The following is a 56,005-nucleotide window of genomic DNA, read 5'->3' as shown; positions in this document are numbered from 1 at the left end:
CGAGTATTGGAATACCTTCCAACAGGCCCAATGAGCAGCCCATACGGCGGCGTTCATCGCTGGCGGTTGCCGCGGCACGCGCCTCGTCCGCGAAGACATAGGTGACGGCGCGAAGCGTCGGCCCCTGCTTGTCGAACGCCTCGATGCGGGCAAGGGCCGCCTCGACCAGGTCGATGGCGCGCCAGCGCCGAGCATCGAGCCCGGCAAGCAGCGTATCGAGCGAGGCAATGGCAAAATTTTCGATTGGCATTTGGAACCTTCCCCTCTACTTACACAAAGCGCCAGTCGTGGCGCGTAGGGTCGACTGACGACCGCGTGATGCGGCCGACCGAACTCTCGGCAAAATGTGAGCTGAAGTACAACGCATCATGTTCTGCACACCAGTCGAGCGCCCACGCCCTGGAGGTGACAGCACGGGGCTTGTCTTCACAGAACGTAGAGTTCCAATGGGGATAGCGTGTCTGAATCGGATGGTGCATGACGTCACCACCGAACAAGGCGTACTCGCCCTGCGACATCAGAGCAATCGAGGCATGGTCTGGACTGTGTCCTGGAGAGGGATAATAGGTCAGCAACTCGTCGAGCGCGGTTTCGGCCGGTGGGTCGAGGGTCTCGGCAAGCCCTGCATCCAATATGGGTTGAATACTGTCGCCAAGAATCGTGGCGTGAGCCGGGTCACGCTGCCAACGATCGAGTTCGGATGCTGAAAAGACATAACGTGCATTGGGAAACATCGGCAGCCAATGACCGTCGTTCCAATAGGTATTCCAGCCCACGTGATCAGTGTGTAAATGTGTCAGCAGCACAGTATCGACGGCAAGCCGATCAACGCCCGCTGCAGAGAGTCGCTCGGCGTATTGAGTCTGTAAGTTATGAAACAATGGATTGCCACCACGATCCCGATGGTTCCCCGTAGCCGTATCGATCACAATCAGACGCTGCGGCGTTCGCACGATCCAGCTATGAATCGACACCGCGACTGTATTCGGTACATCGGTGGCTGCCAGCTCGTCCTGATGATCTGGAAACAATTGCGAAGCTGGAAACCTTGCGACCTGCTCGGTCACTCGGGTGATTTCTGCCTCACCTACTCGATAATGGTTAATCTCGGGCATAGCACTACCTACTCGATAATGGATAATTCTGAGCATCCGATGGAGAAGGAACGTTCTCATGGCGCCAGTATCGCGCTCGTCCCAAGGAGAGACCAATGCTTTTGGCTAGCCCTGCTGATGCCTATGGGGCATCAATGCTTCGGTGATGAGGCAGCATGTTGAACTCAAACACAATAGTGCCCAGTTTCGATTTAGGCACAGACTGACATTCGATAAGGACTCTCTTCTATGGAGCTGCGCCATCTGCGCTATTTTGTAGCAGCTGCCGAGCACGGTAGCGTTCATGAAGCGGCCGAGCAGCTTCACATCAGCCAACCAACGGTGTCGCGTCAGATCCATGATCTTGAAGATGATCTGGGTGCGACGCTGTTCTTGCGCTCGGCCAGAGGGCTCGAGCTAACGCCAGTGGGCGAGATGTTTCTGAGGCGGGCAAAGAGGCTCCTAGAAGATGTCGAGGCCGCCAAAGTGCATGCCGGCCGTATGGCTCAGGGGCTAAGCGGGCGGCTCTCACTGGGCTTCGTGGAAAACGCGACCTGGGGTGGTCTACTACCGCAGATACTCATGCGTTTCAAACAGCATGCCCCCGACGTCGATCTCGAATTATTACCGCTAAACTCCAGCGATCAAATCGCTCAATTGGAAAGCGGACGTCTGGATGGCGGTTTCATCTATCCGTTTGGTGGCATAGCACCGTGTATGGAAACGCTAGCGCTGGACACGCATAACGTGGTCGCCGCCCTGCCCAGCGCCTGGCTATCCGAAACCTCGCCGCCTCACAAATTGGAGGAACTGGCGGACAGAGACTTCATCACCTTCCCGCGTCAGATCTATCCTGCTTATTTCGATCATCTCCAGCGCGTTTGCCTGTCGCTAGGAGTGCCGTTGCGCAGCATCCAGACAGCGGAAACCGAAACCGCCATTCTCTCATTGGTCTCCTCAGGCATGGGAGCCGCCATCGTCAACTCGGCCAATCGGTTTCGTCCACCATCACTGATCGAGCTGGTCGAGCTAGAAAATCTCTCGATACCGCTCACACTAACTTTTATTCATGCGGCATCGAATCCAAACCCTGCACTACGTTCGTTTCTGGCAATTATGGAAGCGGAGTGCAGGGCCAGCTTGTGATGCCTTTGCAAAGTGCAGCCAACCGACAACCAATATGGCAGGCCGAATGAAGAGGCAGTACATCCCGCCTTTCAGACAAGATTGCGATTCAAGGTATTTCGGAAATCTTCGAAAACTGGCGTGTCGTAACCTTTTCGCCAAGCCAGTTTCGTAGTGACTTTGCAAAGAGGGATACACTTCAGGTTATCGGGAGGAAGCAGCGTTTGATAGACACTCTCCGGCAAGACCGTTGCATACCTACCTGTGCATGCCAAGGCAACCATCACGTGATACGACGGCGACTCCTGAATTTCCCATTCCTTTCGCTCGGGGATCCCCAAGTACTCTTCGGCGATTCTTCTATAAGTACACCCCAGCGGAAATGCTGCCAGTTTATTTACCGAGACATCATCCAGGCCAAGATTTTCAATTCCTATCTCCGGATGCAGCAAGACAAGAGATTCTTCCCAGGCGTTATGAAACTCCAAGCCAAGCACATCCAGTTTTTCTGATAGCGGGCTCTCGATGAAGGAAGGTGGAATGGCTAGGAAGGCACCATCGATCTTTCCCGATCGAACATCATCCAGCAGCCGTATCGATGGGCTCGTTGTGAGGTCCACGCCATGCTCAGGGAAAGACGTGTGAAAGGCAGCTAGAAGCCCCGGCAAACGGCTCGCGGCCGTTGCCTCCATGCTGCCGATCCTGATCGACCCGGGAGAACGTCCTCCCGAAACGACATGCATCGTCTCCGATCGAAGGCTAAGCATACGCTCAGCGTAATCAAGAAAAACCTCGCCTGCAGCCGATAGGGAAAAGCTTTTCCCCGCCCTCACTAGTAGCTCGGCACCGACGCTCGCTTCCAGCTTTTGCAGTCTCGTGGTCACGTTCGACGGGCTCTTTCCCAATCGCCGAGCCGCCCCCGTTACACTGAGCTCATTCGCGACGCAGACGAACACCCTGAGGGATTCAAAATCTTCCATTACGCCAGCCTCTTAATGAAAAATGCCGGTAATAAAGTACTCCACGGCATCTAGGTAACCCTTTTGATAAAACTGACTATACGTCACAGTTTACCAGTAACGAACTGGGCTTCTCCAAGGCCAAAACTCCAGTCCGGCCCCGTATTTTCTATCACCGAGACAATCAGATCACTAGGCTTTATCCCACAATATGTTTCCAAGCGACTGGCCAAGGACCGATAAAGCTCGACTTTCATCTCCTCCGGCCGTGATTTACTGATCACGGTCATGACAACGGCAGCGTCGGTCCTTTCCAGGCCCAGCCCCGTATCGGCGAGAATCATCTCACAGGGCTTATGACTATAGACGATCTGGTAGCGATCCGACTCGGGTACCTGAAAGCTTTCAACAACGGCTTGATGCGCCGCATCAAGCAACGCCTTCAATTCATATGCTTTCCTACCTTCAACGACATCAAACTTAACAAGAGGCATAACATTCCAGTACCGAGCAGTGGATTCACCCAACGTGAATAAATGGACAATAAACGCCCCTAGAAAAAGGCGTTTCTAATGTCACTAATGGGCACTTCCGTTCGCATTTTAAGTGTCGTCGGCTCAAGCTCCTTCTCCGACAGGCAATTCAACCATGCCTTCCTCGGCTCAGCGCAATAGATTCGTTTGACACCTTCCCCGAGGAAATTTTCCAAATCAACGTCTTCACCGGGATAAAGTATCCCAAAGGCCTTCCGGGCTTCATCTGGATCGGACACCTCTCGGGCCACACATTGCAGATAAAGACACATCAGGTTATTGGTCCCTCTTGCTCGCGTCGAATCGTAGAAGGTCATGAATATCGAGCTATTTCTGGCAAAATTTTGGGAGTGCTCGGCCAATGTCCAGGACGACCAATAGAAGTTTAGACCGGAGTCCGGAAGCGCGGTGACCGGTGTATTCCAAGGCACGTCGTCGCGCGACGTAGCGATATTAGCATAGAGACATTTTTTCAGAATTTCGGCCGAGCGACTCGCCAAGTTCAAATCACCCATAAAAACCTCCCTTAGTTAACATCAGTCATCATTCCATCAAGCACTTTCAAAAAGCCTCCCAACCAAGTTTCAAACCGAAACGTGTGAGATAAATAATGACATTTGGCGCCTTCAAACGTTAACGTCTACAACCACCCTTCCTTTAAGCCTACCGGCCAGCATGTCCGGTGCTCGTTCAGAAACTTCATCAAGACCAATGGTGGTGATCAAGCCTTGTAAAGCCGCCCGTTCTAAATATTTCGCAAGGAGATCCCAAGCTTGGAGTCTACGTGTCTTGCTGCAATAAACGCTATCTATACCCACGAGAGTTATACCGCGCAAAATAAAAGGTGCAACGGTAGCAGGAAACTCCATTCCCTGGGCTAGACCACAGGCGGTGACTACACCACCGTATTGAGTACTCGCACATGCGCTGGCAAGCGTACGGCTACCGACTGTATCCACTACACCACACCAACGTTCCCGAACCAGCGGTTTGCTTGATGAGCTGAGTTCCGTCCGATCGATAACATCCGATGCACCTTGACGTTTTAACCAACCGGTTTCGCTAGACTTACCCGTGGAAGCTACAACGCGATAGCCGAGGTTTGATAGTAGATTCACTGCAATACCACCAACACCTCCCGAAGCACCAGTGACCAAGATTTCACCATCAGTTGGCATAATATTGTGTTGCTGCAATGCAAGCACACACAATGCCGCTGTATAACCAGCAGTCCCGATAGCCATCGCTTCCTTCGTGGAAAAAAGCTCAGGTAGAGGGAGCAGCCACTCGCCTCTTACGGCAGCGCGTTGGGACATCCCTCCCCACCATGATTCGCCAACCCCCCATCCATTAAGCAGTACAGCATCTCCCACTTTAAACTTGGGGTCTTCGCTTTTAGTGACGAAGCCCGCGAGATCAATCCCGGGGACAAGAGGGAAGTGGCGTACAATGGGCGACTCGCCCGTGATTGCCAGTGCGTCCTTGTAATTGAGCGTTGAATACTCGACTGCCACTTCTATCGGCTCTTCGGGTAGCTGCTCGGTTGAGAGTGATGTAATTCGTGCTTGGTATCCTTCGTCATCCTTGGAAACAAGGATCGCTTTAAAAGACGTCATATCGTGAGTTCCTTAAGCCGGAATCGCAATAAACCAGGGCTCTAGACCACGGTGGCACCAGCCTATCTCCCAAGCCTCATCGTTCTCATATTGAGAAAGATACTTGACTAATATTCTCTTTTCAAGAAAATATGGGCGTCCGATCTCCATACGGATACGATCCCCTGCCCAGAGCGGTGCGGTGCGGTGCGGTGCGGTGCGGACACAGCATGGTCCGGGAGTCCTGCGGCAGCCTTCATCGTGGTTTTGACCTACCTCGGTTACCACAGCCCAGAAGCACATCCTGCCCCCCACATTCAGGAGCTGTAGAAATGAGTCAAAACAAGGGAAAACTCAGCGCATTCGATGAGCTGATGGGCATCCGGGCTGGTCAGCAGCTTGCGCCCAATGAGGTGAGCTTTACAGGAGAGGATCCGCTGTTTGTATCTCCTTTTCGTATCGGGCGAACATTGGCCCACGCACTGGCGGCACGCAGTGTGGCGGCAAACGATTTATGGCAACTGAAGACCGGACGCAGGCAGTCCATCAGTATTGATGCCAAGGCAGCTGCAGCGACTGCGTTGGGCGGCGAAGACATGACACTGGTCCGCGATCATTACAGCCAATACCGTCCCGCGCCCATTTCGGAAGATGTCGAGCATATGGTGGCGCTCACCCAACCGTGGCTGACGGCGGATGATCGTTGGTTCGTACCCCATTTCAACTTGCCGCATCTCGAACGCCGAGTACTCGATGTTTTGCAATGCAAAAATACGCCTGATTCGGTTGCCGAGGCTGTACGACGCTGGAAAGCCGATGAACTTGAGGAGGCTATTGCAGCAGCAGGCGCATGTGGCGGGAAGGTTCGCACGCCTGAGGAATGGTTTGCTCACCCTCACGGTGCTTATCTCGCATCACGGCCTGTCGTTGAAATCACCAAGGTTGACGATGGAGCGCCGCAGCCACTCCCCGAAGGTTCCCAGCCGGCATCAGGTATCAGGGTTCTTGATCTCACCCGTATTCTTGCAGGTCCAACGGCGGGCATTGGTATGGCCGAACATGGCGCTGATGTCCTGATGGTCACTGCACCCCACTTGCCCCAGGTCGCGCCTTTTGTACGTGATACTAGCCATGGAAAACGTAGCTGCTTCCTTGATTACAACGACGCCTCGGACGCTGCTCGGCTCAGGGATTTAGTTAGTGATGCGGATGTATTCATCGAAGGATATCGTCCCCACCGCCTTGAGGCTCACGGGTTCGGTGTAGAGGAACTCGCAAAGCTTCGCCCTGGCTTGGTATACGTCAGTGTAAACTGCTACGGATCGGGTGGGCCCTTTGCATCACGGGCTGGTTGGGATCAGGTAGCACAGGCCGTAACCGGCATTTGTGATCTTCAGGGGCAAGCGATGAAGGCAGGCAAGCCTATGCTGACGCCAGTCTATCTATGCGACTTCCTGACTGGTTATCTCGCTTCCTTTGGCGCCATGGTGGCACTGGCTCGACGTGCTCAGGAAGGCGGTACATATCACGTACAAGTCTCTCTGTGTCAGTCCGCCATGTTTCTTCAGCGTCAGGGACTACTTGAGCATTTCGATAATGCGCCGGGGCGACTGTCATCTGAAGAATTTGAAGCCTACGCCATACATGACGACCACACACCCTATGGTGATCTGAAAAGCCTTGGACCTGTGATTCGCATGTCCGAGACGCCACCTCGATGGGAGAGAACGACACCTGCACTCGGTAACGATACGCCAGAGTGGTTGTCGCGATGATATAGAGTCCGTGACGGTTGTTATCTAACCAATCTAGTGCTGGGAACGTAAAGCGGACAGATCCTTGGTGGGGAGATGAGGTTTGCGATGCGGCATCAAGGCGTCTCCCGAAGATGGCCGGATCAACATAGCGGACATGCACCCTCCTCCCAAGTCGGGCATGCTGATGGGCAAGGAGACAACGACATCACGGCCGCCAGGACAGGCAGGGGGATTCATGAGCCGGGAATCGGAACCGACGCGCAAGGCACTCTACGAGCGCGCTCGACAGCAGGAGATCGCGGGGCGCTCTTCGATGAGCAAGGCGGAACTGGCGGCGGCACTCGAGCGGCAGTCGTTCGAGGAGGCCGCAGCGCCGGTGGTGGCGACGCGTTTCGATACCTTCAAACGCCTGGCCGAGGCAGTGGCGGCCGGCGAGTTCGTGCTGCGCCCGCGCGCACTGACCGGGTTCGAGCGTCGTCGGCACGTGCGCCAGACGCTGCGCGAGGATCACCAGACACGCATCGCGGAAGGTTGCGAGGAAGCCTGCGCCAAGTTCAACCAGCTCTCCGACTCGCTGTTCTCGTTCTTTCGCGGCACGGCGCTGCTGTTCTACCGCGACATGGCCGGCGACGACGCCTGGATGCCGACCGTGCTCGCGCTCGGCGACGTTCACCCCGGCAACTTCGGCGTCATGCCCAACGTGGACAACGTGCCGATCTTCTCGGTCAACGATTTCGACGAGGCCTACTACGCGCCCTTTACCTGGGATATCAAACGCGGCGCGGTCGGCTTCATGATCGCCTCCGAAACCGAGGGCGAGCTCAAGCCCAAGCATCGTGTCAAGATCGTGCGCCGCTTCGTGCAGGGCTACATCGAGACGGTGGAGCGGCTGGCGCGCGAAGGCACCGAGCAGGATGAGGAAATGCGTCACGACAACGCGCCGAAGCTCATCCGCAAGCTGTTTGAGGACGCCGATGAAGACCGCGCCGAGTGGCTCGCCGACGACTACCTGAACGAGACGCGCAGCGGCTTCCGCCCGACCAGGAAACTGGTGCCGGTCTCGTCGCGCCGTGACGAATTCCAGGCGATCACCGACCGACTGGTCGAGGAAAACGAGATCGACGTGCCGGCACGCGCCAAGGGACGAGACAAGCATGGCATGCACGTGAAGGACGTGGCGATACGTCTCGGCCAGGGCACCGCCTCGCTGGGGCTCAACCGCTATTACGTGTTGATCGAAGGCCCCCTGCGCGACGGCACGGACGACTTGATCATCGAGTACAAGCAGGCCCGACGCTCCGCCCTGTCCGGCCTGGTACCGCCCTCCGCCTACGAAATGGACACCCTCGCCGAACGCATCAGCCATGCCCAGGCCGTGCACCTGATACGCGGCGATCTTTTCTACGGCCACGTCACGTTCGAGGGGCACAGCTATCTATCCCGCGAGCGCGCGCCGTTCCGCGACAACATGGACCTCGACGACCTCTCCAAGAGTGAATGGAAGGAATACGCCCATATCTGCGGCGGCGTGCTTGCCACCGTGCAAGCCCTCTCGGACGAATCCGGCAAGCTCGACTACGACATCGAGCCCGCGATCCTCAACGCCATCGGCCCACCGGCACTGTTCGCCGAGGACATGGTGGAATTCGCCACCGAGGCCGCCGACCGCCTGCATCGGGACCACGCAATGTTCCGTGAGGATCACGCCCGGGGCGCGTTCGAGCACCTGGACTGGGTACACCGGTGAAAGGCCCTTCAGCCGCCAACGGAACGGGAGTGCGCGTTGGATAATTCCATGCCGGTGACAATCAGCTCGCTCGTTGATCGCCCGGACTTCATCGATGCCTGCGCAGCCTGGACCTACGGCCAATGGGGCGTCGGCTCGACGCGCACACTCGAAAGCACGTTGCAGCATTTCAGGCAGGCCGCTGGTGACCAGAAAATTCCGCTCACTTTCGTGGCCCATATCGGTGATCGACCAGTCGGCATGGCGAGCTTGTTCGATGACGATTGCGATCTTCGCCCTGAGCTCCGACCCTGGCTGGCCGCCGTTTTCGTTCATCCCGATCATCGCGGCAACGGCATTGCGGGGCTGTTGATCCAGACCGTGGAACACGCGGCACAGCGCCTAGGCGAAGGCTCGCTTTATCTGACGACCAAAGACAGCCAAAACCTCTACGCCAGATACGGGTGGCGGCACGCTGGCATCGTCCAGTATCCGCAATGCGATCTCTATCTCATGCACAAGGCATTGCGCTGAAACCGAGTCGATCGCCCTTCGTGCTGCCAGCTCTTGTAGACGAATTCGAGGCTATAGTCATCCGGGTCGCGGACCTGGGCGCGTTCACCATCGCTTGTCTGAGCCAGAAAGACACACGCCCCCTTGCACCAAAGCCCTTGAGAACGGGATGGTGACCCGCAAGGCCCACCCGCTGGTGCCGCCCACGGTGGAATATCGTCTGCCCGAATGGGCCAGGCCCTGTGAACGGCATCGGATGCCCTGCTGCAATGGGCGGAACAGAAAGCGGCGCTGCAACCACCACGGGAGGCGCCGAATGAGGAGACGGCTGACCAACGATCATGAGCTAGTAAATATCCCGCGAGGACCACGCCCGAGTGCGTTCGAACGCCTGGACGGGGTGCATCGGTGATTCAAGCAGGGGCCGAGAGGCGACAACGTTTCTGATTCATCAGGATAATCGACCATGAAATCATCAACTGGTGGCTGCCTATGCGGCAAAATCCGAATCACTGCGCATGGCGAGCCTCTTCGGGTCGGCATCTGCCACTGCATGGACTGCCGCAAGCATCACGGCGCGCTCTTCTATGCCGCCGCCAATTACATCGCGGAAGCAGTGACCATCGAAGGCGAGCCGCAGGAGTATCAGGGACGCTACTTTTGCTCCACCTGCGGCTCTTCGGTCTTCTCGATGAGCGATGGCGAGATCGAAGTCCACCTGGGCACGCTCGATGTACCCGATCGCTTCATGCCGACCTATGAGCTATGGACCATTCGGCGTGAACACTGGTTGCCGCCGTTTCCCCTCGCGGAGCGTCACGAACGAGATCGCACGCTGCCCAGGGCTGACACCTAACCGAGCAGGACGACGACCGGACCACAACGGTCTCGAGCCATCACGAGCGGCTGCGCCGTGGCGCGATGTCGCGCGCCCGGCCAGTCAAGCATCACGGCGGTTTTCGGTTGCGACATCACTCCGCAGCGACGTCTCGACCCAGTAATAGCTCGTCCCTGGTGGGGGTGAACTGGCTCGTCTCACCCCCGCCGGGATCAAGCGGCCGGCCCGGTGCTCTCTCGTATCACCAGCTCGAAGGGCATGATGCGATGCTCATACGCTGCGTCACCCCGTTCATCGATGATGTCGAGCAACAGGGCCACGGCCTCGCGACCGAAATCCTCGGCGGGCTGGGCAATGGTCGTCAGGGGAGGATCGCAGAAAGAAGCGAAGGCGATATCGTCGAACCCCGCCACCGAGATATCCTCGGGCACCCGAAGACCCGCCTCCTTGATGCGCCGCATGGCGCCCATGGCCATTTCGTCGCTCTCGCAGAAGATCGCCGTGGGGGGATCGGCTCGCGACAGCAGCTCACCCGCAGCCCGATGGCCCGAGGGCGGCGTGAAGTCGCCGGGACACCACAGGCTCTCGTCCGGCATCAGGCCGGCGGCCGCCAGGGCATCCTGGAAGCCCAGCAGACGATCCCGGGTCAAGGGGCTGTTGCGCGGCCCTTTGATCATGCCGATACGGCGGTGCCCCAGTGCCAGCAGATGCTCGGTCACCGCCCGGGCGGCGGCTCGGTTGTCGAGCTTGACGGTGGGGCACGGCGCCGCGTCGAGCACTTCACAGGCGTTGACCATCGGCGGGCGCGCCTGGCCGCTCGATGTCGTGAAGGGATCATAGGCGCGCAGCTGGATGAGGCCATCGGCCTGGCGGGTCGACACCAGGCCGGCGTAGGCCCGCTCGGTACGTTCATCGCCGAGTGTGTTGCACAGCAGAATGCCGTATCCCCGCCGCTGCGCCGCTTCCTGGATGCCACCAATCACCCGGGCAAAGAAGGTATTGGCAATGATCGGCACCAGCACTACCAGATTGCGGGTCCGTTGCGACCGGAACTGCACCGCCGTGAGATTCGGTCGATAGTCGGCCTGCTCGACGGCGGCCAACACTTTGTCACGCGTTCCCGGCGAAACGACGTCGGGGGTCCTCAAGGTGCGCGACACCGTCGCCACCGACACACCGGCCAGCTCGGCCACCTTGCGAATATTGGTCATGCCTGGCTGTGAACCTCCTCATCTCGTCGATCACCTCGGCATCATGCTGCGGGCCAGTCTACTGCATCGGCACTCCGGGCTCATCGGCCAAGGCCCCGCGACCTAGGTCGCATTGATACTCCGCCCTTGGATGACTAGCTTACCTTTAAATGTAACCGGTTACATCTAAAGGTTATACCAGTCGAGCATTCTGTGGAGGACAAATGACAACAACGAGACGGCGCGTGCGAATGGGCATGATCGGGGGCGGCGAAGGCGCCTTCATCGGCCGGGTGCATCGCCTGGCCGCCGCTCTGGATGGCGAGCTGGAACTGGTCTGCGCCAGCTTCAGCCGCGACCCCGGCAACAACGCCCGCACCGGGGAGGCCTGTGGCCTGTCGGAACGACGCCTCTACCCCGACTGGCAATCACTGATCGATGGCGAACGCCAGCTCCCCGCTGGAGAACGCATGGATGTGCTGGTCGTGGTTACGCCCAATCACCTACACGTGCCCATCAGCCAGGCCGCGCTCGAAGCTGGCTTCCATGTCTTCTGCGAGAAGCCGGCGGCGACCACCCTGGCGGAAGCACGCCGACTCGCCGCCACCCTCGAGGCGAGCCCGGGCCTCTACGGACTCGCCCACACCTATCTCGGTTATCCCATGGTCTGGCAGGCACGCCGCCTGGTCAGCGATGGCGAACTCGGCCGGCTGCGCAAGATTCATGTCGAATATCCCCAGGGCTGGCTCAGCACCAACCTCGAGGGTACCGGCAACAAGCAGGCGGGATGGCGCACCGATCCCGCCATCGCCGGTGCCAGTGGCTGCATGGCCGACATCGGCACGCACGCCTTCGGCCTCGCCGAGTTCATCTCGGGACACCACGTCACCGAGCTCTGCGCCGCCCTCGGCACCCACGGCGAACAACGGCGGCTGGACGACGACGGCGACGCCCTGTTCCGCACCGCCGAAGGGGCCAGCGGCACCCTGATGGCAAGCCAGGTCTGCACCGGCGAGGAGAACGCCCTGAAGATCCGCCTGTATGGCGATCGCGGCGCGCTGGAATGGCAGCAGATGGAGCCCAATACCTTGGTCCACCGGCGCCTTGATGAGCCCATGCGCGTGCTGCGCGCGGGGATCGATCAGCCCGGCCTGGCACCGGAAGCCCTGGAGCGCCTGCGACTGCCCGGTGGACATCCCGAGGGCTACCTGGAAGCGCTGGCCAACCTCTATCGCGACTTCGCCGACGCCGTCCGACGTGGCGAGCGCGGCGCCGCCGCGGGCGTTCCCGGCATGGACGAGGGCCTGCGCGGCATGGCCTTCATCGAGGCCCTGCTGAAAAGCCAGGCCGGCACCGCCAAGTGGACATCCCTCGAGGACACTTCCCAGCGGCACGACGCGGAGGCAACGACATGACAGGCACTCACGACACCGGCATCAAGGGTCCGGCGCTCTTTCTCGCCCAGTTCCTTGACGATCACCCGCCTTTCAATGATCTCGACACGATCACCCGTTGGGCCGCCTCACTCGGCTATCGTGGCGTCCAGGTGCCGACGACCGATCCACGCCTGATCGATCTCGAACTCGCCGCCGACAGCCAGGATTACTGCGACGAACTGACCGGACGCTGCGCCGAGGCCGGTGTAGCGATCAGCGAGCTTTCCACCCACCTGCAAGGCCAGTTGGTGGCGGTACATCCCGCCTTCGATGAACTGTTCGACGGCTTCGCTCCCGCGCACCTGCATGGGCAACCCGACGCGCGGCGACAATGGGCAGAAGAACAGCTCAAGCTCGCCGCCCGTGCCAGCCGGCGCCTGGGGCTGACGGCACACGGCACTTTTTCCGGCGCCCTGCTGTGGCCCTACTTTTATCCCTGGCCGCAGCGGCCATCGGGGCTGATCGAGGAAGGTTTCGCCGAGCTGGCTCGTCGCTGGAGACCGATCCTGGATGTCTTCGACGAACAGGGCATCGACCTGTGCTTCGAGATTCACCCGGGGGAAGACCTGCACGACGGCGCCACCTTCGAACGCTTCCTCGACGCCGTGGACGCTCACCCCCGGGCGAAGATCCTCTTCGACCCCAGCCACATGGTGCTGCAGCAGCTCGACTACCTGGGCTTCATCGATCGCTATCACGAGCGGATCGGGATGTTCCACGTCAAGGATGCGGAGTTCACGCCCAGCGCCCGCAGCGGGGTCTACGGCGGCTATCAGGGCTGGGTCGATCGCCCCGGGCGCTTCCGCTCGCTGGGCGATGGCCAGGTCGACTTCAAGGGTATCTTCTCGCGGCTCACCCAGTACGGCTATGACGGCTGGGCGGTACTCGAATGGGAATGCTGCCTCAAGGACGCCGCCCAAGGGGCCGCCGAGGGCGCCCCCTTCATCGACCGCCACCTGATCCAGCGCGCCGACAAAGCCTTCGACGACTTCGCCGACACCGGCTCGGACCCGGGGCGCAACCGACGCTTGCTGGGGCTCGACGAAACGAACTGATACCCATCACACAATAACGAGGGTACGCCATGCTACGCACACGACTCGGCATCATGATGTTTCTGCAGTTCTTCATCTGGGGCGGCTGGTTCGTCACCCTGGGCACCTTCCTCTCCCAGAACCTGGACGCCAGCGGAAGCCAGATCGGCATGGCCTTCTCGACCCAGTCTTGGGGCGCGATCATCGCGCCCTTCATCATCGGCCTGATCGCCGACCGCTACTTCAATGCCGAACGCATCCTCGCTCTGTTGCACTTGGCCGGCGCCGCTCTGATGTTCGGCCTGTACCGAGCTCAGGACTTCGCGTCTTTCTACCCGCTAGTCCTGGTCTACATGATCCTCTACATGCCCACCCTGGCGCTGGTGAACTCGGTCTCCTTCCGCCAGATGCGCGATCCCTCGCAGGAATTCGCCAAGATTCGAGTCTGGGGCACTATCGGCTGGATTCTCGCCGGGCTGGCGATCAGCTACCTTTTCTCCTGGGACGGCGCCGAGGCCATCGCTGGCGGCGCCCTGCGCAACACCTTCCTGATGTGTGCCATCGCCTCGCTGGCACTGGGCCTCTACTGCTTCACCCTGCCGGCCACCCCACCCAAAGCGGGCACCCGCAAGAGCGGGCTGAAGGAGATCCTCGGGCTCGATGCCCTGAAACTGCTCAATGACCGCAACTACGCGATCTTCTTTGCCGCCTCGGTGCTGATCTGCATCCCGCTGGCCTTCTACTACCAGAACGCCAACCCCTTCCTGGCGGAGGTCGGCGTGGCCAACCCCACCGGCAAGATGACCCTGGGGCAGGTCTCGGAAGTCCTGTTCATGCTGCTGCTGCCGGTCTTCATCCACCGCTTCGGCATCAAGATCACGCTGATCGTCGGCATGCTGGCCTGGGCCGTGCGTTACGCCCTCTTCGCCTTCGGCGATGCCGGTGAGGGCGTCTACCTGCTGTTGATCGGTATCGCCCTGCATGGCGTCTGCTACGACTTCTTCTTCGTCTCGGGGCAGATCTACACGGACGCACGCGCCGGCGAACGCTTCCAGAGCGCCGCCCAGGGCATGATCACGCTGGCCACCTACGGGGTCGGCATGCTGATCGGATTCTGGATCGCCGGTCTGGTCACCGACCACTACGCCACCGCTGGCGGTCACGATTGGCAAGGCATCTGGCTGTTCCCTGCATGCTTTGCCCTCGCCGTCCTGCTGCTCTTCCTGGTGGCCTTCAAGGACAAGCATGGCGCCAAGGGGGTCACCGAGACGGAGCGGACCTGAGCGCTCGGCTGACAAAGGAGTGCCGAGCCGATCGGCGACACCTTGGGGCTGCGATTGGATCATCCGGAGACAAGACCCGGCGCCCAGGGTGGGGCTGCCGGATCAAGTCGCCACCATGGGAGAAGCGAGAATCTGCACATGATCTCGAAAGGCTGACCGATGCCGGAAAAACCGGAAGATGGGGTTCGTGGTTAGCGGCCGGGCCACATATCCAGAAAAGTCGACGCTATCTCGTTCAGCTCATGCTCGCTGGCGCCGGAGCTTGCAGCAACGAGCAGGCCATCGGTCGCCGCCTTTAGCAGCATAGCCAAACCGTGTGGATTGCAGGTTTCGGGGAAATCACCCTCCTGGTCAGCTCGTTCGAACCGCTCGAGAAGTTTGCTGCGCCAGAACCGCCCTCGCTCGGCCACATATTCACGGATGCTCTCGTCGCCCGGCGCATAGCTGATCGAGTGCACAACGCCCATGCTTCCTTTGGGGGTGGCGGTATTGGTCTGAAGCTCGATCGTTCCCCGCATGAGGTGCTCGGCCACGCGTCGACTGGTTGGCTGTTCGAGGGCATCGAGCATATATGCCGCCTTTTCGCGCTCATAGAGATCCAGCACCTGCTTGAACAGTTGCTGCTTGTCTCCGAAGGAAGCGTAGAGCGTCGCTCGACTGATGCCCATCTCGGCAATGAGCATGCCGATGCTCGCACCGGCGTATCCATACTTCCAGAACACCTGCATCGCCGCCGTGAGCGCCGTGCTGTGATCGAACTCCCTGGGCCGGCCCGGCGCTTTGGGGCGTCCACGCTCGGGCGGCGTCGTATTCAAAGGCATGATGCTCCAACTACCTCCATGGCGTTGACAATACGGAACGGTCGTTCCATATTAATATTGGAACGATCAGTTCAAAACATTCCGGCGCGCCCTTCCCGGACGCCGGTCCAATCCAAGGAGAGAATTGTGCCATATTCAGAGCAGGAGACAGCGAACTTGACAGTCGTCCAGGAGGCTCTCGCGGCCGCGACGAGTGACTTCACGAAATTCTTCGAGGCGATCTTCGCCACGGATGTCGAGTGGACGATCGCCGGACACGGACCCGTCGCCCGTACTTACAACGGCTTGGAGGATCTTTTCACCAACGCTGAGGCGGCGCTTTTCTCCCGCTTCGCCGAGCCACTGCGGATCACCGTGCGTGGCGTCTGGGCGGACGGGGACAAGGTGTTCGCCCAGATCGACAGCGCCACTACCGCAAAAGATGGTAAACCCTACGCCAACGGCTACATGTACATCATGTCGATGGAGGACGGAAAGGTGGTCTCCGGCATAGAGTGGCTCGACCTCACGGCCTATTATGAGATCCTGGATCGAGTGGATCCTTGATCCCCGCGTTTCACGCCTGACCATGGGTGCAGGAGGTTGATACCTCCTGCACGCCTCGCTTGGTGATCACAACAACCCCTCCTGCCGGGCCTGATGGACGGTTCGGACACTGGGGCGAAAGCCCAGTTCAAACCGCTTTCGTGCAGCTCCTTCCCTGCGGCCACCTTACCGCGTCCGCTTCGCTTGTTTCAGGATATCGATGAACGCGCGCAATGACGCCGGCACATGACGGTTGGCCGGATAATAGAGCGCGAGGCCCGGCGTCGGCGGGCACCAGTCATCGAGGACGGTCACGAGTTGGCCCGATCCCAGGTACGCCTGGGCGAAGTGCTCGGGAACATAGGCGATGCCACGCCCCTCCGCGGCCGCCTGTACCAGAAGATCGTTGTCATCGAGAGTGAGATTGCCAGGGACGTCCACCGTCAGCTCGATGCCCCGTCTGGAGAACTCCCAGCGATAGCGCTTTCCACTGGGCAGGCGTTGGCGGATGCAGCAATGCGCATGCAGATCGTCGGGCGTATTCGGCCTTGACCGGCCTTCCAGGTAGGACGGCGCCGCCACGGCGATGAAGCGAACCTCGCCGCCGAACGGCACCGCTACCATGTCCTGCGGAACCGTTTCCATCAGGCGCACGCCGGCATCGAACCCCTGTTCCACCACATCGACGAGACGTCCCTCCGACACCAGATCGAGCTCGACGTCGGGGTAGCGATCCAGAAACGGAGGCACGACATCCTTCAGCAGGATACGGGCACCGCTCTTGTTCGCATTGATCCGCAGCGTACCGGTCGGCGTGCCGCGCTCCTCGGAGAGGGTATCGAGCGCCTGATCGAGATCCCGGAGAACCGGGTGAAGCCGAGCCAGCATCCGGGCGCCAGCCTGGGTCAGTGACACGCTGCGTGTCGTCCGGTTGAAAAGCCGGACGCCCAGTTTGCCCTCGAGCCCGATGATCGTGTGGCTGAGCGCGGAGCGCGAGACCCCCATGGCGTCGGCCGCCCTGCGGAAGCTGAGATGACTGGCGACTGCGGTGAAGGCGGCCAGGTCATTCAGGCTGGGACGCACCATTCGTGATTATTCCTCACCACCTCATCCCATATTGACGATCTTATAACACCAATTCCCGTGGTTTACATTCGCAGACCTACATTCGCAGACCTGTAGGGGGGGGTAATCGCATGAAGAAAACCTGGTTCATCACCGGCGCTTCCTCGGGGCTCGGCCTCGAGATGACACGGCGACTGCTGGCCCAAGGAGATACAGTGGTCGCAACGACACGGCGCCAAGGGGCGCTGACGGAGCTCGAGCGGGAGTACCCTGAACGCCTGGATGTGGTCCCGCTCGATCTGCTCGAGCCGGAAAGTACGGCATCGGCCATCGAAGGCGCGTTTCAGCGACACGGCCGGATAGACGTGGTGGTGAGCAATGCCGGCTACGGCCTGTTCGGTGCGGCGGAAGAGCTTACGGAAGATGAGATCGAGCGGCAGATCGCCACCAATCTCACCGGGTCCATCCAACTGATCCGCGCCGCCCTACCCCGCCTTCGCGAACAGGGCGGTGGCAGGATCGTGCAGGTCTCTTCCGAAGGGGGGCAGATCGCCTATCCGGGCTTCAGTCTCTATCACGCCACCAAATGGGGTATCGAAGGCTTCGTCGAATCCGTGGCCCAGGAAGTGGCTCCCTTCGGTATCGACTTCATCATCGCCGAGCCGGGACCGACCGCCACCAATTTCGGCACCAATCTCGTTTATGCGACCCCCGTGGCTGCCTACGACCAGACGCCTGCCGACGCTGTCCGTCGTGCAATCAGCGACGGAAGCTTCGAGATCAAGGGCGACGCGGCGCGCACCGTGGACGCCATCATTTCCGCGGCCGAGACCGCGACGCCACCCTTGAGGTTGGCGCTGGGCAGCACCGCCTACGCGTCGATCTCGCAGGCACTCGCCGCGCGCCTGTCGGCCCTCGAGGCGCAGCGGGAGGTCGCCCATTCCGCCGACCGCCAGGCTCCGTGAAGTCGCAGCAACCCAGACACCAGGAACAGAGGAAAAAACATGTCTATTCGTCCCGTCATGCTGGCGCTCGCCCTCGGCACCTTGTCCTCATTCGCCTTCGCACAGACCAGCGCTGAAAATCAGGTATTGGGCACATGGAAAATGGTGTCGGCGACGATCGATCCTGGCGGCAAGAATATTCCCGCCTATGGAGAAAAACCCAACAGTCTCCTCGTCTTTACGCCCGATATGCACTTCGTGGAGGTACTTACCGATGCCGACACGCCTCGGTTTGCTTCCAATGCTCGCGGTGAGGGGACGGATGAAGAGAACCGCATGGCGATGTCACGCAGCATCGGGTTCTTCGGCACCTATACTGTCGACAGCAATGGAGAATTTAGTGGAAACCGTGTCTTGGGTTCGACATTCCCGAACTGGGTCGGCAGCGTGCGAACACGTGATGATCTCACGCTGGTCGTGAATGGTGACCGCATGACCGAACAGTTTCGGCGACCCGAGGGGACCGAGATCCAGATCGAGTGGCGGCGCGTCGAATAACGGCAGCGCGTCGAGTAAAGAACGGGGAGCACTAGCCCTTCGATCATGACCAGAAGCAAAGTTGGATGATCGGGAGAATAACGCCATGCGCCTCAATCGCCGTTCCCTCTTCAAGGCAGGTGCCACCCTCGCGGCCTTGACGTTTCCCGCCTCTCAGATCATCGATCGACGGACGCATGGAGAGCGCTCAGCCCATGTTCAGCCAGGCACGGGATTTCGCTTCGTGCCGGTGAGCTATCAATTCCTGGTCTGATACTCGCGAGGACGGCGTCAGCCGCTTGCCGGCCAGCGGTACTGGCCCATGTAATCGAGGAACGCGCGCATGGCTGCGCTCGGGAGACGACGATTGGGGTAATAGAGAAACCAGCTCGGTAAAACCGGACTCCAATCGGGCAGCAGCTCCACCAGCCGGCCGTCCAGGAGAGCGGATTTGGCATAGTCTTCGAGAACATGCGCGATTCCCCTGCTGGCCAGCGCCGCTTGCAGTTCGTTGTGGGCCGTACTGACCGTCAGGCGGCCGCCAGGGGTAATGTCGATTCGCTCGTCTCCATCGACGAATTGCCAGGTGACGAGCGTGCCGCCAGGAAACCTGCGTTTTATGCATTCATGATCGACGAGATCGCGCGGCACTTGCGGCTGGCCGTGTTTGGCCAGGTAATCGGGTGACGCGACGATCGCGTAGCGAAGCGCAGGACCAAGCGGGAGCGCGATCATGTCCCGCGCCAACTGTTTACCGAACCTGACTCCGGCGTCGAAACCGTGCTCGACGATATCGATCACCGCCGCATCACTGATGATCTCGATGTTCACCTGGGGATACGCGTTCATGAAGTCGAATGCGAGCGGGCAGAGAAGATGATCGACGGCAGGCGCCGGCGCATTGATCCTGAGAGTTCCGGATGGGCTCTCCCTCAACTCGTCGACCTCCGCGATAGCGAGCCTGATATCGCTCAATGCCGGGGCTAGTCGCTCCAGCAGTCGTTGCCCGGCTTCCGTCGGTGAAACACTTCGGGTCGTCCGATTGAGAAGCCGGATGCCCAGCGTCTCCTCCAGATTGTTCATCGTCTGGCTCAGGGCCGACGAAGACACGCCGCGCTCGAGTGCCGCCGTACGGAAGCCGCCATGGCGAACGATCGCGACAAATACATCGAAGCTGTCCAGGCGAAGGGGAGTCATTGGGAAGTTTTACTAATCAAGTCGATCACATTTGCGTAGATTATCAAACCAATCCTACCGTGTCATGGTGACGGGAAGCCAGATGCTAGACCCCGCCTGCGCTTCTTTCGCCCGCCATCTCCCGCCTCGTGCAACTGGATGAAGCGAGAGCGCGCCCAACCAAGAAGGGAAGACCGATGAAGGCGTTCACCCTCAACCGACGCGCTATCCTACTATCCGCTGTCGCTGGCGCATCAAGCATGTTCATTCCGAGCCTCGGCTTCTTTGGCAGCGCCAACGCCCAACCCCTCCCCTCGCCAAGCGGCAACGCCGGTTACTATCGCTTCCGTATCGGCGAGATCGGCGCAACCGTCTTGAGCGATGGCAACATTGGCGGCCCGCCGCGTGTCTACGCAAGCGACGCGCCCGAGGTGGAGCTCCAGGAGGCCCTGCGGCAAGCGTTCCTCCCGACCGATCGCATGACGCTCAATCTGAATACGCTTCTGATCGAAACCGGCGGACGACGGGTTCTGATCGAGACCGGCGCCGGCAAGACGATGGGGCCGGACGGTGGGCGCATCTTCGAGAACCTGGCGGCGATCGGTCTCGGCCCCGACGACATCGATACGATCGTCATCTCGCACACCCACCCCGATCATGTCGGCAACCTGAGAACGGCGGACGGCGACAAGGCCTTTCCACGCGCCAACGTCTTCGTTCCCAGGAAAGATTGGGACTTCTTCGTGCGCACCGATCCGGATCTCTCCTACATGCCGGTCCCGCAGGATTTCCGCGCCCGCTTCGCGGCAGCCATCAAGAGCAGCCTCGAACCCGTCGAGCGCGATGTCGAACTCTATGAAGCCGGCGACGAAATCGTGCCTGGCCTCACGACGATCACCGCCTCCGGCCACACCCCGGGCATGGCGACTTTCCTTGTCCACTCCGGCAACGAACAGCTGCTGCTGACGGCGGACCTCGCCTATCACCCCGTCGTCAACGTCGACAGGCCGTGGCTTCCGGGCCCGGATCGCGACAAGGAGATGGCGCTTGCCTCCCGCCGGCGCATCTTCGACAGGGCCGCCACCGACCGCATTCCCGTGCTTGGCTTCCACTTTCCGTTTCCAGGCCTCGGTCACATGCTCAAGACCGATCAAGCCTACGCCTGGGTCCCCGCTAACTGGCAGTTTTGACGCCTTGGCAACAGGAGACATTTCATGAGCCATCAGCCAACGATGGATAGGCGGGGTTTTCTGGGCACGGTCGGTGTGGCGGCAGCCGGGCTGGCCATGTCCACGCGCGTCATGGCGCAGGGCCAGGCTACGGAGACGGCAGCGCCGGTTTCAGGATCGGGGCCGGAGGTATTGACCCGCACCTTGCCACGCACCGGCGAACGGATCACGGCCCTGGGTCTCGGCACCTTCCTGACTTTCGACCTGAAGCCCGGCGATCGCCGCGGCGAGATCCGGCAGGTCTTCGAACGCTATGTCGCCGCCGGCGGCCGCGTGGTCGACACCTCGCCGCTCTACGGCTCGGCAGAGGTCAATGTCGGCCAGTTCATGGGCGAGTTCGAAGGGGCCGACGAGATGTTCCTCGCCAACAAGATCTGGGCGACCGGAGAGTATCTCGGCGACGAGAGCCACGCCGAGGAGAGCTTCAGGCAGTCGCGGATGCGCACTTGGCGAGACACCATCAATCTCATGCAGTGCCACAGCATCACCAACGCGCCGGTCATCGTCCCGCTGATGAAGGCGTGGCAACAGGATGGCCTGGTTCGGCACGTCGGCATCACCCATCACGAGTCGGCGGCGCAGGACTCACTGCTGGCGATCGCCGAGCGCTACGAGGTCGATGTCATCCAGACGAACTACTCGATCTTCAACCGCGATGCCGAGCGCCGCCTGCTGCCGGCGGCGGCCGACAAGGGGATAGGCGTGCTGATCAATCTGCCGCTCGAGAAGGCCAGGTTGATCAAGGTGGTCGAGGGACGGCCACTTCCCGGTTTCGCGGCGGAGTTCGGCGCGACGAGCTGGGCGCAGTTCTTCCTGAAATGGGTCATGGCACATCCCGCCGTCACCTGTGTGCTGTGCGGCACCTCGAATCCCGATCACATGAGCGACAATGTCCAGGCGATGACCGGCCCCCTTCCCGATGAACGCATGCGGGCCCGCATGGTCGCGCACATGGAAACGATTCCCGGGTTCGGGTCCATCGGTACCATGCCCTGGTATCCCGGCAAGGAGAACCTGTACCAGGGTCTGATCCGGCAAGCGCAGGCCAATGCCGTGCGGCGGCTGCATTAGGCCGCCTCGCCTCGTCTCGCCGCGTTTGACATCCACTGGCACGCCGGGTGGCCGGGCTGGTCCCGGCCGTCACGTCAGCGATGCGCTATCCGCGTCGTCGACAAAGGCGGTTGCTCTTCCTTTCCGGCGTTCGCCGATACGGGGTGTCTTGCGACGCTGGATGCGGTAGACGGCGGCGGGCGGGAAGTTTGCGAACGTACCGCCGACATAGACGGCCTTGAGGCCAAGTCGGTCGAGCAGCCGCCGCGATACCGGACAGCGCGGGCCATAAGTAAACTGATAGAACGCACCGTTGGCTCGAAGATGCGAGAAGGCCCCCTCCAGAATGGAATAGACGGTTCGCGGTGTCATCGTCAAAAGCGGCAGGCCGCTGATGACAGCCCCTGCCGGCGGGCCCTCGAGAATGTCGATCCCACGCAACCGTGTCGCATTCATTTGCAATATCCTCGCCTGGGGGAAGTCGGCACTCAGCTTCGCCACGAACTCCGGACCATACTCGACGAGCGTCAGGTTCTCCTCGGCGACCCCTTGCGCCAGCAGTCCTCGCGTGAACACCCCCGTCCCGGGGCCCAGTTCGAGGACAGGGCCCGTTTCCGTCGAAATCTCCGATACGATCAGCGCCGCCAGCGCTCTTCCCGATGGGGTCACGGCAGCGACTCGCCAAGGCTCGGATAGCCAGGCGCGGAAGAACTGGAGGTTCTCCGAGGGATTGTTCAGCATGCTCGCTTCTCCGAGTCGATTCGGCACCGGTCGATTCGCCCGACCAGTCGCCAGATCAGAACGGACGACATCTCCAGCGCGAGAACAAGCAACAGAAACTTGATCGCCAAGGCTGACGCATTGAGATCGGGGTTCCACTGCACGGCCGTGTAGCCCACGGTGATGAACACGCCATTCCACAGGGCGACGCCCAGCAGCGTGCCGGTGGCAAAGCGCCACGCATTCAGGCGAAGCAGCGCAGCGGCCAGGGGTGCGATGAGCCGGACCGCCGGGATCATCTGCGCCATCAGGGAGAGGCTGGTTTCGCGTCCCCGGAAGGCGGCCAGCGTCCGGTCAATACGCAACGATGACAGGCCCATGAGCCGCCCGGCTCCATAAAGAAGCTTGGCGGGGACTCCCTGCCCGACGGCCCGGACGACGAGAAACAGCGCGACACTGGCCAGGACGCTTCCACTGGTCGTCATGATGAAGGCGGTGAGCAGTGACCAGCTGTCCCCGACCACAGCCATACCGATGGCGACCAACATGCCGTGGGAAGGCAGGGCCGGGACGAAACGTTCCGCCAGTCCGGCTGCAAACAGACCCAGGACGCCGTAGAGCGCGATCCAGTCGACGAGACTAGCGAGCGGATCCATCCCTCAGGCCTCCGCGGAAACGCTGGGCCCGTCCAGCGCGATAGGCAGAGGCATTGTCGCCGCCGCATCGAAATCGACGCCCGTCAGCTTCTCCGAGACGTCCCAGAGCCGTCGGGCGACCTGCACCTCCACCGCGGCTGCCGGGATTGCCGCCTCGCGGGGATGGCCACGCGTCTCGGAAAGCCGGTCGGGACCGTAGTACCGGCCTCCAAAGGCCTCCGGCGACGTGGCCGCGAACAGTGTGGGCAAAGCGCCCTGGGCCGCAGGCTGAAACAGAAACCACAGAACCGATCGCAGCAGCCCCTGGGCACTGTATCGCCCCGGGGCATTGTGCAGGAGATCGGTTCGCGCAACTCCGGGGTGGGCAGCAATACTCGTCAGGCCCCAGCCGGCTTCGTCGCTCCGGCGCTGGAGTTCGAGCGCCAACATCAGGCAGGCGAGCTTGGATTGCGCGTAGACGGACATCGGCTGATAGGCTCTTTCGGCCTGGAGATCGGCGAAATCGATAGCGGCATTGCGGCGCACGGCGATACTGGACAGGGTGACCACACGAGGGTCCTGTCCGCGCCTGAGCAGCGGCAACAGATGCGCACTCAGCGCGAAGTGGCCGAGGTAGTTGGTTCCGAACTGAAGCTCGAAGCCATCCGCCGTCGTCTGGCGTTGCGGCGGCGTCATGACCGCTGCGTTGTTGATCAGGGTATCCACTCGCTCCCGGCTCTCGCGCAACCGCTGACCGAAGGCGGCGACAGAGGCTAGGTCCGCGAGATCGACGGGCTCGAAGCTCACCCGCGCGTGCCTCACCGACTGCCTGATGCGGGAGACGGCGTCACTTCCCTTGCGGGGGTTTCGCCCGGCGATAATGACCTCGCCGCCTGCGCGCGCAAGCGCCAGGGCGTCATAAAAGCCGAGGCCACCGGTACCTGTGACGACGATTGTCCTGCCGCTCTGGGACGGCATGTCCTGGGTGGTCCAGTTGTTTCGCATCGGGAAATCCTCTCGCCTTTAGGAGAGGCCGCCGCAAGGACGGCCAGGCGGCTTCCGCCAGCGCCGCCCTCATCACGCTAACTGGCGCGTCCCATAATCAGAATGCCCTAACTTTCAAAAAATTTGCCTATTCCTGCAGTCACGAATAGCCTGTCGGAATGTCGGCCGCGACGCTGGCCACACCAACAACTGGAGGCGCACATGACGTCACCCCTGCTGTCGGCGGTCGAGACCTATATCGAGGAGCAAGGCGGCGGCCAGGGCCTGTTCCCGACGTTGATCGACGGGTTCAACATCGTCCGCTCCTATCAGGCCATGCTGCCGATCCGGGCAATTTACCGGCCATCGCTCTGCGTTGTTCTGCAGGGCGCGAAGGAGATTCACTTCGGCGATGATCGGCTCGATTACGGCGCCATGGACTGCCTGGTCGTGAGCGTCGAACTCCCGGCCACCGGACGCATCGTCGAGGCCAGCGCCGAAGCCCCCTACGTCGGCGTCGTCATCGATTTCGACGTGGCAATGGTGCGCGACGTGCTGGAGCGACTGGAGGATCCGCCTGCCCCGGTTGCGGAGTCCGGGCCCTGCGTTTTCGTGGGCCGGGTGGACGAGACGCTGGTTGACTGTGTCCTGCGCCTACTGCGCATGACGGCATCGCCCCAATCGATCCCCATCCTCCACGCCTCCGTGATGCGGGAGATCTGCTACTGGCTGGTGAGCGGGCCGCATGGCGGGGAGTTGCGCAAGCTGGTACTGCCGGAGTCGAATATCGAACGGGTCGCCAAGGCGATCTCGACCCTCCATCTCGACTTCGCTCGGACCTGGCGGGTGGAGCAGTTGGCTGAACTGGCCGGAATGAGCCCATCGTCGTTTCATCAGCACTTCAAGGCGCTGACGTCCATGACGCCGCTGCAGTTCCAGAAACAGCTGCGCTTGCTGGAAGCGCGTCGATTGATGGTGTCGGAGGCAGCCAATGTCAGCGATGCGGCCTATCAGGTGGGTTACGAAAGCGTCTCGCAATTCAGCCGAGAGTATTCGCGTGAATTCGGCATCGCGCCAAAGCAGGACGCCCTGAATCAGCGGCGACTTTACAACACCTATGCCAGCCGTAGCGTACGCACGGGGTGAGCCGGAGTCCGTGTGGCGGCAACCGATTGCCATCCGGTCTCCCCATGAGGCTCCCAGTCTCGACGCCTATTCGAAAGCCCATGGGGCGTGCAGGAGAGTCAACCCAGCAGCAGATCGCCCTCGATGGGAATGAACTGGCTCGCCGCGTTGATCAGCGAGTGCGCGGTGAGCTTGGGCACGCCGTAGACTTCGACGCGCTTGTCGTGGACCTCGCGGATCTTGCGTGCCAGCAGGTCGAAATCCCCATCGCCGGAGACCAGCACGATGATATCCGCCCGCGCCGCGTACTCAATGGCATCGAGCGTGATGCCCACGTCCCAGTCGCCCTTGGCGGACCCATCCGCGCGCTGGATGAACGGCTTCAACTTCACCTCGAAACCGATGGTCCTCAGCGTGTTCTGAAAACCGCGCTGCTTGGAGTCGCCTTTATCGGTGGCGTAGCAGCGCGCGGTCAGCACCTCCCGGCCCGCCGTCGCCTTCGCCCAGAACCGGCGATAGTCGAACTGCTTGGCGTAGGCGTCGCGCACGGTGTAGTAGACGTTCTGGGTGTCGACGAAGATGGCAACGGTAGTCATGGCAGGGGTTCCCGAGAACGCTTGAAGGCCGGTGTCGGCGACTTGCTGCAAGCGCACCGGCCAGAGTCTTCATGACCACCGTCGCGTCTTTCGCCGCCTGGAACCCCGCTATCGAGCCGCGAGCTCCTTCCGAACGATCTCCGCACCAGCGCTCAAAGCCTTCAGCTTGCCTTGCGCGATCTGGCGGGACAAGGGCGTCATGCCGCAATTGGTGCAGGGATAGAGCTTGTCGGCATCGACGAACTGCAGCGCCTTGCGCAGGGTGTCGGCGACCTCTTCCGGCGTTTCGATGGTGTTGGTGGCCACGTCGATCGCCCCGACCATCACCTTCTTGCCCCGGATCAGCTCGATCAGCTCCATCGGCACGTGGGAGTTCTGGCACTCCAGCGAGACGATATCGATGTTCGACGCCTGCAGCTTGGGGAAGATCTCCTCGTACTGGCGCCACTCCGACCCCAGGGTCTTCTTCCAGTCGGTGTTGGCCTTGATGCCATAGCCGTAGCAGATATGCACGGCAGTCTCGCACTCGACCCCTTCGATGGCTTTTTCCAGGGCGGCGATGCCCCAGTCGTTCACCTCGTCGAAGAAGACGTTGAAGGCGGGCTCATCGAACTGAATGATATCCACGCCGGCCGCCGCCAGGTCGCGAGCTTCCTGGTTGAGGATCTTGGCGAACTCCCAGGCCAGCTTTTCGCGGCTCTTGTAGTGGCCGTCATAGAGCGTATCGACCATGGTCATGGGCCCGGGCAGCGCCCACTTGATGGGCTGGTCGGTCTGCTGGCGCAGGAACTTGGCATCCTCCACGAAGACCGGCTTTTCCCGCGCCACGGGGCCGACCACCGAGGGCACGCTGGCGTCGTAACGGTCGCGGATCTTGACGATCTCGCGCTGTTCGAAATCGACGCCGCTCAAGTGCTCGATGAAGGTCGTGACGAAGTGCTGACGGGTCTGCTCGCCGTCACTGACGATATCGATGCCCGCGCGCTGCTGATCGTGCAGGGAGACCCGCAGTGCATCCCGCTTGCCCTCGGCCAGTTCCTCGTCCTGCAGTTTCCACGGCGACCAGAGCGTCTCGGGCTGGGCCAGCCAGGCGGGCTTGGGCAGGCTACCGGCCGTCGACGTGGGCAACAAAGTCTTCATGCAAAAGTGACCTTAATAACGGGTTGATCAAAGGATGTCGTTGGAACGGGTTAATCAAAGAGAATAATCGGCCGACCACTGCTCGAGTACATGGCGGTAGGGCTTGATGAAGTGCCGCTCGGTGAACTTGCCCTGCTCGACGGCCAGCTGGCTGCGCTCTTCGCGGTCGTAGACGATGCGCGTCAGCGAGTAGTCCTGATGCTCGAGGCTGGGCTGGTAGATCTTGCCTGCCACCGAATTGGCATTGTAGATCTCGGGGCGATAGATCTTCTGGAACGTCTCCATGGTGCTGATGGCGCTGATCAGCTCGAGATCGGTGTAGTCGGAGAGCAGATCGCCGGAAAAATAGAACGCCAGCGGCGCGACAGCATGCGGCGGCATGAAGTAGCGCACCTGCAGACCCATCTTGCCAAAGTAGAAGTCCGTCAGCGAGGATTCGTCGTTTGCGTACTCCACGCCCAGCACGGGGTGGCGATTGTCGGTCTGGCAATAGACCTTGCTGCTGGAGACGCTGAGGCAGATCACCGGTGGCTTGCTGAAGGAAGCCCGGTAAGCATCGGAGTCGACGAACAGCTTGAACAGCTTGCCATGCAGGTCGCCGAAGCCCTCCGGGATGCCGAACTCGGAACGATCCCGGTTGTGCTCCGACAGCCAGACACTGAAGTCGTAGTCGCGCACGTAGGAGGAGAAGTTGTTCCCCACCATCCCTGGGATGCGCTTGTCGGCGTGCTTGTCGATGATCGTCGTCTTGAGCATTTCGATCGCCGGGAAGGTGTCGTCCTCGTCCTCGGCCCCCACGCTCAGCTCGCCGGTGATGATGTCGAGCTCGACGGCATAGCGATCCGCCCTGGGGTTGTCCCAATGCGCCAGGGCATTGAAACGGTTGTCGATCATCGTCAGCGTATTGCGCAGATTTTCCTCGCGCTGCTCCCCTCTCGCCAGGTTGGCAAAGTTGGTGGTGGTGCGCGTGTTCTCGGCCGGACGGTAATGTTCGTCGAACCGCACGCTCTTGATATCGAATGTGAAATCGTGACTCATCGCTAGCCTGCGCCTTGGTCGCCAAGACAACAGTGGCATGGATTGATGGCTTGCGAGAACCTTCCAGCTCCATTGCTGAATCTCGCGATCAACCCCTTCCCGTTGTCTGAACATCGAAAATGATGTGTGCTTTATGCCAGAATCACCGGATGAGTAAAAATGATTTATCCGCAAAAGAACATGAGACAGGCTCATGACACGATCTAAAGCCAGGATCGGCGGGGGGGACAGCGACAGAAATGTAAACGTCTTTGCGTCGCACGCGACGGTATCCTTCAGTCCGCGCCGCCCGGCAGATCCAAAACCAGCTGTGAGCCGGCGCCATTGCCCGAGACCAGCCCCACTACACTCGCTTGCGCCACATATTCGATGGCATCGAGCGTAATACCCACTCCCCAGTCGCCTTGGTGGAACCATCCGCGCGCTGGACGAACGGCTTAAACTTCACCTCGAAGCCGATCGTTCGCAGCGTGTTTCGAAACTACGCTACTTCGCATCATCCTTGTCGGTGACGTCACAGCGAGTGGTCAGCACATCCCCTCCGTAGTTCTCCCTTAGAACCGGCGGCGATAGTCTAAGTGTTTGCCATGGGCTTCACGCACGGTGTAGTAGACGTCCGGGGTATTCACGAAGTGGGCGACGCGTGTCATGGCAAGGAGATTCCCGGCAAGCAGTGAAGCGGAGGCGAGCGTTGGCTGAAGTGCATGGTACCTGCGCCCAGTGCGCTCCAAAAGAAAGGCCCGCGGGCAGACGCTTCAAGCCTGGGCATGCGGGACACCAACGCCGACTAAGTGCCCTCCGCTTGCCGTGCCGCCAGCACAGCCGGCCTGTCTCCGATCCGCTCCACATAGCTCGCCAGCACCGGCCATGGGTCAAGCGCAATACCGAAGAAACGGCACCACCCAGTGACCGTATAGAGATAAGCGTCCGCGACACCGAAGCTCTCACCCATCAAATAGCTTTGGTTACTCAACACGCCTTCGAGATAGTCAAAGCGTTTGAATATTTTGTCGCGGAAGAGATCACAGGCCGTTTCAGGCGGCCTCTCGTTGAACAGCGGCGCCAGGCCAGCGTGGATCTCGCTGTTGATGAATGCCAGCCACTCCTGAAGCCGATATCGCTCCCAACTTTCGGCGGGCGGCGCGAGAGCCGTCTGCGATGATAGATCGGCCAGATACAGAAGTATGGCAGGGCCTTCAGTCAGTACCGAGCCGTCTGCCAATGCCAGTGCCGCGACGTATCCTTTCGGATTGATGGCAAGAAAGTCTTCCCCGGCCTCCGTCGTTTTATGGCGGTTATCCACGCGTACCAGCTCGAAGGACAAACCAAGCTCACGTAGAACGATATGGGGCGAGAGTGAACAGGTGTTGGGCGCGTAATAAAGCTTCATGGCAGTTTCTCCTGTTGATAAACCACGCTGACAATCGACATGGACCTATCGAGGGTGCTTCTAGCCCGCCTACCTGTAAAATTAATCCTTCAACCAATAGCCATTAGCTGAGCTACTCCCATGATGAATCTCGTCCACTGGCGCTTGATTGTCGCCGTCGCGGACGCTGGCGCCATCTCGCGGGCCGCCGAAAGGGTCGGCATGACCCAGTCCGGCGCCAGCCAGGCCATCGCTCAGATGGAAAAGACGTTGGGGGCAAAGCTGTTCACCCGTTCGCGAGGGGGAATCAGTGTGACCGCCTTTGGTGAACCGGTAGTCGGGCACGCCCGTTACATGCTGGCGAGTCTCGAAGCAATCCACGGTTTGGCTGACGAACAGGAAGGGCTTGGTAGCGGTCGTATTCGTCTAGGCAGCTTCCCCTCGGTCATCTCGAATCAACTCCCTCTCCTACTGACCACCTTCCGTCAGCGCCACCCCGGTATCGAGGTCGTAGCCCTGGAAGGTACCGATGAAGAAGTTGAGACGTGGTTAGCCAGTGGCGCCATCGACCTCGGTGTGGTGTTGAATCCCACACCGGATCGTCAAGCCTTGATACTCGGTCGCGATGCTTGGGTAGTCCTGACACCCACTTCTCATCCCTTGGCGCGGCGGGCGTCTACGCAAGGTGTCGACTTCGCTGAAATCGCCACACAACCGTTCATTCACGCCACTGGCGGCTGCAGTGTGAACGGCCAGAGCTTGGCTCGAGATGCGGGATGGGAATTAACGGATATTCAAGTGACCGTACGCGACTGGGCTAGCGCCTGCGCGTTAGTACGCGAGGGTATGGGCATCGCAATAGTGCCGGAATCCGTACTACCGGCGGATAGAAAGGGGTTGCGCGCGCTGCCGTTGGCACCATCGATAGACCGGAGGTTCGGACTGGTCGCGCCAAGCACGCTAGCAACCAACCGCCCCTTGAACACGTTCTGGCAGCATGTGGCAAAAGCCACCAAGCAGCAGTAAGCCGACCTTGTTGAGAACAACACCCGCTCTGCAGTGGCATGCTCGCTACAATGCGCGTTCTCTTCAACGACCCTGGCTATCACATTTAACTCGCAATCCTTAACGTCACCGGGCCTCCAGCACTATCCTCCGAAGACATGGCGGAAATAGGCACCGAGGCCGCCGAACGTGTACTCAGCAACCATGAGCTATCCCGCGAGGATCATACCCAGGCCGTGTTCGAGTCACTAGCCTGGGGCACCTGTGTGTCATTCCAGCGGAGTCTGTTGCCGCTCACCAAGCGCTATGAGAGAGGCATGAAGACTGGCATGCCCTAGCCCCCGACTTCGCCAATCACCCAGCGGGCGAAAGCTTCGGCCTGGGGATCCATCTCCTGCACGACATACACCACAAGACGCAGGTGCCGACCTTCGTCGACGATCAGGCTAGAGTGCTCGAAGCCGACCTTGCCCAGTCCATCGAGCTCGAGCGCGCGTACACCCTGGCAAGGAGCATCCACCTCGTGGCGGTGCCACCATTGGCGAAACTCGGGAGAGTGCGCAGTGAGTTCCTTCACCAGGTTACCAATGGCGGGGTCGCCATCCGCCCGCGCGTAGTCGCGCCGGAAGCTGGAGAGAATGAGCGGCGCCTGGATCGACCAGTCGGCAATGACCCGGCGCAGTTCGGCGTCAGTGAACAGCATCCATAGCAGATTGCGATCTCGCCGAAATGACGCTGGTTGCGCTGCGCGGGCCGAAGGGATTGACTCGCCGCCTTGTTAGCCGAGTAACTGCGCGCGTGCGGCCGCAAAGCCATCCAGTATCGTGCTATGCGCGGCCCCGAGGCCTTCGACGCAGTAGCTGTTCAAAAACTGTCGACCGGCAAAAAGCGTGCGGTCGGTCTCGGTCAGTTTGGCTTGCTCGCAGACCCCGCCCCATTCACTGGCGATCGTGACGAGTTGGTTCTCGATGATGGCCTGGGCCTGTTCGTCATTGAGCAGGAAGTCCGGGGCGGCCGCGAGACAGCTGTGCAGCGTACTCATACGGTTTTCGCCCTTGATCAGCATCGCCTGCGTCGCCTCGTTGCCCGCTCGCCCCTGCGGGCAGATGTCATAGGCCGGGGTCAACGAGAGCATCCTGCCGTCCCAGAACGCGGCATGGTTGCGGGCATGATCGTCCGTGTTGCCGCACAGGATATTGAAGACGATCCGAGCGTAGAGCTCTCGCAGCGTTGGCTTCGGGTCGGTGAAGCGGTGACGGATGACTTCGGCAAGGTCTTCGTAAGACGCATAGCGCGCCATCATTTCGTCAAGGCCGAGCATCGTCAGCGCTGACACCATCGCTTTGCGCTGCCAGCCAGCCCCTGACTTGATGCGATCAAAGCGGTCGATGAGCAGCACATCCTTGCCGGCCGCCGCGGTCATCGAGACCGGGGCGACATCGAGCTCACATGCAGCCGCCAGCTTCATGGCGATAAATTCCGCCTTCACGACGCTGTAAATATCCGTGCTCGACGAGAACTTGGCGATCATTTTGCGATCGCCATGGTCGATCAGGGCCTTCGGGCGGGCGCCGCCGATCGAAGTGCCATGGTTCAACGCCTGGTCGAGGGCTGGCGTCAGCGGGACACCCTTCTCGATCCGTTCAGCCGCTTCCAGCAACTCTTCATAAGACGCCTCGGCCTTGAGGCGAGGCACGTATTCCGTGGCGGAATGCTGGAAGTCGAGGGCACCGATCCGGTCCGACCCCGATTCGAGCCAATAGGTGAGTTCGGAGATGTCGTCAGTTGCGGCGTCGGCCTTGCCCCCCATCAGACGATTGATGATCACCCGGCGCCCCCAGGCATCGGGCGAGGCGTCACGCAGGCAACTGGCCATCGACAGGCCAGCGGTCGGTTCGATCAGGCCGCGGCGCAGGGGCAGTTCGGGGCCATAGATCGGGATCGCGCCATCGCGCGCCAGGTAGCTGGCGCCATAGTTGAAGCTGTAGCTATCGCCGTGCTGCGTGACGCGACCGGCCACCACGGGTTGTGTCTCTCCCGGCAACCAGATCCAGACATAGGCCTCTCGTGGCTGCGCCAGCCTAGAAGTCATCATCGACCTCCTGCCTGCTCGGGCGAACCCGCTTCGGCAGCAACGTCAATTTTTCCTCGAGATGGGCGTTATGCATCGCACCTGCCCGGTCGTCGACATCGAACAGCCGCACGCCAACGAGTGTGGCGACCTCGAAGACGATGCCGATCTCTGTGCCGGCTTCGCCATTTTCGATGTTGCGGAGGGTCTTACGCGAGATGCCTGCGCGTTCAGACAGTTCGGCAGCGGTGAGCTCCCGCTCCAAGCGGCCAGCTTTGATCAGCTTGCCGAGGATCGAAAGTGCCTGCTTGGTGACGCGGGAGTAGCTGCGTGGCCGCTTCATTGCCATCTCGTCAGATTGGGTATTTAAAGACTCATTAGACAGCTTGTGAGTACTCAAGTGCTCACTATGATGCGGCCTGCATGAGATAGCAAGAAAATGGGCATCTTAGTACCCACAAGATGGCGAGATGAAACTTTAAATACTCATCACCCAGGCAGTTGGTGACCACCACCTGTCCCAATCGCGCTATGAGGTGCCCTTGGCGCCTCGCTCAGTGGGCTCGACCTGGCGCTGCAGATGCCTATCGACAAGCTCTCCATCGTCGCCGAGCTCGTGGCGTTATCGGGCATGGGAGTGGCTCTGGGACGCTACACACACGTGGCTCCCTGGTTTGAGCGAGGCGGCCTGGTCACGCTCGCCAGTCAATGGATCAGAATGCCGAAGCGCCACTATCTGGTTTGTTCGCGACACCGTCCTATGCATTCCTACTGTCCACATTTTCATCGATGGCTGCATGACGAAGTCCAACGCAACCGAGCCAGTACGTCAAAGTGAGTTGTGTCGAATACATGCGATAGTTATACGGAGAGGCGTCATGCAAGTCTGGAACGTCTCAGTGCATGACGACCATTACCGCCAGCACGACCGTCAGCAGCAGCAGGTAGACCCCGGCATGAATGCGATCGGGAATGCGCCCGATCCATCGCGACGCCAGGCGAATGCCGAGCCACGACCCCACCGCCAGCGCCAGCAAGGCGCGCAGATCCACGTACCCCGCATACCAGGCGCCCAGAGGGGTATCGCCGGCCGACAACAGCACATAAGTTGCGGTGCCACTGATCGCCATGGGCAACGACAACGGATTGGCCATCGCCGTGGCCGCCGTCATGCTGGCCCCTCTGCGACGCATCAGCGGCACGGTCATCACGCTGCCGCCAACCCCCAGAAAGGCCGCAACGATACCGATGAACAAGCCTGTCACCGCCGTCATCAGACGGCCCATGGGGCGAACCTCCCCACTCGCCCGATGCAGAAAACCGGGCCGCAGGGTGGCATCCGCAATCGTGATCGCCAGATAGCCGACGAACATCCAGCGCACCCACTCTCCACTTACCGACACCGCCGCTGCCGCCCCGAGCACGGCACCGATGGCGATATAGCCCACCAGCGGACGCACCAGACGCCATTGCACGGTCCGTCGCCGGTGGTGACGCCAGGTCGATAGAGAGGCAGCGAAGATCATCAGTGCGGTCGAAGTGGCCACCGCGATATGCATGGCCGCCTGGCCGGCCACGCTATCCGCCCCGTGGACGGCAATCAGCAAGGTAACCATCAAGGGAACGACGACGAAGCCGCCACCGAAACCGAACAGCACGGTCGTCACGCCGGCCAGCCCGCCGCAGAGAAGCAATACGCTATACACCGGAACACTCCCGAGAAATCCAACGACAGGAACGATATTCCGATGGGGGGTGGCCGACATTCGCCCGTTGGCCAATAATCGTCGTGTTTCGGCCAGGTTGACGACGATGCGCAATATCCCGCTGGCGGACGTGGATCATGTAGCCCGGCCCGTCGTGGCCATCGGCACCGACTACAGCCCCGGCACCTTGCTCGACTTTCACACCCATCGCCGTGCCCAGTTTCTCTACGGCATGACGGGCTTGATGGAAGTGGATACCGATGACGGAACCTGGATGGTACCGCCCTACAGCGGTGTCTGGTTGCCGGCGGGCAAGCGGCACCGGGTGCGGATGAACGGCGTCAGTACCCGCAGCCTATATATCGAGCCCGATGCGGCGCCACGCCATTCCCCCAGTTGCGAAGTGCTGGTCGTGTCGCCACTGCTTCATCATCTGCTGCTGGCCTCCGCCAACATGCCCGCGCTCTATGACGAGAGCGGTCGCGATGGCGCCCTCGCCCAACTTCTGCTGCACGAGCTCCAACTGGCACCGTCGCTGCCGCTGTTTGCGCCTTTGCCGCACGATCCCGAACTGGCCAGCCTGTGCAGAGACTTTCTCGCCCAGCCGCATATTCACAGCCTGCCCGAGGACTGGGCGCGGCAACTGCATCGCAGCCAACGCACCTTCAATCGTCTGTTCCGTCAGCAGACCGGCATGTCCTTCGCCGTATGGCGCCAGCAGGCCTGCTTGATGGCCGCCCTCCCCAGACTGCTAGCCGGTAGCTCCGTTACCCGAACCGCGCTGGAACTGAGATACGACAGCCCCGGCGCCTTCTCCAGCATGTTTCGCAAGGTGCTCGGTCAATCCCCGACCGCCTTCGTTCGCGCGGCTACTCGGCAGGAGGAGGAGATGCCCGGCGGTAGTTGATGCGGGGGCAGCCCTACAAACCTGGTTGGCCCGTTTACGATGTCCCCAAAGCCGGGCCGCATTGCGAATCAGCGCCATCATGGCTTTTACCATGTGTACATTCGACATGAACTGGCGCGCGGCCCACGCCATTTGGGAGAGAATACGCTCACGTTTTTGGCCATCACCCTGCTAAAGATGATTCGCGAATCGTGACCGAACCTACGCTTTGATCTGAGGCATCATCCGATCAATAACAGTGCGACAGCAGATCAAATTAACCTTGCCCATGATTCCTGCCCCCTTCCATAACGCTTTGGAGAAGTTGGCCTAATCTGGCGATGGACCTCTTTCCAAGAATGTTGAGAGTGCAATGTAGCTGCGGACAGACCTGACACCTTCCAGGCTTTGAATCTCCATCAGGAAATCCTCAAGAGACTCGGTGTTAGCCGCGCGCACTTTGATTAGCACACAGCCATCTCCTGCGACGGTATGCAGCTCTTCTACCTCGGGTCTTTCGGCGAAGGTCAGTAGTTTACGCGTCGCGCTGTAGCTACTGGTATCGACCAGCAGAAAGGTCAGAAGCGTTCGGCCAAGCTTGCAGCCATCAAGAATCGCGACGGTGCCCTTGATGACCCCATCGCGCTTGAGCCTTTTTACCCGGTCATGCACAGCGGGGGCGGATAAGTTCACCATCTTGCTGAGTTCGGCGTAGCTGCGCGACGCATCTTCAGCGAGTGCGCCTAATATTTTTCGGTCGATGGAATCGAGTTCGGCCGGATGATGCCTTATCTGCCGAATAGCATCTGTTTCTTTATCTGATGGCGCCATTCTCGATTTACCTCCGAATAGCATTGCCAATAAAATTGAGAAAACCGAATCACATTCGGATAAGCATATCATATACGGAGATACTATCATGCCAATAGCACTTTTCGCGCTGGCGATTGGCGCATTCGGTATCGGAATGACTGAATTCGTTGTCGCTGGCATCCTCCCCCAGATTGCCAGGGACTTCGGCATCGATATCCCCACGTCAGGTTTAATGGCCACCACCTACGCGCTAGGCGTGTTCGTGGGTGCGCCAATCCTGACGATTCTAGGCGCCAAAGTACCGCGTAAAACGATGTTGATCTGCCTCGCCTTAATCTTCACGCTTGGTAACGTGATTACGGCAGTGGCGCCGACGTTTTCCATCGCACTGGCAGGTCGTATTTTAACAGCGTTCAATCACGGAACTTTCTTCGGCATTGGCTCCATCATCGCCGCCTCTCTGGTCGCGAAAGATCGCCAAGCGAGTGCCATCGCTTTCATGTTCTCCGGACTTACGATGGCAAACCTGCTCGGTGTACCTGCAGGCACCTGGCTCGCTCAGGCCTACAGCTGGCGACTGGTATTCTGGCTGATCGCCGGGATCGGTCTCGTCACCGTCATCAGCCTCACGCTGCTGGTGCCTCAAATCAAGGCAGGCAAGGCCATCGCGTTGAGGAGTGAACTACGTGCCTTCACAGACCCACAGGTTTTGCTCGCCATGGGCATCACTGTCTTCGGTCCTGCCGCATTCTTTACTTCCATCACCTACATCGCCCCTATGATGACTGAAGAGGCGGGGTTTTCTGACACGGGTATCGCCATACTGATGGTTCTGTTCGGGCTCGGCCTGGCGGTTGGCAACTGGATGGGGGGGCGCTTTGCTGACCGTTCACTTTTCGGAACGCTGTTTGTGACACTCGGCGCACAGGCCGCGGTACTTTTCGTCTTCTGGCTCGGCGTTGAAAGCGGCATTGTCGCGTCGGCCGCTGTCTTCCTCATGGCCGCCTTTGGCTTCGCGACAGTCGCCCCGATCCAGAAACTGGTGATGGACCGTGCCAGCCAGGCCGGAGCGCCCACGATGGCTGCCTCGGTGAACATAGGCATGTTCAACCTCGGTAATGCGATTGGCGCATGGGTAGGTGGCGCAACGATTGCCACCGGGTACGGCTTGGCCTCTCCGAACTGGGCGGGCGCAATCATTTCGCTCGTGGCCTTGAGCTTGGCCATCATCGCTTGGCTCAGCGCGGGTCGAAAATATTCAGCGGCATTGGCAGAGTAAGGTCAGGGGGAATACCTCCCCCTGTCTCACACTACAGCCCGCCTTTGTGGCGGGCGATTAGATGCCTGACATGTCTTCGCGGCTGCAACTATTCGATACGCGTCCTTTGGGTGGGAATGGGGTGTCGCAACCCCACCATGACCGCACCCATCCAAAAGCCAATCACCGCAGGGCATAGTGCATCGAAGCGCCAGTCCAGCATGCCGTCTAAGAAATGGGCGCGGCAACTGCACCGCAGCCAGAGCACCTTCAATCGCTTGTTCCGCCAGCAGAACGGCCTGTCGTTCGCCGTATGGCGTCAACAGGCCTGCCTGATGGCCGCCGTTCCCAGGCTACTAGCCGGTAGCTCCGTTACCCGAACCGCGCTGGAACTCGGCTACGACAGTCCGGGCGCCTTCTCCAGCATGTTTCGCAAGGTGCTCGGCCAATCCCCGACCGCCTTTATCCGCGCGGCTACTCGTCAGGAGGAGGAATTGCCCGGCCGTTGCTGATGCGGGGGCAGCCCTACAAACCCGCATGACCCGATTACGACCTCGGACTAGTAGCCATGAACTCCATCAGGCCAGTGACGATGAGGAAACGGAAGCCGAGGCTCGGCGAAAAAAGAATTGAAGATCGCATGAAAAGTAGAGTCGAACACTCCCAGCGTCCTAGCGTCTTGAAATACTGGGTGTTTGCAGCGGCATGAATCGTTGATATCCCGCTAAAGTCGCTTTGCCCTCATCCTTGCATCGGTCTAATGTGTTATGGAACGTAACAATACAAAAATTTTCGTACGCGAGGGAAACATGGAACTAGGAGACAAGCTCAGCAGTATTGCCCAGCGGGGGCGTGACCAGCTGGACCACATCAAGACCGAAGAAGCGACGAAAACTGCGCTGGTCATGCCATTGCTCGCGGCGCTCGGCTACGACCCCTTCGATCCACGGGAGGTAGTCCCGGAATTCACCGCAGATGTCGGGACGAAGAAAGGCGAGAAAGTCGACTATGCCATCCGAAAGGACGACGAACTGTCGATACTGATCGAATGCAAACCGCTGGGGACCGACCTTGCCAATACCCAATACTCTCAGTTGTTCCGCTATTTCGGGTGTACTGAAGCCAAGTTCGCCATTCTTACCAACGGCTTAAAATACCGTTTCTATTCCGACCTGGACGCACAAAACAAACTCGACTCGCGCCCTTTCTTTATATTCGACCTTGAGGACTTTAACGACGGTGACGTGGAAGAGCTACGTAAATTCACGAAGCCCAACTTCGATGTAGAAGCGATTTTGAGCACGGCGAACCGGCTGAAATATACAAACCTTGCCAAACGAGCCATCGAAGAAACGATCAAAGAGCCTCCCGAAGAGTTCGTGAAATTCATTGTCTCTCGATTCTACGAAGGTCGACACACCAGACAGGTAATCGATGAATTCATGCCAATCGTTAGAGAGGCAGGTAAGCTGTATATCAAGGAACAAGTGGCACAGCGCTTGAAAGGTGCTCTGGCTCGGAACTACGTAGATGATACCATCCCTCAACCCGAGCCTATTCAGGCACAGCTAGCACCCGAACAAGATGACATTGTAACCACTCAAGAAGAGATCGATGCATACAATATCGTTCGCTCGATCCTGTCAGAGGTTGTCGATGTATCGCGCATTTCTATGCGTGATGCAAAGTCATACTGCGCCATCCTCCTTGATGACAATAACCGCAAGCCCCTCTGCCGGCTTCACTTCAACACGAAGAGCATCAAGCGTATCGGCTTCTTCAAGGATAAACAGCAAGAGCTTGTAGATATTGAATCGGTAAGCGATCTTTTTAAATATCGCCAGAAACTAATAGAAGCGTTGCAGCAATACTTAGGGTAAAACCCGGAGCCAGCAACAACAACGAACTCGCCGAAAAGAGCACTCCAAAAAACCGCTGCAAAAAGCAGCGGTTTTTCAAATCTAAACGACTAGTAGCGCCTACTCCCACTCAATCATCAACGAGAGCTCTAACCTATTGAAAGTAAAGATTTCACAAAAGGTTGATTTGGGGCTTTACCGTCGCTTTTACCGTCAGAATCACGGGCTCTTTGTTTCCGCGGGTGATGCAGCGATTTTTCCAGCGGCAGTGTTTTCCATACCATCATCAACCAAAGGCCATAGTACCAGAAGCACAGCGGCATCATCCATATGCCCAAGCTCCCTGCCCGACACAGTGGTAATCGCGTAACCTCACGGCCAAGACGAAAGTGATATTCAAACTTCGGGCGCGATCACGTACTTCTTGCCAATAGACCGAATCGACCATTGCCTTCAAGGCCACTGAAGGTCTCAATACGAGCAACATTTCGGATAGCAGTCGGTGGATCAGAGTTTTCGATTACGATGAACTGCACTTTGTCCTTGAGGCTAGAGAGATGTTTGTAGAAATGTTCAGCCAGACCTGTCTTCTTAAGGACCTTTTCATCTTCCGACAACTCACCATAGCGCGATGTCATCGGCTCACGATAAGTGAGCAATGGAGTGTCAAGAACGAGGAAGCCAGGGTATGGAAGTTCATTTTCGATACAGAAAACAACAATGGCCACATTAAAAGCTGCATGAAGAATTGCCCTAACACCTTTGCCGTTGGCGGCACGGAGTTTTCCGGCAACGATAATATCCATAGCTTCTGTGTCAAACTGCACTTTGTCTGCATCGGGAAAGCGCCATTCAGTTAGTACAGACTTCACTGTCTCTCCAAACCGGAACAATGTAGTCGAATCTGGGCCTACTGATGGTGCATCGCCTTTACTTCGTCTGGTTGGTTCGGCGTCGATTTCAGCTCTCCGTATCGACAGATTGGAGCGGCGCTTATAAAGGTCGAGTACATTTACTATCTCGGATCGCTTCGAAACATATACTTCGTAACTTTCTCGCAAAGAAGTTTCATGTGGGCGCGCCTTCTCAATCTCGCCATCGAGCCTATCAATCTCGGTTTTCTCCAAATCAACGGTCCGGCGCAGCCCTACAGCTTCTGCCTCCAGAGAAGCTATAGTTTGAGTCAGCTCACGTTGTTCACGCTCGATCTTGCGAGCTTCAGCGGCAGCAGCTTTATGCGCCATCGCAATCTCTTCCGCAGCATGATTATGTTTTTGGGCATCAGACGGAGCACCACAGACCGGACAATCCATGTCGGTCATCGCCACGAGCACGAACCCTCCTTCTTCAATTGACTGCAGGCGCTGAAGGTCCGAGCTGTAGACAGCCTGTAATTTAGAGAAACGCTCAATCGTTAGATCAAGCTCTCCCGACCTTTCTAATAACTCGCGGCGGCACTCTATGGATTTTCGTCTTTCACCTGCAAGGGCATCAAGTTTTGCTTGGGCATCCTTTAGCCTAAACACAAGGTTACTTGCACTTTGCTCCAGTCGCTCTAGCTGTTCTTCGATTTCCCTTTCATCTGGCGGATTCTCGCCGAGCTCTACATTGATCTGAGCAATCAACTCATCAACTAGTTCAATTTTCGCAGCCTTGGCCACTTTGCGTTCGGAGGGTTTCGGAACTGTAACGGCCGCAGCGTCGTCAACACCGGTAAGCAAAAACTTGAACAAGTTCTGCTCGAAGGTACGCTGGGAAGGCGACCCCGAGGTAAAGACAGGACTTTTCTCGGCAATAATATCCTGCTCGGACACTACAACGTAGGGCGATAACAAGTAAATGGACAGCGTGTCCTTCTTGCAGTTACCATCTCGAACGACCGTTTTTCCGGCGACCCCCATAGCATCGAGCAATAGGTGTGAAACAGTATCAGTACGCTTTGAATCGTGCTGCTGACGCAGCACTAAACCATCTTTGACATCGGCCTTCTTGAGTAGTCCCTGATAGAACTTGAACTGGCCACCCTGTGTTGCACGGTAAAGCGTAACATCGCGATTATCAGGTAGAGTCAGGCCTAGCCAAACCGATTCATAAGCAGCAATTTCTTCAATTGCGGGTAGACTCTTGGAAACACCGAGCATGAACAGAATGGCCTTCGAAGCGAAGGACTTACCAGTATTCGAGGCACCATAGATAATATTGAGCCCCTCATCAAACTCAAGTTCGGCAGGCTCAATGCCGGAGCCAGTGAAGACGAGATGACGCAGCCGGATACCATTCATACTGATCGCCCCGAAGATGTGTCATCGGTCGTGAATTCCGTAGTCCAGCGACCAATCTGGCCTTCAATGAGCTCCCGAATTTCAACGTTCTCCTGTTGAGCAAAGCGATCCGCCATCCATCTAGCTCGGTCCTTAAGCGCGAGAGAATAAGGCGCCTGCAGAAGTTCCACGTAACTTGGAGCCTCCTCACTGGCGCAAAATTCTATTCCAGCTTCCGTCTCAAAAACGTCAACAAGGTGCATTTGCTGCATCATACGCAGGCTTCTCTCTACCAGCTGACGACGAACTAGGAGTTCACCGGTACGATTAGGCAGATCGGGATGGAGACTTTCTGGTACATCCTGCCCATCGATATCGCCTGTATGTACGATCAAATGATCAAACCACGTCATTTCCATCAGATCGCAATGGCGCGGATAAAAAGCCTCAAGCACTACCAAGGCCCGAATACCAGTTTCAAGGGTGCTATTGAACGGATGTTTGTCCAATATTCTGTCCTCTAACGATGCCACGGCAAACGTCCGTCATTTGCGAACTGATGGCAGGTCCCTTGTTTCACTTGAGGACCTGCATGCTTGCCCAGAATGCCGGATGGTTGCAAGATCGCAGCTTGCTGCATCACTTGGCGTAGCCTCGTCAGCCCATTTGCATGTTCATCATCATGAATTTCAACTACACCGTGATAAACTTCATCCTTAAAATTAAACAAGTAATCCTCAGGGGTAGAATCTCTATAAAACCTATCAAATGCGACCGAATCAAAGAAGCGAGTACGTTGGTCACGCAGATGCTTACCAAACTCCGGGCTGGCCAATGCTGTTGTTGCATCTGGGAAAGTTCCCGGACCTTTTTCTTCGTATAGTTTAAGCAGCTGGCCGATGTATGAAGACTCACTGGCCTCGATCTGATCTGGAACAACTCCTCGTGGCGAGGGGCCAGGATCTTCGTCAAACCATTTAACCAGAGCGGGCTTGCACGCGGGATCTTCGACGAGCCGCGCTGCATCGAGCCAATGGATGTTGGTGAAATCAAATGCTTTAATCGCGGCAACGATCTCGGGGCTAAGTGGTATACTTTGCTTTTCCACTAGCTTTCCAGAAATATCAGAATCCCAGCGTTCGAGAAAGGCGGTTCTAAAGCGTTCAGGATGAGCTATAAACTGCTGCACAGCCCTAGCCACACCTCGCGGTGCGACAAAAATGTAGGAGCGTGGCAATGAGTACTCACCGACAGAGGAGTGCATAAATATCTTGCCAAGCTCAATGAAGGCCGAGCTTTCGGAAAGTGACTTGCTGAGCTGCTTACATTGGAAGTTATCCCACGGACCTTCCATACGCTTATCTGTCACATAGCCCGTGACATCGCGTCCCATATCACCTGTGCCGCGCCAAAGTTCATGGCTGTGGTAGTCTTTGCAACGCTGGGCCAGCCAATCATTAACGAAGTCCTCCAAACGATCTGGCGGAAGTGCGCGGATCAGGATAGCGTGGTTAATACGCAAAGACTGCCCCTTATGAGTCCCCAGTTTTGTTGTCACATTGTAATGCAACTGTTGTTTATAATGCCGCCTTACCTTGGCTACTGCGCTAACCGGAGGCAATGTCCTGAATCCTAGCCAGCATCAACCATTCTAAATGTTATTCAAGTATATTGTTACCTTTCAGAGACGTCTTCTTGAACCCCCGATCCCCCGCCATGAACGCCTCCAGCATGTGCGGGATCAGTGTCACGGCATCGACCGCCTCGCCGTAGGTCTGCGCGTGCAACGCAGCATACCGGTCGAGGTCGGACTTCAGGCTGGCCGGGCATGCGAAGGTCAGCTTGGTGGTCTGGGTGCTGGGCAGTGGGCCGAGACGTAGCTTTCGGGTCGTAGTCATCGTGACGCTCCCTGGTTGAGCAACAGTGGCTGGTAAGGACGAAGTGCCAAGTCGCGGTTGACGATGACGCGTACCGGCAAGCCGGGCCGCTCCGTCAAGGTGGGTTGAATGTTCAGATTGCGTCGGGTCATCTCCTGGCCTACCTGATTGATGCTATCTTGCGCGCTGTCGCGACCGGCGATGATGACGCGATCACCGTCCTGCCGGTTTTCCGGTGCGGCCAGTTCAGCGCCGACACCCAGTAGCGTTGTCAGCACGGCACCGGCAAAAATACGATCCCAGTGCCAATCGACACCATCCTCCAGACCGGCATAGCCCGCCGGGTCGGTGCCAGCCAGGTTGTCGAGCGTCAGCGAGGAGGTATCCGGCAGTATGATGCGGTTCCAGACGACCTGAACCCGACTCTGCCCGTAGCTCACCTGACTGTTGTAGCGCCCCAGGATACGTGAGCCCTGTGGGATCAGCAGGTGTTGGCCGGTAGCCGTGTCATAGACCGGCTCCGTCACGGTAGCGATCACATCGCCCGGTAGGTCCGACTTGATGCCCGTCACCAAGGCACCTGCGATGACCGTCCCAGCCATGACCTGATACGGCGAATCGGGCAATTGTAGATCTCCTCTATTACGGGTTTCCGTGTTTCCAGATTGCAGAAACGCTTCTTTCTGATCCTGCCGGTTCTGTACGGCGGTGGGATCCGTGGACTGGGCCGACGTCGAGGCCGGCCCGGCGCCCAGCGGATCAAAGGCCGCCAAGGCATTGCCCATATCTGGCATAGCAGGCGAAGACGGCGATGCTGCGGCTGTCGTGGTCGCTTGGCCTTGGTTGCCCGTCTGGAAGAACAGCGACGAAGTCGCCGCGGCCTCTTCCTCCTCGCGTAGCGCATCGGCAGAGTCATGACCGGGCGCCGAGTAGCTGGCCACGGCTGGCTGCTGTGTGTTCACGATGGCTGGCCCCAGGTCACCCGGCAATGGCGGCCCCAACTCTGGCACCTTGGGCGGTGAATCAGGCGGCAGTTCGGAATAGTCGGAGGGAAGTTGCTCCAGTTCGTCCGAGCGCGACACACTCTCTACGTTGTACAATTCGGTCTGCTCATCGCGCCCACGCTGTGGTGGCTGCAATGACCAAATCGTGGCACCGAGCACGGTGATCGCTAGGCCGCCGGTAAGAATCGCCAAGGTGCGCCGGTTCAACCGCGTCACCGGGCGCGGCTGGGCACGAAGTGTCACGGTATCGGGGGCAACCTTATCCGCTTGCGGCGTGGCCTGGCCGGCCGTCTCGTCCTGATTCATGCTCAGTCCCTCCGTGCTACGCCGTCGGTGCGTTCGATGCGCACCACATCGCCCTTGTCGCCGCCCAGGCGCAGTTCGGCCGCCCCGAACAGCCGATCGACGATGTAGTACGGGGAACGGAATCGGTAGTTCACCAGTTGCCCATCGCCTTCGGCACCGATCACGAACAGGGGCGGTAGCTCGCCTTGGGCGATACCCGCTGGGAACTGGATATAGACCTTCCGGCCATCATCAAAGGCGCGCAGCGGCTTCCACGGCGGCTGACTGCCGCTGATCGCGTAGCGAAAGCGCAGATTCTCCAGTGCCAAGCCGCTATCCACGGGTGCAGCCACTTCAGCGGCCCGATTCCGGCGCTGCAAGGCGAGCATCCGGTCACGCGGGTAATCCCAGGACACCGAGGCCATCCAGGCCTTGTCCGTCGAGGTCAGCTCGATAAGGTAGGTACGCCGGTTGGTGGTAATAACCAGATTGGTTTTCAGGTCCGAACGAATGGGCTTGACCAGCACATTGACGCGCTGCTCGTCACCGGCACCGCTGGAGGTGTCGCCCACGACCCAGCGCACGGTATCGCCCGCCGCCACCGTGACCAATTCTTCGCCCGGTTGAAGCGCAATCACCGTCACGCGCCCGACCGCTGCATAGACCTGATACAGCGCCCCATCGGTGAAGGGCCAGACCTGGATGGCATTGACGTAGCCTTCGCGAGTCGGTGCCATGCGCGCTTCTTCATTGGCCGTGGATACACGCACGGTTTCATCGGCGGGCTCCGGCGTCGTCTCAGCCTCCCCGGTCTCCGGCAACGGCTTCAACTGCGCCGGCATCGGCAGTACCTCCGGTACGGGCATAATTTCCACGGGCTTCGGCGGCTCGGGCAGCGGCTGGGCCTGTACGGCGTCGTCGAGTGAGATGGCCGGCGGCGGCTTACCCTGCATGGCGCAGCCCGACAGAACCAGCAGGGTCAGTGGCAAAGCGTAAAAGCGAGAAGACGGTTTCATGGCTGGGCTCCTTCGGACGTATCCAGTTCGCGACTCCACGACAGACCATTGATGTAGATGCCCAGGGGGTTCTTGCGCAGGCGATCTTCGGTACGCGGGGTTTGCAGCACGATGGACACCACGGCGGTCCAACGCTCCAGGCCCGCGTCAGCGCCATTGACGTAGCGGCGTTCGGTCCAGCGCACGTTGAACGACGAATCACTGGCACGCACCACACTGGTGATCTGCACCGTCACCGACTCCTTGCCGATACGTGCGAAGGGATCGTGAGTGCGGGCATAGTCATTGAGCACCGCCGCTCCCTTGTCGGTGGTGTAGTCGTAGGCAGCGAGCCAGTTCTGCCGTACCACGACCGGGTCAATGGACAGCGCACGCACCAACGTCACGAAACGCGCCAAGTGGTGCGCGATCTGCGCGTCATTGGGCTGGTACGGTGTGGCAGCTTCGCCCACAGCACGTACTTGTCCGGCCTGATCTACCTCGACCACATAGGGCGTGACGATGGACTGCGCCGAGCGCCATACCAGGCCACCCGCCATCAGAAGCGCCAGGACCAGGCAGCCAAAGGCCATGAAACGCCAATTCTTGGCCTGCACACGGGACGAGCCGATGCGCTCGTCCCACACTTGCGCGGCGGATTGGTACGGGGTGGCCGGTTGCGGCGATTCCGCATAGCGCACCCTCGGTCGTTTGAATCGCATTAGAGGCCTCCTTGAGGGTCAGGTATCGGAATCACGCAGACTTGGGCCAGAACCCGCCCCACCACTGTCGCCACCGCGCAACGTGTGGGCCGTTGTTGTGGCGGCATGGGTGATCTGTTGACGGCGGTGCAAGCGCTTGGCCCAAGCGGGTTGCTGTTGGGATGACGAGGTTCCGCTCTGGCTTCCTCCGGCAGCGTCGCCCCCTGCCTCATCATCGGTAGCCGAGCTATTCCAGCCCGCACGGAAGGGAGCCGTCATACGCTGCCCAGCAGCGGAGGCACGAGCGACCGTACTTCGCCCGGCGCCTTGAGCGCCGGACCTGGCGACGTTGCCGAGGCCCGCCGCCGTCCCCTTGAGGCCTCCACCGGCTGCGGACGAACCGGACTGAAACGCTGACCGGGCACTGCTGGCGGTCGAAGTGGCAGTACGCGCGCCCGTGCCGGCCAGTCTGGCGGCGGCCGGGGCAATGCGCGCCCCGGCCAGCACCGCGCCGCCCACACCCGTGGCGGCCGCACCAACGGCCACGGCGGTGCCGGCAGCGCCGATGGTGGCACCGGCCATCGCCCCAGCACCCAATTGCGGCCCGCCGGAAATCAGCCCGGTCGCAATGCCTGGCCCGAAGATGCCCAGCGCCAACAAGGCGAGCGATGCCAGCATGATGACCAGTGCATGGTCGATGGACGGTTCGTCCGGATGCACCTGGAACTCCGCGAACAGGCCCGTCCCGATACCGACAATCACCGCCAGCACCAACACCTTGACGCCGGAGGACACCACATTGCCCAGCACCTTCTCGGCAAGAAACGAGGTCTTGTTCCACAGGGCAAACGGCACCAGCACAAACCCCGCCAGAGTGGTCAACTTGAACTCGATGAGGGTGATGAAGAGTTGGATCGCCAGGATGAAAAAGCACAGGATCACCACCAACCAGGCGAGGAACATCACCACGATGGGGTCGAGATTGACGAACACCTCGGGGAAGCCCGCCATGTCGCCGATCTGTTCCAGAATCGGCGCAGCCGCATCGATGCCGGTCTTGGCCAGCCGACCTGGTTGCAGAAAGTGTTCCATCGTCAGCGACGAGCCAGTGGCCGTCAGGCCCAAGCCAGCGAAGGAGCGGAACACGATGCTGGCCAACCAGTTGAAGTTGCCGATGATGTAGGCGAAGGCGCCGACGTAGAGCACCTTGCGCAGCAGCCTGGCAATCACGTCCTCACCCTGGCCGGAGGCGTGGCTCATAGCCCAGTACAGACCGGCGATGGTCATATCAATGACGATCAGTGTGGCGGTCAGGAACGTCACCTCGCCCTGTAATAGCCCAAAACCTGAGTCGATGTAGGTGGAGAAGGTGTTGAGGAAGCGGTCGATGACCGTCACATCGTTCATGGCCCATCCTCCGAGACAGGTCCATCGAAGCTCGGTGGAATGGGTGGCAGATCCGTCAGTGTCCGGTATTCATTCGAGCCCGCTTGCCCTGAGAAGAAGCGTCGTCGGTATGCTTCGGCAACGACCTGGCAGTCGTTCTCGCCCACGACCTGTCGATCCCTGACACACTGCTCACGCCATGCCTTGAGCCGCACAGGATCGGTGGCCAAGTCACCGACCTGGCTCTCGGTCGACGGCTGGCTGCACGCGGATAACCATACGGCCAGTAGCGAAACCGACAGGACAGGAGCGCATCGCATAGCGGCCTCCGTCAGTTGCCGTAGAAGTGCACGGGGTGCGGCGTGTACGGCGTACCGTCCCCAAGGAAACGGCGCCGCACCTCGCGGGCACGTTCGGTAGCAGCCGCATGCCGCGCCAATTCCAGGGCGGCGGCCCGTTCCTGGGTGATCTGAAGCTGCTGGGTCTGGATCGACTGCTTGGCCTGCAAAGCCAGGAGCTGGTTGGTCGCCTGCGTGGCTTGTAAGGCACCTTCCGCCGACTGGCTCTGACTCACCAGGTCGGCCAGCGCGCTTTCGTCCTGCGTCAGGTTCTCCGAGACCTGAGCCTGCATCCGCATCGCGGCGTGCAGCCCATCACGCGTGTACTTCCAGCGTTCCTGCGCATCCTGGTACATCTGATCGCCACTGACTGTAGCGGCGTACTCCTCCGGGTACAGTCGTGCGAATTCGCGGTCGAGGTTCTGCACGTCATAAGCCAAGCCCTGCGCCTCGGTGATCAGGCGTTCGGTGGTGGCCAGCGTCGACCGCAGCCGATTGACGACGTTGAAATCCAGACCCGCTAGATTGCGGGCCTGGTTCGTCAGCATTCTCGCTTCGTTCTGAAGCTGGTTGATCTGGTTATTGATCTGCTCCAGCGTGCGGACCGCTGTCAGGGTGTTCTGTACGAAGTTCGAGGGGTCGAACACGGTGAACGCGGCCGCAGGCTGCACGGCCAACAGCGACACCGACAGCGCGGCTGCCCACGACAGGGACAATAAGTGGGACTGAGTCTTCATGAGGGAACCTCCAATGGCGGGGTGTTGGGACGGAAAGCGGTCGTTGGCGGAAGGCCAGGAAACGAAGGCAACAGGTCGGCGCCCCAATCGAGACCACGATGACGCAACCAGGCACCGGCGAATCCAGGTGCGCCGGCATCCAACAGCACACGGTCGATGTCACGTTGATCCTGCGGTGTTGAGGCACCCGCAAACGCCAGCGCGACGGACCCCAGGTCGAGGTCGAACAGGCGATTGCCCAGGCGTGACTGGTAGTAGTAGTCGCGCTTGGGTTCGGCGGTGGCAACGATCTCGATTTGCCGACTGTTGAGGCCAAAGCCCTCGTAGATGGTGCGGATCTGTGGCTCGGTCGCCTGTGGGTTCGGCAGGAAGATGCGGCTGGCGCAGCTTTCGATGATGGCCGGCGCAATGCTGGAATCCTTGATGTCAGCCAGCGACTGCGTGGCGAAGATGACGCTGACGTTCTTCTTGCGCAGCGTCTTGAGCCATTGGCGGATACGCGCGGCAAATACCGGGTCGTCGAGGAACAGCCAGGACTCATCGAGGATCAACAGCGAAGGGGCACCGTCGAAACGTTCATCAAAGCGCGCGAACAAATAGCCCAGCACAGCCAGCACCGCCGCCTTGCTGTGCATCAGCTCTTCCATCTCGAAGCCCTGCACGTCGGCGCTGCCGAGTCGGTCATGATCGGCATCCAGCAGCTTGCCGTGGGCACCACCGAGCACATAGGGCGCGAGCGCCTGGCGCAGTGCGTTGGATTGCAACAGGACGGACAGCCCAGTCATGGTGCGCTGCTCCAGCGGCGCACCGGCGAGGCTGTTCAGCGCCGACCAGATGGCCGCCTTCTCGTCCGGGCCGACCGCCACGCCTTCGTGCAGCAAGCGACTTTCCACCCACTCGCCCGCCCAGGTGCGGTAGCTGGCCTGGTCAATGCGCGCGAGCGGCTGGAAGGCGATGCCGCCATCGGCGCCGAGGTCGTAGTGTTCGCCGCCCAGGCCAAGGATCGTAGCGCGCATCGAGCGGCCCATATCGAAGGCGAAAATGCGCGAACCAGGGTAGCGGCGGAACTGCATCGCCAGCGTGGCCAGCAACACCGACTTACCCATGCCGGTCGGCCCCACGACAAGGGTGTGGCCCACGTCACCAATGTGCGTCACCAGCCGGAACGGCGTGGCACCATCGGTACGGGTGACGATCAACGGTGGGCCATCAAGGTGATCGTTCTTTTCGGGCCCGGCCCACACCGCCGACACCGGCATCAGGTGCGCCAGGTTCAGAGTCGATACGATGGGCTGACGTACATTCGCATAGGCATTACCGGGGATCGAGGACAGCCAGGCATCGACCGCATTCAGTGTCTCGGGAATGGTCACGAACCCACGTCCCTGGATGGCGCGCTCCACCATCCGCCGCTTCTCGTCGGCCAGATCGGCAACCGTGTCCATCACGGTGACCGTGGCCGTCAGATAACCAAAGGCGACCTGATCGCTACCCAACTCCTGCAGGGCCACATCGGCGTCCGCCGCCTTGTTGTTGGCGTCGGTATCCACCAGCGGGCTTTCCTGCTGGAAGATCGTCTCGCGCAGCAGCGCCACCACGTTCTTGCGCTTGGCGAACCACTGACGGCGCAGGCGGCCCAGCTCCTTTTCCGCCTCGGCTTTGTCGAGGCACAGAAAGCGCGTACTCCAGCGATAGCCAAATCCCAAGCGATTGAGGTCATCCAGAATCCCCGGCCAGGTCGAGGTCGGGAAACCGCGCACCGATACCACTCGCAGGTGGTGATCGCCGAGCGTCGGCGCCAGTCCGCCGACCAGTGGGCGGTCGGCCAATAGCGCATCCAGATGAAACGGCACCTCGGGAACGCCGATCTCGTAGCGGCGCGTCGAGACGGTCGTGTGCAGGTAGGTCAGCGTCTGGCTGTCATCCAACCAGGCGATTTCCGGCATCACGCCGTCGAGCAGATCGAATATGCGATTGGTCTCCGCCACGAAGGCATCCAGCCGGCCCTGCCAATCCACACCCTCGCCGGGGGCGTTCTCGTACAGCACCTTGGCCGCGCGGGCGTGGGATTCTTCCGATGGCAGGAAGGCCAGCGTCAGGTGATAGCGGCTCTCGAAGTGCTGATTGGATTCCTCAAACGCAGCGCGGCGTTCCTCATCCACCAGCCAGGACAGAGCCTCCGGAAAATCAGAATGCGGATAGTCCCCCGCCAACTGGCGTTCCGCCTCGATAAACAGCGCCCACCCTGTCCCCAGTCGGCGCAGCGCATTGTTGAGCCGCGCCGTGACGGCGATCATCTCGCCCTGCGTGGCACTGTCCAGATCCGGCCCCCGGAAACGCGCCGTTCTCTGGAACGAACCATCCTTGTTGAGCACCACACCTGGCGCGACCAACCCGGCCCAGGGCAACCAATCTGCCAGTAACGCGGGGCGCTGGCGGTATTCGGCGAGATTCAGCATCGCGACACCTCCCTACACGTCCAGCAGCGGCTTGTGCTTGATGTGTCGGGCGAAGACTTGCATGAACTGCGCATCGACTCGCGCGCCCCAGACCGCCAGTGAATGGCCGACGATCCAGAGCACCACCCCCGGAATCCACAGTTGCAGGCCCAACCCGACGGCGGCAGCCAAAGTCCCGTTGGCAATGGCGACCGTACGCGGCGCACCACCCAGCAAGATCGGCTCGGTCAGCGAGCGATGCAGCGGAATCTCGAAGCCAGGAGCGAAGCCCGAAGCGACTTCATTGGCAGTACTCATACGACCGCCCCGCCTGAAAAGCTGAAGAACGACAGAAAGAGCGAGGACGCGGCGAAGGCAATGGAGAGCCCGAACACGATCTGAATCAGCTTGCGAAAGCCCCCACTGGTATCGCCAAAGGCCAGTGCCAGGCCCGTACTAATAATGATGATGACGGCTACGATGCGCGCGACTGGCCCCTGGATGGACTCGAGAATGGATTCCAGCGGGCCTTCCCAGGGCATTGAGGAACCGGCGGCCTGCGCCGTGCTGGCCAACAACAGCATCAATGCGGCCAGTAACAGCCCCTGCCCTGCGAGTCCGGGCAGAGGGTGCAGCCACATTGAGCGGGAAAGCGGCTGGTCAGAAAAACGCCAAGCAAGGGTATGGGTCATGGCTGGCCTCCAAGGGAGCTGGGAGTTGGGGTGGAATCAGACGGTGATGGCAATTCGGGCAACGACGTGTCCAACACGTCCGTCAGGTGGTAGCCGGCAGCGTCGAAGCCCGTCACACGGGCGATGCCCGCGATGCGGCGCTTGCGTCCACGTCCGGCGATATGAATAACGACATTGACCGCTTCGGCGATCAGCGGGCGCGGTGGATTCACTGCCACTTCGAGAATCAACTGCTCCAGGCGCAGCAGCGCCCCCAAGGCGGAACCGGCATGAATGGTGGCAATACCGCCGGGATGGCCCGTGCCCCAGACCTTGATGAGATCCAGCGCCTCGCCACCACGGACCTCGCCAACTACCACACGATCGGGTCGCAGCCGCATGGTGGCGCGCACCAGCTCGCTCATGGTCACAACACCCGAACGCGTGCGGAGCGGTACATGGTCATGGGCTGCGCATTGCAGTTCGATGGTGTCTTCGAGCACCAGTACGCGGTCGCCGGTGGTGGCGATCTCCGCGAGCAAAGCATTGGCCAGCGTGGTCTTGCCGGAGCTGGTGCCACCGGCAATCAGGATGTTTTGTCGGTCGCGTACCGCACGGCACAGGAAGTCGGCTTGCTGCACCGTCATCATCCCATCGGCGACGTAGCGCTCCAGCGGGATAACACCCACAGCGCGCTTGCGCAGCGCGAAGGCCGGCCCGGGCGCGGCCGGCGGCAGGATGCCCTCGAAGCGCTCGCCCGTTTCCGGCAGCTCAGCCGTCAACAGCGGTTGACCGCGATGCACCTCCGCGCCGACATGGGCGGCGACCAAACGGATAATGCGCTCACCGTCGGCCTCGGACAGTGCCACGTCCAGCGGCGCGCGGCCGGAGGACAGGCGGTCGACCCACAGCGTGCGGTCGGGGTTGAGCATGATCTCCACCACGTCCGGGTCTTCCAGTGCAGCGGCAATCACCGGCCCCATTGCTGTACGCAGCATCTGGATACGTCGATCCAGCGACGTGGAGGGGGAAGACTGAGGAATGGCGCTCATGACATCGGTTCCCCAGCACGTTCCCGCCCCTCACCTTGCGCTGCCGCGTCGTCCATGTGCACCGGGTCGGGATGCAACTCCTCCACCACGTCACGCACCAGACTGCGCCCACGCAGCAAACGGCGCCCGAGTTGTTCGACGAACTGCTCGAAGCGCGCCTTACCCTGGGCGCGGGCGGCGTCCTGATGGGCCTCGGGCACCGGCGTGCTCACCGTCAGGAAGTAACGCACGAACAGCGCCAGCGTCTCGATCTCGATGTTCTGATTACGCTCCAGGCGCTCGAACTGGCGCGACAGGCGATCCAGCCGTTTGGCGATGGCAGCCTCGCGTCGGTCGGCGGCGTCCGGTGACAACCAGGACGCCAGGGCCGCCGCGACGATGCTGGATTTCGAGACGCCTTTCTTTGCGGCCAACTCATCCAGGCGCTTGGCGTGCTCGGGCTGGATAAAGAGGTTCAAGCGGTATCGGCTCATAGCGGGATTCCATCATCAGGATCGAGGGACGCCTGCCGCGCCACGCGTTGCATGGCCGGGTCCAACTGGCTCGGAAGAGGCAGTGGCGCGCCGTCGTCATCGAGCAGTGCCAGGTCACTGGCCGGGTGTTCCGGCTCAGGGCTGAAAGCGACGGTCTCGGATAGTTCGGGCAGGCGGCGCGGGCCACCGTCGTCCGTGTCGTCCAGGCCATCAGCAGAAGCCGTAGTCGATGCCGCGGGTACGGTCGGGACTACCAACTCGCGCCAGTCGTCGGGTCGGGCCGGGGGCGTATCCGCGTAACGCCCCGCCGCGAGTACAGGCACCGGCAGCACGCGTTGCTTGAAATTGGCATCCAGGTAGTAGCGCAGCTTTTTAGCCTTGATCGGTGCCACACTAGAGACCATCACCACGGCTTCATCGGGTGGAAGCTGCATCACTTCTCCGGGCGTCAGCAGCGGCCGTGCGGTTTCCTGACGCGACACCATCAGATGCCCCAGCCACGGCGCGAGCCGGTGGCCGGCGTAGTTGCGCTGGGCGCGCAACTCCGTGGCGGTGCCCAGCGTCTCGGAAATCCGCTTGGCCGTGCGTTCATCATTGGTGGCGAAGGTCACCCGCACATGGCAGTTGTCGAGTATCGAGTGGTTCTGCCCGTAGGCTTTGTCGATCTGGTTGAGCGACTGCGCGATGAGAAAGCTGCGGATGCCGTATCCGGCCATGAAGGCCAAGGCGGTCTCGAAGAAATCGAGCCGTCCCAATGCCGGGAACTCGTCGAGCATCAGCAACAGCTTGTGGCGGCGCTCGATGCCATCGGAGCCATCGAGCGACTCCGTGAGCCGCCGTCCAATCTGATTGAGGATCAGACGAATCAATGGCTTGGTGCGGCTGATATCCGACGGCGGCACTACCAGGTACAACGAGACGGGATGCTTGGCGGCAATCAGGTCGGCGATACGCCAGTCACAGCGCGAGGTCACTGCCGCCACCGTAGGGTCGCGGTACAGCCCCAAGAATGACATAGCGGTGGAGAGCACACCCGATCGTTCGTTGACGGCTTTGTTGAGCACTTCGCGTGCGGCGGAAGCCACTACCGGATGCGGTGCATCGCCCAAGTGCTTTGTCGTCATCATCCGGTGCAGCGTCAGTTCGAATGGGCAGTCGGGATCGGAGAGGAAGTTGGCGACACCACACAGGGTCTTGTCCTCGCCTGCGTAGAGCACATGCAGAATCGCGCCGACCAGCAGTGCATGGCTGGTCTTTTCCCAGTGATTGCGTCGCTCCAGCGCGCCCTCGGGATCAACCAGAATGTCGGCGATGTTCTGCACATCGCGCACCTCATGTGCGCCACGCCGGACTTCCAGCAGCGGGTTGTAGCCGGCCGAGTCGGCATCGGTGGGGTTGAACAGCAGGCAGTGCGAAAAGCGCGAACGCCAGCCGGCGGTAAGCTGCCAGTTCTCGCCCTTGATATCGTGGATAACCACTGACTCAGGCCAGCTCAACAAGGTGGGCACCACCAGCCCTACCCCCTTACCTGAGCGCGTAGGCGCAAAGGCCAGCACGTGTTCTGGACCTTCGTGACGCAGATATTGGTCGTCGTGCAGGCCCAGGAAGACACCGTCCGGCTCGGACAACTCAGCCTTACGAATATCATCCGTATTGGCCCAACGTGCCGAACCGTAGGTAGTGACCCGTTTGGATTGCCGAGAACGCCATACCGACATGGCGATAGCGACGATGACGGCGATTAGGCCACTACATCCTGCGATGGCGCCTCCGATATCGAAGACCTCCGGCGCATAAGCGCCGAAGAAGAACCACCAGTCAAAGAGTCGCCAAGGGTGATAGACCGGCGTGCCGAAGAGATCAAACCAGGGAGAACCGAGGCGTAGCTGATAGCCCAGGGCGGCGGCGGTCCACTGTGTAGCTCCCCACACACCGGCGATCACGATGCCAAAAACAGCAGCGATCTGCCCGAATAATACGCCCTGAGAGTGCATTCACCGGCCTCCGACACACACGCACTGATATCTAGGTTCTGTCTGAAAAGTCATGGTTGCTACGCTATCTCTGTTCATTGAACAGGAGAGAGTCATGGCAGGCCGCTACGAGCTTTCCGACCAGCGCTGGCAGATGATTGAGGATATCGTTTCTCCAC

General features: G+C 60.0%; 57 protein-coding genes (1 of these 57 cut by a window edge). 20 read left to right on the top strand and 37 right to left on the bottom strand.

Annotation, left to right across the window (positions count from 1 at the left end):
* A protein-coding gene (locus F0A16_RS00295; RefSeq protein WP_149433418.1) for an amidase crosses the window boundary here: on the bottom strand, positions 1–250 show its beginning. Its footprint begins 1,154 nt before the window's first position; only the first 250 of its 1,404 coding nucleotides appear in the window; the start codon lies at positions 248–250; the stop codon falls past the left edge of the window.
* Between the two features lie 19 nt (positions 251–269).
* The gene (locus tag F0A16_RS00290) at positions 270–1,115 is read right to left on the bottom strand and encodes an MBL fold metallo-hydrolase (protein WP_149433417.1); all 846 of its coding nucleotides are present in this window, start codon (positions 1,113–1,115) and stop codon (positions 270–272) included.
* A 228-nt stretch (positions 1,116–1,343) separates the two neighbouring features.
* Here F0A16_RS00290 and F0A16_RS00285 point away from each other — a divergent pair, with 228 nt between their 5' ends.
* Positions 1,344–2,240, top strand: a complete 897-nt coding sequence (locus F0A16_RS00285; protein WP_149433416.1) for a LysR family transcriptional regulator — start codon at positions 1,344–1,346, stop codon at positions 2,238–2,240.
* Positions 2,241–2,311: 71 nt separating this feature from the next.
* Here F0A16_RS00285 and F0A16_RS00280 read toward each other — a convergent pair whose 3' ends face one another.
* From F0A16_RS00280 to acuI, 4 genes are all read right to left on the bottom strand, one after another.
* Positions 2,312–3,199 (bottom strand): LysR family transcriptional regulator, encoded by an 888-nt coding sequence (locus F0A16_RS00280; protein WP_149433415.1) that lies wholly within the window; start codon positions 3,197–3,199, stop codon positions 2,312–2,314.
* An 83-nt stretch (positions 3,200–3,282) separates the two neighbouring features.
* On the bottom strand, positions 3,283–3,672 hold the full coding sequence (locus F0A16_RS00275) for a tautomerase family protein (protein ID WP_149433414.1): 390 nt from the start codon (positions 3,670–3,672) through the stop codon (positions 3,283–3,285).
* A gap of 59 nt (positions 3,673–3,731) precedes the next feature.
* Positions 3,732–4,226 (bottom strand): pyridoxamine 5'-phosphate oxidase family protein, encoded by a 495-nt coding sequence (locus F0A16_RS00270; protein ID WP_149433413.1) that lies wholly within the window; start codon positions 4,224–4,226, stop codon positions 3,732–3,734.
* A gap of 111 nt (positions 4,227–4,337) precedes the next feature.
* Positions 4,338–5,327: an acrylyl-CoA reductase (NADPH) gene (acuI, locus tag F0A16_RS00265; protein WP_149433412.1), complete on the bottom strand. Its 990-nt coding sequence runs from the start codon at positions 5,325–5,327 to the stop codon at positions 4,338–4,340.
* Between the two features lie 311 nt (positions 5,328–5,638).
* Between acuI and F0A16_RS00260 the strand changes: the two genes are divergently transcribed.
* From F0A16_RS00260 to F0A16_RS00245, 4 genes are all read left to right on the top strand, one after another.
* Complete coding sequence (locus tag F0A16_RS00260; RefSeq protein WP_149433411.1) at positions 5,639–7,081, top strand: CoA transferase; 1,443 nt, start codon at positions 5,639–5,641, stop codon at positions 7,079–7,081.
* 217 nt (positions 7,082–7,298) lie between these two features.
* A complete protein-coding gene (locus F0A16_RS00255; RefSeq protein ID WP_149433410.1) occupies positions 7,299–8,810 on the top strand; it encodes a DUF2252 domain-containing protein in 1,512 nt (503 codons plus the stop codon).
* A 48-nt stretch (positions 8,811–8,858) separates the two neighbouring features.
* The gene (locus F0A16_RS00250) at positions 8,859–9,323 is read left to right on the top strand and encodes a GNAT family N-acetyltransferase (protein ID WP_149433409.1); all 465 of its coding nucleotides are present in this window, start codon (positions 8,859–8,861) and stop codon (positions 9,321–9,323) included.
* A gap of 445 nt (positions 9,324–9,768) precedes the next feature.
* Complete coding sequence (locus F0A16_RS00245) at positions 9,769–10,158, top strand: GFA family protein (protein ID WP_149433408.1); 390 nt, start codon at positions 9,769–9,771, stop codon at positions 10,156–10,158.
* A 194-nt stretch (positions 10,159–10,352) separates the two neighbouring features.
* Here F0A16_RS00245 and F0A16_RS00240 read toward each other — a convergent pair whose 3' ends face one another.
* A complete protein-coding gene (locus F0A16_RS00240) occupies positions 10,353–11,351 on the bottom strand; it encodes a LacI family DNA-binding transcriptional regulator (RefSeq protein WP_149433407.1) in 999 nt (332 codons plus the stop codon).
* A gap of 203 nt (positions 11,352–11,554) precedes the next feature.
* On the opposite strand from F0A16_RS00240, the gene F0A16_RS00235 reads away from it, so the two are divergent.
* Genes F0A16_RS00235 through F0A16_RS00225 form a run of 3 tightly spaced genes read left to right on the top strand, consistent with a single transcriptional unit; the run spans position 11,555 to position 15,083 of the window.
* Positions 11,555–12,745, top strand: a complete 1,191-nt coding sequence (locus tag F0A16_RS00235; protein ID WP_149433406.1) for a Gfo/Idh/MocA family protein — start codon at positions 11,555–11,557, stop codon at positions 12,743–12,745.
* The gene (locus F0A16_RS00230; protein ID WP_149433405.1) at positions 12,742–13,821 is read left to right on the top strand and encodes a sugar phosphate isomerase/epimerase family protein; all 1,080 of its coding nucleotides are present in this window, start codon (positions 12,742–12,744) and stop codon (positions 13,819–13,821) included. Before F0A16_RS00235 ends, F0A16_RS00230 begins: the two co-directional genes overlap by 4 nt.
* Positions 13,822–13,850: 29 nt before the next feature.
* On the top strand, positions 13,851–15,083 hold the full coding sequence (locus F0A16_RS00225) for a nucleoside permease (protein WP_149433404.1): 1,233 nt from the start codon (positions 13,851–13,853) through the stop codon (positions 15,081–15,083).
* Positions 15,084–15,274: 191 nt separating this feature from the next.
* On the opposite strand, the gene F0A16_RS00220 is transcribed toward F0A16_RS00225, so the two are convergent.
* Positions 15,275–15,904, bottom strand: coding sequence for a TetR/AcrR family transcriptional regulator (locus F0A16_RS00220; RefSeq protein ID WP_149433403.1), 630 nt, complete (start codon positions 15,902–15,904; stop codon positions 15,275–15,277).
* Positions 15,905–16,060: 156 nt separating this feature from the next.
* On the opposite strand from F0A16_RS00220, the gene F0A16_RS00215 reads away from it, so the two are divergent.
* Positions 16,061–16,450, top strand: a complete 390-nt coding sequence (locus tag F0A16_RS00215) for a nuclear transport factor 2 family protein (protein ID WP_187775865.1) — start codon at positions 16,061–16,063, stop codon at positions 16,448–16,450.
* 165 nt (positions 16,451–16,615) lie between these two features.
* On the opposite strand, the gene F0A16_RS00210 is transcribed toward F0A16_RS00215, so the two are convergent.
* Positions 16,616–17,515, bottom strand: a complete 900-nt coding sequence (locus tag F0A16_RS00210; RefSeq protein ID WP_149433401.1) for a LysR family transcriptional regulator — start codon at positions 17,513–17,515, stop codon at positions 16,616–16,618.
* Between the two features lie 110 nt (positions 17,516–17,625).
* Here F0A16_RS00210 and F0A16_RS00205 point away from each other — a divergent pair, with 110 nt between their 5' ends.
* Positions 17,626–18,459, top strand: a complete 834-nt coding sequence (locus tag F0A16_RS00205; RefSeq protein ID WP_149433400.1) for an SDR family oxidoreductase — start codon at positions 17,626–17,628, stop codon at positions 18,457–18,459.
* A 39-nt stretch (positions 18,460–18,498) separates the two neighbouring features.
* Positions 18,499–18,996 (top strand): lipocalin-like domain-containing protein, encoded by a 498-nt coding sequence (locus F0A16_RS00200; protein ID WP_149433399.1) that lies wholly within the window; start codon positions 18,499–18,501, stop codon positions 18,994–18,996.
* Positions 18,997–19,266: 270 nt separating this feature from the next.
* On the opposite strand, the gene F0A16_RS00195 is transcribed toward F0A16_RS00200, so the two are convergent.
* Positions 19,267–20,172 (bottom strand): LysR family transcriptional regulator, encoded by a 906-nt coding sequence (locus F0A16_RS00195; RefSeq protein ID WP_149433398.1) that lies wholly within the window; start codon positions 20,170–20,172, stop codon positions 19,267–19,269.
* 239 nt (positions 20,173–20,411) lie between these two features.
* Here F0A16_RS00195 and F0A16_RS00190 point away from each other — a divergent pair, with 239 nt between their 5' ends.
* Together F0A16_RS00190 and F0A16_RS00185 are read left to right on the top strand one after the other, a co-directional pair.
* Positions 20,412–21,341 (top strand): MBL fold metallo-hydrolase, encoded by a 930-nt coding sequence (locus F0A16_RS00190; protein WP_239023652.1) that lies wholly within the window; start codon positions 20,412–20,414, stop codon positions 21,339–21,341.
* Between the two features lie 24 nt (positions 21,342–21,365).
* Positions 21,366–22,451 carry an aldo/keto reductase gene (locus tag F0A16_RS00185; protein WP_149433396.1) on the top strand — a complete coding sequence of 362 codons (1,086 nt, stop codon included), beginning with the start codon at positions 21,366–21,368 and terminating at the stop codon, positions 22,449–22,451.
* A gap of 69 nt (positions 22,452–22,520) precedes the next feature.
* Here the strand turns inward: F0A16_RS00185 and F0A16_RS00180 are convergent, their stop codons facing one another.
* The 3 genes from F0A16_RS00180 to F0A16_RS00170 are packed head-to-tail and all read right to left on the bottom strand — an operon-like array spanning position 22,521 to position 24,790.
* Positions 22,521–23,171, bottom strand: coding sequence for a class I SAM-dependent methyltransferase (locus tag F0A16_RS00180; protein ID WP_149433395.1), 651 nt, complete (start codon positions 23,169–23,171; stop codon positions 22,521–22,523).
* Positions 23,165–23,806, bottom strand: coding sequence for a DedA family protein (locus F0A16_RS00175; RefSeq protein ID WP_149433394.1), 642 nt, complete (start codon positions 23,804–23,806; stop codon positions 23,165–23,167). Before F0A16_RS00175 ends, F0A16_RS00180 begins: the two co-directional genes overlap by 7 nt.
* A 3-nt stretch (positions 23,807–23,809) precedes the next feature.
* A complete protein-coding gene (locus tag F0A16_RS00170; RefSeq protein WP_149433393.1) occupies positions 23,810–24,790 on the bottom strand; it encodes an SDR family oxidoreductase in 981 nt (326 codons plus the stop codon).
* 201 nt (positions 24,791–24,991) lie between these two features.
* Here F0A16_RS00170 and F0A16_RS00165 point away from each other — a divergent pair, with 201 nt between their 5' ends.
* Complete coding sequence (locus F0A16_RS00165) at positions 24,992–25,915, top strand: AraC family transcriptional regulator (protein WP_149433392.1); 924 nt, start codon at positions 24,992–24,994, stop codon at positions 25,913–25,915.
* A 98-nt stretch (positions 25,916–26,013) separates the two neighbouring features.
* On the opposite strand, the gene F0A16_RS00160 is transcribed toward F0A16_RS00165, so the two are convergent.
* The 4 genes from F0A16_RS00160 to gstA all read right to left on the bottom strand — a co-directional run bounded on the left by F0A16_RS00160 (position 26,014) and on the right by gstA (position 30,058).
* Entirely contained in the window at positions 26,014–26,490 is a 477-nt protein-coding gene (locus F0A16_RS00160) for an NYN domain-containing protein (protein WP_149433391.1), read from the bottom strand.
* 108 nt (positions 26,491–26,598) lie between these two features.
* Positions 26,599–27,630 (bottom strand): methionine synthase, encoded by a 1,032-nt coding sequence (locus F0A16_RS00155; RefSeq protein WP_149433390.1) that lies wholly within the window; start codon positions 27,628–27,630, stop codon positions 26,599–26,601.
* A gap of 54 nt (positions 27,631–27,684) precedes the next feature.
* Positions 27,685–28,668: a DUF1852 domain-containing protein gene (locus tag F0A16_RS00150; protein WP_149433389.1), complete on the bottom strand. Its 984-nt coding sequence runs from the start codon at positions 28,666–28,668 to the stop codon at positions 27,685–27,687.
* A gap of 787 nt (positions 28,669–29,455) precedes the next feature.
* On the bottom strand, positions 29,456–30,058 hold the full coding sequence (gene gstA, locus F0A16_RS00140; protein WP_149433388.1) for a glutathione transferase GstA: 603 nt from the start codon (positions 30,056–30,058) through the stop codon (positions 29,456–29,458).
* A 120-nt stretch (positions 30,059–30,178) separates the two neighbouring features.
* Here gstA and F0A16_RS00135 point away from each other — a divergent pair, with 120 nt between their 5' ends.
* Positions 30,179–31,063, top strand: a complete 885-nt coding sequence (locus tag F0A16_RS00135; protein ID WP_149433387.1) for a LysR family transcriptional regulator — start codon at positions 30,179–30,181, stop codon at positions 31,061–31,063.
* A 313-nt stretch (positions 31,064–31,376) separates the two neighbouring features.
* On the opposite strand, the gene F0A16_RS00130 is transcribed toward F0A16_RS00135, so the two are convergent.
* The 3 genes from F0A16_RS00130 to F0A16_RS00120 are packed head-to-tail and all read right to left on the bottom strand — an operon-like array spanning position 31,377 to position 33,456.
* Entirely contained in the window at positions 31,377–31,805 is a 429-nt protein-coding gene (locus F0A16_RS00130) for an MmyB family transcriptional regulator (protein ID WP_275401742.1), read from the bottom strand.
* 15 nt (positions 31,806–31,820) lie between these two features.
* The gene (locus tag F0A16_RS00125; protein WP_223119672.1) at positions 31,821–33,065 is read right to left on the bottom strand and encodes a type II toxin-antitoxin system HipA family toxin; all 1,245 of its coding nucleotides are present in this window, start codon (positions 33,063–33,065) and stop codon (positions 31,821–31,823) included.
* Between the two features lie 58 nt (positions 33,066–33,123).
* A complete protein-coding gene (locus F0A16_RS00120) occupies positions 33,124–33,456 on the bottom strand; it encodes a helix-turn-helix transcriptional regulator (protein ID WP_149433386.1) in 333 nt (110 codons plus the stop codon).
* Between the two features lie 237 nt (positions 33,457–33,693).
* Here F0A16_RS00120 and F0A16_RS22215 point away from each other — a divergent pair, with 237 nt between their 5' ends.
* The gene (locus tag F0A16_RS22215) at positions 33,694–33,951 is read left to right on the top strand and encodes a LysR substrate-binding domain-containing protein (protein WP_149433385.1); all 258 of its coding nucleotides are present in this window, start codon (positions 33,694–33,696) and stop codon (positions 33,949–33,951) included.
* A gap of 58 nt (positions 33,952–34,009) precedes the next feature.
* Here F0A16_RS22215 and F0A16_RS00110 read toward each other — a convergent pair whose 3' ends face one another.
* Positions 34,010–34,819, bottom strand: coding sequence for a sulfite exporter TauE/SafE family protein (locus F0A16_RS00110; RefSeq protein WP_149433384.1), 810 nt, complete (start codon positions 34,817–34,819; stop codon positions 34,010–34,012).
* Between the two features lie 106 nt (positions 34,820–34,925).
* On the opposite strand from F0A16_RS00110, the gene F0A16_RS00105 reads away from it, so the two are divergent.
* Positions 34,926–35,726: an AraC family transcriptional regulator gene (locus tag F0A16_RS00105; protein WP_149433383.1), complete on the top strand. Its 801-nt coding sequence runs from the start codon at positions 34,926–34,928 to the stop codon at positions 35,724–35,726.
* A 309-nt stretch (positions 35,727–36,035) separates the two neighbouring features.
* Here F0A16_RS00105 and F0A16_RS00100 read toward each other — a convergent pair whose 3' ends face one another.
* Complete coding sequence (locus F0A16_RS00100; protein ID WP_149433382.1) at positions 36,036–36,536, bottom strand: Lrp/AsnC family transcriptional regulator; 501 nt, start codon at positions 36,534–36,536, stop codon at positions 36,036–36,038.
* Between the two features lie 88 nt (positions 36,537–36,624).
* Between F0A16_RS00100 and F0A16_RS00095 the strand changes: the two genes are divergently transcribed.
* From F0A16_RS00095 to F0A16_RS00085, 3 genes are all read left to right on the top strand, one after another.
* Positions 36,625–37,797 carry an MFS transporter gene (locus tag F0A16_RS00095; RefSeq protein ID WP_149433381.1) on the top strand — a complete coding sequence of 391 codons (1,173 nt, stop codon included), beginning with the start codon at positions 36,625–36,627 and terminating at the stop codon, positions 37,795–37,797.
* A 200-nt stretch (positions 37,798–37,997) separates the two neighbouring features.
* Entirely contained in the window at positions 37,998–38,288 is a 291-nt protein-coding gene (locus F0A16_RS00090; protein WP_239023650.1) for a helix-turn-helix domain-containing protein, read from the top strand.
* A gap of 297 nt (positions 38,289–38,585) precedes the next feature.
* Positions 38,586–39,656 (top strand): type I restriction endonuclease, encoded by a 1,071-nt coding sequence (locus F0A16_RS00085; protein WP_149433380.1) that lies wholly within the window; start codon positions 38,586–38,588, stop codon positions 39,654–39,656.
* Positions 39,657–40,048: 392 nt separating this feature from the next.
* On the opposite strand, the gene F0A16_RS00080 is transcribed toward F0A16_RS00085, so the two are convergent.
* From F0A16_RS00080 to F0A16_RS00005, 15 genes are all read right to left on the bottom strand, one after another.
* A complete protein-coding gene (locus F0A16_RS00080; RefSeq protein WP_149433379.1) occupies positions 40,049–41,917 on the bottom strand; it encodes an SMC family protein in 1,869 nt (622 codons plus the stop codon).
* Positions 41,914–42,405 carry an ABC-three component system middle component 2 gene (locus tag F0A16_RS00075; RefSeq protein ID WP_223119671.1) on the bottom strand — a complete coding sequence of 164 codons (492 nt, stop codon included), beginning with the start codon at positions 42,403–42,405 and terminating at the stop codon, positions 41,914–41,916. The genes F0A16_RS00080 and F0A16_RS00075 overlap by 4 nt, the downstream gene beginning before the upstream one ends.
* A gap of 11 nt (positions 42,406–42,416) precedes the next feature.
* The gene (locus F0A16_RS00070; protein WP_223119670.1) at positions 42,417–43,517 is read right to left on the bottom strand and encodes an ABC-three component system protein; all 1,101 of its coding nucleotides are present in this window, start codon (positions 43,515–43,517) and stop codon (positions 42,417–42,419) included.
* A gap of 37 nt (positions 43,518–43,554) precedes the next feature.
* Positions 43,555–43,794 (bottom strand): DUF2274 domain-containing protein, encoded by a 240-nt coding sequence (locus tag F0A16_RS00065; RefSeq protein ID WP_149433378.1) that lies wholly within the window; start codon positions 43,792–43,794, stop codon positions 43,555–43,557.
* Positions 43,791–45,083 (bottom strand): TraB/TrbI/VirB10 family type IV secretion system protein, encoded by a 1,293-nt coding sequence (locus F0A16_RS00060; RefSeq protein WP_149433377.1) that lies wholly within the window; start codon positions 45,081–45,083, stop codon positions 43,791–43,793. Before F0A16_RS00060 ends, F0A16_RS00065 begins: the two co-directional genes overlap by 4 nt.
* Positions 45,084–45,085: 2 nt before the next feature.
* Entirely contained in the window at positions 45,086–46,078 is a 993-nt protein-coding gene (gene trbG, locus F0A16_RS00055; RefSeq protein ID WP_149433376.1) for a P-type conjugative transfer protein TrbG, read from the bottom strand.
* Positions 46,075–46,779, bottom strand: a complete 705-nt coding sequence (gene trbF / locus F0A16_RS00050) for a conjugal transfer protein TrbF (protein ID WP_149433375.1) — start codon at positions 46,777–46,779, stop codon at positions 46,075–46,077. The genes trbG and trbF overlap by 4 nt, the downstream gene beginning before the upstream one ends.
* An 18-nt stretch (positions 46,780–46,797) precedes the next feature.
* The gene (gene trbL, locus F0A16_RS00045; RefSeq protein ID WP_149433374.1) at positions 46,798–48,165 is read right to left on the bottom strand and encodes a P-type conjugative transfer protein TrbL; all 1,368 of its coding nucleotides are present in this window, start codon (positions 48,163–48,165) and stop codon (positions 46,798–46,800) included.
* Positions 48,166–48,475: 310 nt separating this feature from the next.
* On the bottom strand, positions 48,476–49,219 hold the full coding sequence (gene trbJ / locus F0A16_RS00035; protein WP_149433372.1) for a P-type conjugative transfer protein TrbJ: 744 nt from the start codon (positions 49,217–49,219) through the stop codon (positions 48,476–48,478).
* Positions 49,216–51,678: a conjugal transfer protein TrbE gene (gene trbE / locus F0A16_RS00030; protein ID WP_149433371.1), complete on the bottom strand. Its 2,463-nt coding sequence runs from the start codon at positions 51,676–51,678 to the stop codon at positions 49,216–49,218. Before trbE ends, trbJ begins: the two co-directional genes overlap by 4 nt.
* Positions 51,679–51,690: 12 nt before the next feature.
* Entirely contained in the window at positions 51,691–51,975 is a 285-nt protein-coding gene (locus F0A16_RS00025) for a VirB3 family type IV secretion system protein (protein ID WP_149433370.1), read from the bottom strand.
* The gene (locus F0A16_RS00020) at positions 51,972–52,349 is read right to left on the bottom strand and encodes a TrbC/VirB2 family type IV secretion system protein (RefSeq protein ID WP_149433369.1); all 378 of its coding nucleotides are present in this window, start codon (positions 52,347–52,349) and stop codon (positions 51,972–51,974) included. Before F0A16_RS00020 ends, F0A16_RS00025 begins: the two co-directional genes overlap by 4 nt.
* Positions 52,346–53,380, bottom strand: a complete 1,035-nt coding sequence (trbB, locus tag F0A16_RS00015) for a P-type conjugative transfer ATPase TrbB (protein WP_149433368.1) — start codon at positions 53,378–53,380, stop codon at positions 52,346–52,348. Before trbB ends, F0A16_RS00020 begins: the two co-directional genes overlap by 4 nt.
* Complete coding sequence (locus F0A16_RS00010) at positions 53,377–53,853, bottom strand: ribbon-helix-helix protein, CopG family (RefSeq protein WP_149433367.1); 477 nt, start codon at positions 53,851–53,853, stop codon at positions 53,377–53,379. The genes trbB and F0A16_RS00010 overlap by 4 nt, the downstream gene beginning before the upstream one ends.
* Complete coding sequence (locus F0A16_RS00005; protein WP_149433366.1) at positions 53,850–55,847, bottom strand: conjugal transfer protein TraG; 1,998 nt, start codon at positions 55,845–55,847, stop codon at positions 53,850–53,852. Before F0A16_RS00005 ends, F0A16_RS00010 begins: the two co-directional genes overlap by 4 nt.
* Positions 55,848–56,005 lie beyond the last annotated feature (158 nt).

The sequence above is a fragment of the Salinicola corii genome, from assembly GCF_008298015.1.
Lineage (GTDB): Bacteria > Pseudomonadota > Gammaproteobacteria > Pseudomonadales > Halomonadaceae > Salinicola > Salinicola corii.
The sequence above is the reverse complement of the archived record's forward strand: the minus strand, read 5'-3'. Positions and strand labels throughout refer to the sequence as shown.

Bases quoted from the DNA above. Each gene is read 5' to 3' on its own strand.
- F0A16_RS00290 (WP_149433417.1), bottom strand. From the start codon at position 1,115: ATGCCCGAGATTAACCATTATCGAGTAGGTGAGGCAGAAATCACCCGA.
- F0A16_RS00285 (WP_149433416.1), top strand. From the start codon at position 1,344: ATGGAGCTGCGCCATCTGCGCTATTTTGTAGCAGCTGCCGAGCACGGT.
- F0A16_RS00280 (WP_149433415.1), bottom strand. From the start codon at position 3,199: ATGGAAGATTTTGAATCCCTCAGGGTGTTCGTCTGCGTCGCGAATGAG.
- F0A16_RS00275 (WP_149433414.1), bottom strand. From the start codon at position 3,672: ATGCCTCTTGTTAAGTTTGATGTCGTTGAAGGTAGGAAAGCATATGAA.
- F0A16_RS00270 (WP_149433413.1), bottom strand. From the start codon at position 4,226: ATGGGTGATTTGAACTTGGCGAGTCGCTCGGCCGAAATTCTGAAAAAA.
- acuI (WP_149433412.1), bottom strand. From the start codon at position 5,327: ATGACGTCTTTTAAAGCGATCCTTGTTTCCAAGGATGACGAAGGATAC.
- F0A16_RS00260 (WP_149433411.1), top strand. From the start codon at position 5,639: ATGAGTCAAAACAAGGGAAAACTCAGCGCATTCGATGAGCTGATGGGC.
- F0A16_RS00255 (WP_149433410.1), top strand. From the start codon at position 7,299: ATGAGCCGGGAATCGGAACCGACGCGCAAGGCACTCTACGAGCGCGCT.
- F0A16_RS00250 (WP_149433409.1), top strand. From the start codon at position 8,859: ATGCCGGTGACAATCAGCTCGCTCGTTGATCGCCCGGACTTCATCGAT.
- F0A16_RS00245 (WP_149433408.1), top strand. From the start codon at position 9,769: ATGAAATCATCAACTGGTGGCTGCCTATGCGGCAAAATCCGAATCACT.
- F0A16_RS00240 (WP_149433407.1), bottom strand. From the start codon at position 11,351: ATGACCAATATTCGCAAGGTGGCCGAGCTGGCCGGTGTGTCGGTGGCG.
- F0A16_RS00235 (WP_149433406.1), top strand. From the start codon at position 11,555: ATGACAACAACGAGACGGCGCGTGCGAATGGGCATGATCGGGGGCGGC.
- F0A16_RS00230 (WP_149433405.1), top strand. From the start codon at position 12,742: ATGACAGGCACTCACGACACCGGCATCAAGGGTCCGGCGCTCTTTCTC.
- F0A16_RS00225 (WP_149433404.1), top strand. From the start codon at position 13,851: ATGCTACGCACACGACTCGGCATCATGATGTTTCTGCAGTTCTTCATC.
- F0A16_RS00220 (WP_149433403.1), bottom strand. From the start codon at position 15,904: ATGCCTTTGAATACGACGCCGCCCGAGCGTGGACGCCCCAAAGCGCCG.
- F0A16_RS00210 (WP_149433401.1), bottom strand. From the start codon at position 17,515: ATGGTGCGTCCCAGCCTGAATGACCTGGCCGCCTTCACCGCAGTCGCC.
- F0A16_RS00205 (WP_149433400.1), top strand. From the start codon at position 17,626: ATGAAGAAAACCTGGTTCATCACCGGCGCTTCCTCGGGGCTCGGCCTC.
- F0A16_RS00200 (WP_149433399.1), top strand. From the start codon at position 18,499: ATGTCTATTCGTCCCGTCATGCTGGCGCTCGCCCTCGGCACCTTGTCC.
- F0A16_RS00195 (WP_149433398.1), bottom strand. From the start codon at position 20,172: ATGACTCCCCTTCGCCTGGACAGCTTCGATGTATTTGTCGCGATCGTT.
- F0A16_RS00190 (WP_239023652.1), top strand. From the start codon at position 20,412: ATGTTCATTCCGAGCCTCGGCTTCTTTGGCAGCGCCAACGCCCAACCC.
- F0A16_RS00185 (WP_149433396.1), top strand. From the start codon at position 21,366: ATGAGCCATCAGCCAACGATGGATAGGCGGGGTTTTCTGGGCACGGTC.
- F0A16_RS00180 (WP_149433395.1), bottom strand. From the start codon at position 23,171: ATGCTGAACAATCCCTCGGAGAACCTCCAGTTCTTCCGCGCCTGGCTA.
- F0A16_RS00175 (WP_149433394.1), bottom strand. From the start codon at position 23,806: ATGGATCCGCTCGCTAGTCTCGTCGACTGGATCGCGCTCTACGGCGTC.
- F0A16_RS00170 (WP_149433393.1), bottom strand. From the start codon at position 24,790: ATGCGAAACAACTGGACCACCCAGGACATGCCGTCCCAGAGCGGCAGG.
- F0A16_RS00165 (WP_149433392.1), top strand. From the start codon at position 24,992: ATGACGTCACCCCTGCTGTCGGCGGTCGAGACCTATATCGAGGAGCAA.
- F0A16_RS00160 (WP_149433391.1), bottom strand. From the start codon at position 26,490: ATGACTACCGTTGCCATCTTCGTCGACACCCAGAACGTCTACTACACC.
- F0A16_RS00155 (WP_149433390.1), bottom strand. From the start codon at position 27,630: ATGAAGACTTTGTTGCCCACGTCGACGGCCGGTAGCCTGCCCAAGCCC.
- F0A16_RS00150 (WP_149433389.1), bottom strand. From the start codon at position 28,668: ATGAGTCACGATTTCACATTCGATATCAAGAGCGTGCGGTTCGACGAA.
- gstA (WP_149433388.1), bottom strand. From the start codon at position 30,058: ATGAAGCTTTATTACGCGCCCAACACCTGTTCACTCTCGCCCCATATC.
- F0A16_RS00135 (WP_149433387.1), top strand. From the start codon at position 30,179: ATGATGAATCTCGTCCACTGGCGCTTGATTGTCGCCGTCGCGGACGCT.
- F0A16_RS00120 (WP_149433386.1), bottom strand. From the start codon at position 33,456: ATGAAGCGGCCACGCAGCTACTCCCGCGTCACCAAGCAGGCACTTTCG.
- F0A16_RS22215 (WP_149433385.1), top strand. From the start codon at position 33,694: ATGCCTATCGACAAGCTCTCCATCGTCGCCGAGCTCGTGGCGTTATCG.
- F0A16_RS00105 (WP_149433383.1), top strand. From the start codon at position 34,926: ATGCGCAATATCCCGCTGGCGGACGTGGATCATGTAGCCCGGCCCGTC.
- F0A16_RS00100 (WP_149433382.1), bottom strand. From the start codon at position 36,536: ATGGCGCCATCAGATAAAGAAACAGATGCTATTCGGCAGATAAGGCAT.
- F0A16_RS00095 (WP_149433381.1), top strand. From the start codon at position 36,625: ATGCCAATAGCACTTTTCGCGCTGGCGATTGGCGCATTCGGTATCGGA.
- F0A16_RS00090 (WP_239023650.1), top strand. From the start codon at position 37,998: ATGCCGTCTAAGAAATGGGCGCGGCAACTGCACCGCAGCCAGAGCACC.
- F0A16_RS00085 (WP_149433380.1), top strand. From the start codon at position 38,586: ATGGAACTAGGAGACAAGCTCAGCAGTATTGCCCAGCGGGGGCGTGAC.
- F0A16_RS00080 (WP_149433379.1), bottom strand. From the start codon at position 41,917: ATGAATGGTATCCGGCTGCGTCATCTCGTCTTCACTGGCTCCGGCATT.
- F0A16_RS00065 (WP_149433378.1), bottom strand. From the start codon at position 43,794: ATGACTACGACCCGAAAGCTACGTCTCGGCCCACTGCCCAGCACCCAG.
- F0A16_RS00060 (WP_149433377.1), bottom strand. From the start codon at position 45,083: ATGAATCAGGACGAGACGGCCGGCCAGGCCACGCCGCAAGCGGATAAG.
- trbG (WP_149433376.1), bottom strand. From the start codon at position 46,078: ATGAAACCGTCTTCTCGCTTTTACGCTTTGCCACTGACCCTGCTGGTT.
- trbF (WP_149433375.1), bottom strand. From the start codon at position 46,779: ATGCGATTCAAACGACCGAGGGTGCGCTATGCGGAATCGCCGCAACCG.
- trbL (WP_149433374.1), bottom strand. From the start codon at position 48,165: ATGAACGATGTGACGGTCATCGACCGCTTCCTCAACACCTTCTCCACC.
- trbJ (WP_149433372.1), bottom strand. From the start codon at position 49,219: ATGAAGACTCAGTCCCACTTATTGTCCCTGTCGTGGGCAGCCGCGCTG.
- trbE (WP_149433371.1), bottom strand. From the start codon at position 51,678: ATGCTGAATCTCGCCGAATACCGCCAGCGCCCCGCGTTACTGGCAGAT.
- F0A16_RS00025 (WP_149433370.1), bottom strand. From the start codon at position 51,975: ATGAGTACTGCCAATGAAGTCGCTTCGGGCTTCGCTCCTGGCTTCGAG.
- F0A16_RS00020 (WP_149433369.1), bottom strand. From the start codon at position 52,349: ATGACCCATACCCTTGCTTGGCGTTTTTCTGACCAGCCGCTTTCCCGC.
- trbB (WP_149433368.1), bottom strand. From the start codon at position 53,380: ATGAGCGCCATTCCTCAGTCTTCCCCCTCCACGTCGCTGGATCGACGT.
- F0A16_RS00010 (WP_149433367.1), bottom strand. From the start codon at position 53,853: ATGAGCCGATACCGCTTGAACCTCTTTATCCAGCCCGAGCACGCCAAG.
- F0A16_RS00005 (WP_149433366.1), bottom strand. From the start codon at position 55,847: ATGCACTCTCAGGGCGTATTATTCGGGCAGATCGCTGCTGTTTTTGGC.